The sequence below is a fragment of the Streptomyces sp. NPDC052114 genome (assembly GCF_040680155.1).
Lineage (GTDB): Bacteria > Actinomycetota > Actinomycetes > Streptomycetales > Streptomycetaceae > Streptomyces.
This window is the reverse complement of the sequence record NZ_JBFAWC010000009.1, coordinates 333870-378809: the sequence shown is the minus strand read 5'-3', so window position 1 is coordinate 378809 and position 44940 is coordinate 333870. Positions and strand designations below refer to the sequence as shown.

At 68.0% G+C, this 44940-nt stretch carries 42 protein-coding genes and 4 pseudogenes (1 of these 46 cut by a window edge); 14 read left to right on the top strand and 32 right to left on the bottom strand.

The genetic code is table 11. From position 1 onward, the window contains the following. Window positions 1-132 (top strand): annotated as a pseudogene (locus tag AB0L89_RS22295) (IS5/IS1182 family transposase); the annotation flags it as partial. 65 nt (window positions 133-197) lie between these two features. Here AB0L89_RS22295 and AB0L89_RS22290 read toward each other — a convergent pair. Next, window positions 198-1112 carry a transposase family protein gene (locus AB0L89_RS22290; RefSeq protein ID WP_365143372.1) on the bottom strand — a complete coding sequence of 305 codons (915 nt, stop codon included), beginning with the start codon at window positions 1110-1112 and terminating at the stop codon, window positions 198-200. Window positions 1113-1241: 129 nt separating this feature from the next. After that, the gene (locus AB0L89_RS22285) at window positions 1242-1418 is read right to left on the bottom strand and encodes a hypothetical protein (protein ID WP_365143370.1); all 177 of its coding nucleotides are present in this window, start codon (window positions 1416-1418) and stop codon (window positions 1242-1244) included. A gap of 234 nt (window positions 1419-1652) precedes the next feature. Between AB0L89_RS22285 and AB0L89_RS22280 the strand changes: the two genes are divergently transcribed. Next, the gene (locus tag AB0L89_RS22280; protein WP_365143368.1) at window positions 1653-2342 is read left to right on the top strand and encodes an HNH endonuclease family protein; all 690 of its coding nucleotides are present in this window, start codon (window positions 1653-1655) and stop codon (window positions 2340-2342) included. 371 nt (window positions 2343-2713) lie between these two features. Here AB0L89_RS22280 and AB0L89_RS22275 read toward each other — a convergent pair whose 3' ends face one another. Both AB0L89_RS22275 and AB0L89_RS22270 read right to left on the bottom strand, forming a co-directional pair. After that, window positions 2714-3286, bottom strand: coding sequence for a hypothetical protein (locus tag AB0L89_RS22275; protein ID WP_365143367.1), 573 nt, complete (start codon window positions 3284-3286; stop codon window positions 2714-2716). Between the two features lie 376 nt (window positions 3287-3662). Beyond that, window positions 3663-4232 carry a hypothetical protein gene (locus AB0L89_RS22270; protein ID WP_365143365.1) on the bottom strand — a complete coding sequence of 190 codons (570 nt, stop codon included), beginning with the start codon at window positions 4230-4232 and terminating at the stop codon, window positions 3663-3665. Window positions 4233-4664: 432 nt separating this feature from the next. Here AB0L89_RS22270 and AB0L89_RS22265 point away from each other — a divergent pair, with 432 nt between their 5' ends. After that, complete coding sequence (locus AB0L89_RS22265) at window positions 4665-4928, top strand: hypothetical protein (RefSeq protein WP_365143363.1); 264 nt, start codon at window positions 4665-4667, stop codon at window positions 4926-4928. Between the two features lie 229 nt (window positions 4929-5157). Then, entirely contained in the window at window positions 5158-6366 is a 1209-nt protein-coding gene (locus AB0L89_RS22260) for an IS701 family transposase (RefSeq protein ID WP_365143361.1), read from the top strand. 117 nt (window positions 6367-6483) lie between these two features. Here AB0L89_RS22260 and AB0L89_RS22255 read toward each other — a convergent pair whose 3' ends face one another. Further along, a complete protein-coding gene (locus tag AB0L89_RS22255; RefSeq protein WP_365143359.1) occupies window positions 6484-7644 on the bottom strand; it encodes a helix-turn-helix transcriptional regulator in 1161 nt (386 codons plus the stop codon). 1135 nt (window positions 7645-8779) lie between these two features. Here AB0L89_RS22255 and AB0L89_RS22250 point away from each other — a divergent pair. Continuing rightward, the gene (locus AB0L89_RS22250) at window positions 8780-9184 is read left to right on the top strand and encodes a hypothetical protein (protein ID WP_365143357.1); all 405 of its coding nucleotides are present in this window, start codon (window positions 8780-8782) and stop codon (window positions 9182-9184) included. Between the two features lie 25 nt (window positions 9185-9209). Here the strand turns inward: AB0L89_RS22250 and AB0L89_RS22245 are convergent, their stop codons facing one another. The 4 genes from AB0L89_RS22245 to AB0L89_RS22230 all read right to left on the bottom strand — a co-directional run bounded on the left by AB0L89_RS22245 (window position 9210) and on the right by AB0L89_RS22230 (window position 12346). After that, window positions 9210-10097 (bottom strand): hypothetical protein, encoded by an 888-nt coding sequence (locus AB0L89_RS22245; RefSeq protein ID WP_365143355.1) that lies wholly within the window; start codon window positions 10095-10097, stop codon window positions 9210-9212. A gap of 406 nt (window positions 10098-10503) precedes the next feature. Next, window positions 10504-10839, bottom strand: coding sequence for a helix-turn-helix transcriptional regulator (locus AB0L89_RS22240; RefSeq protein ID WP_365143353.1), 336 nt, complete (start codon window positions 10837-10839; stop codon window positions 10504-10506). Next, on the bottom strand, window positions 10836-11255 hold the full coding sequence (locus tag AB0L89_RS22235) for a tyrosine-type recombinase/integrase (protein WP_365143351.1): 420 nt from the start codon (window positions 11253-11255) through the stop codon (window positions 10836-10838). The genes AB0L89_RS22240 and AB0L89_RS22235 overlap by 4 nt, the downstream gene beginning before the upstream one ends. Window positions 11256-11503: 248 nt before the next feature. Then, the gene (locus tag AB0L89_RS22230; RefSeq protein WP_365143349.1) at window positions 11504-12346 is read right to left on the bottom strand and encodes an SDR family NAD(P)-dependent oxidoreductase; all 843 of its coding nucleotides are present in this window, start codon (window positions 12344-12346) and stop codon (window positions 11504-11506) included. A gap of 154 nt (window positions 12347-12500) precedes the next feature. On the opposite strand from AB0L89_RS22230, the gene AB0L89_RS22225 reads away from it, so the two are divergent. Next, the gene (locus AB0L89_RS22225; protein ID WP_365143347.1) at window positions 12501-13139 is read left to right on the top strand and encodes a TetR/AcrR family transcriptional regulator; all 639 of its coding nucleotides are present in this window, start codon (window positions 12501-12503) and stop codon (window positions 13137-13139) included. Between the two features lie 49 nt (window positions 13140-13188). Here AB0L89_RS22225 and AB0L89_RS22220 read toward each other — a convergent pair. The 5 genes and pseudogenes from AB0L89_RS22220 to AB0L89_RS22200 form a co-directional block, all read right to left on the bottom strand. Next, window positions 13189-13437 (bottom strand): annotated as a pseudogene (locus tag AB0L89_RS22220) (ATP-binding protein); the annotation flags it as partial. Window positions 13438-13552: 115 nt separating this feature from the next. Beyond that, complete coding sequence (gene ltrA, locus AB0L89_RS22215) at window positions 13553-15076, bottom strand: group II intron reverse transcriptase/maturase (protein WP_365143345.1); 1524 nt, start codon at window positions 15074-15076, stop codon at window positions 13553-13555. Between the two features lie 606 nt (window positions 15077-15682). After that, window positions 15683-16228, bottom strand: a pseudogene (locus tag AB0L89_RS22210) (ATP-binding protein); the annotation flags it as partial. Beyond that, window positions 16222-17874 carry an IS21 family transposase gene (gene istA / locus AB0L89_RS22205; RefSeq protein ID WP_365143343.1) on the bottom strand — a complete coding sequence of 551 codons (1653 nt, stop codon included), beginning with the start codon at window positions 17872-17874 and terminating at the stop codon, window positions 16222-16224. The gene istA and the pseudogene AB0L89_RS22210, both read right to left, overlap by 7 nt. A 336-nt stretch (window positions 17875-18210) precedes the next feature. Then, a complete protein-coding gene (locus AB0L89_RS22200; protein ID WP_365143341.1) occupies window positions 18211-18555 on the bottom strand; it encodes an aminoglycoside phosphotransferase in 345 nt (114 codons plus the stop codon). 871 nt (window positions 18556-19426) lie between these two features. Between AB0L89_RS22200 and AB0L89_RS22195 the strand changes: the two genes are divergently transcribed. Then, on the top strand, window positions 19427-19870 hold the full coding sequence (locus AB0L89_RS22195; RefSeq protein WP_365143339.1) for a hypothetical protein: 444 nt from the start codon (window positions 19427-19429) through the stop codon (window positions 19868-19870). Window positions 19871-19909: 39 nt separating this feature from the next. Here the strand turns inward: AB0L89_RS22195 and AB0L89_RS22190 are convergent, their stop codons facing one another. Then, on the bottom strand, window positions 19910-21211 hold the full coding sequence (locus tag AB0L89_RS22190; protein ID WP_365143337.1) for a hypothetical protein: 1302 nt from the start codon (window positions 21209-21211) through the stop codon (window positions 19910-19912). Between the two features lie 239 nt (window positions 21212-21450). Between AB0L89_RS22190 and AB0L89_RS22185 the strand changes: the two genes are divergently transcribed. Continuing rightward, on the top strand, window positions 21451-21588 hold the full coding sequence (locus AB0L89_RS22185; RefSeq protein ID WP_365143335.1) for a hypothetical protein: 138 nt from the start codon (window positions 21451-21453) through the stop codon (window positions 21586-21588). A gap of 218 nt (window positions 21589-21806) precedes the next feature. Here the strand turns inward: AB0L89_RS22185 and AB0L89_RS22180 are convergent, their stop codons facing one another. Beyond that, complete coding sequence (locus AB0L89_RS22180; RefSeq protein ID WP_365143333.1) at window positions 21807-22151, bottom strand: hypothetical protein; 345 nt, start codon at window positions 22149-22151, stop codon at window positions 21807-21809. A gap of 204 nt (window positions 22152-22355) precedes the next feature. On the opposite strand from AB0L89_RS22180, the gene AB0L89_RS22175 reads away from it, so the two are divergent. After that, window positions 22356-23273: a hypothetical protein gene (locus AB0L89_RS22175; RefSeq protein ID WP_365143332.1), complete on the top strand. Its 918-nt coding sequence runs from the start codon at window positions 22356-22358 to the stop codon at window positions 23271-23273. A gap of 770 nt (window positions 23274-24043) precedes the next feature. Here AB0L89_RS22175 and AB0L89_RS22170 read toward each other — a convergent pair. After that, complete coding sequence (locus AB0L89_RS22170; RefSeq protein ID WP_365143330.1) at window positions 24044-25051, bottom strand: hypothetical protein; 1008 nt, start codon at window positions 25049-25051, stop codon at window positions 24044-24046. 414 nt (window positions 25052-25465) lie between these two features. Further along, window positions 25466-26776 carry a pentapeptide repeat-containing protein gene (locus AB0L89_RS22165; RefSeq protein ID WP_365143328.1) on the bottom strand — a complete coding sequence of 437 codons (1311 nt, stop codon included), beginning with the start codon at window positions 26774-26776 and terminating at the stop codon, window positions 25466-25468. Window positions 26777-26837: 61 nt separating this feature from the next. Here AB0L89_RS22165 and AB0L89_RS22160 point away from each other — a divergent pair, with 61 nt between their 5' ends. After that, the gene (locus AB0L89_RS22160; protein ID WP_365143326.1) at window positions 26838-27020 is read left to right on the top strand and encodes a hypothetical protein; all 183 of its coding nucleotides are present in this window, start codon (window positions 26838-26840) and stop codon (window positions 27018-27020) included. 882 nt (window positions 27021-27902) lie between these two features. Then, window positions 27903-28652, top strand: coding sequence for a hypothetical protein (locus AB0L89_RS22155; protein WP_365143324.1), 750 nt, complete (start codon window positions 27903-27905; stop codon window positions 28650-28652). A 239-nt stretch (window positions 28653-28891) separates the two neighbouring features. On the opposite strand, the gene AB0L89_RS22150 is transcribed toward AB0L89_RS22155, so the two are convergent. Beyond that, window positions 28892-29074: a hypothetical protein gene (locus AB0L89_RS22150; protein ID WP_365143322.1), complete on the bottom strand. Its 183-nt coding sequence runs from the start codon at window positions 29072-29074 to the stop codon at window positions 28892-28894. A gap of 728 nt (window positions 29075-29802) precedes the next feature. On the opposite strand from AB0L89_RS22150, the pseudogene AB0L89_RS22145 reads away from it, so the two are divergent. From AB0L89_RS22145 to AB0L89_RS22135, 3 genes and pseudogenes are all read left to right on the top strand, one after another. Next, window positions 29803-29925, top strand: a pseudogene (locus AB0L89_RS22145) (sigma factor-like helix-turn-helix DNA-binding protein); the annotation flags it as partial. Between the two features lie 508 nt (window positions 29926-30433). Continuing rightward, window positions 30434-32368 (top strand): AAA family ATPase, encoded by a 1935-nt coding sequence (locus AB0L89_RS22140; RefSeq protein ID WP_365143320.1) that lies wholly within the window; start codon window positions 30434-30436, stop codon window positions 32366-32368. Further along, a complete protein-coding gene (locus tag AB0L89_RS22135) occupies window positions 32365-34182 on the top strand; it encodes a UvrD-helicase domain-containing protein (protein ID WP_365143318.1) in 1818 nt (605 codons plus the stop codon). The genes AB0L89_RS22140 and AB0L89_RS22135 overlap by 4 nt, the downstream gene beginning before the upstream one ends. Here AB0L89_RS22135 and AB0L89_RS22130 read toward each other — a convergent pair. The 13 genes from AB0L89_RS22130 to AB0L89_RS22070 form a co-directional block, all read right to left on the bottom strand. Further along, window positions 34098-34706, bottom strand: a complete 609-nt coding sequence (locus AB0L89_RS22130; RefSeq protein ID WP_365143316.1) for a hypothetical protein — start codon at window positions 34704-34706, stop codon at window positions 34098-34100. The genes AB0L89_RS22135 and AB0L89_RS22130 overlap by 85 nt on opposite strands. Then, the gene (locus tag AB0L89_RS22125) at window positions 34706-34963 is read right to left on the bottom strand and encodes a hypothetical protein (RefSeq protein WP_365143314.1); all 258 of its coding nucleotides are present in this window, start codon (window positions 34961-34963) and stop codon (window positions 34706-34708) included. Before AB0L89_RS22125 ends, AB0L89_RS22130 begins: the two co-directional genes overlap by 1 nt. A gap of 78 nt (window positions 34964-35041) precedes the next feature. Further along, window positions 35042-35590 carry a hypothetical protein gene (locus AB0L89_RS22120; protein WP_365143312.1) on the bottom strand — a complete coding sequence of 183 codons (549 nt, stop codon included), beginning with the start codon at window positions 35588-35590 and terminating at the stop codon, window positions 35042-35044. 133 nt (window positions 35591-35723) lie between these two features. Continuing rightward, complete coding sequence (locus tag AB0L89_RS22115; protein ID WP_365143310.1) at window positions 35724-37010, bottom strand: hypothetical protein; 1287 nt, start codon at window positions 37008-37010, stop codon at window positions 35724-35726. A 126-nt stretch (window positions 37011-37136) separates the two neighbouring features. Further along, window positions 37137-37415, bottom strand: coding sequence for a hypothetical protein (locus tag AB0L89_RS22110; RefSeq protein ID WP_365143308.1), 279 nt, complete (start codon window positions 37413-37415; stop codon window positions 37137-37139). 56 nt (window positions 37416-37471) lie between these two features. Beyond that, window positions 37472-37597, bottom strand: a complete 126-nt coding sequence (locus tag AB0L89_RS22105; protein WP_365143306.1) for a hypothetical protein — start codon at window positions 37595-37597, stop codon at window positions 37472-37474. Next, entirely contained in the window at window positions 37587-38813 is a 1227-nt protein-coding gene (locus AB0L89_RS22100; RefSeq protein ID WP_365143407.1) for an integrase, read from the bottom strand. Before AB0L89_RS22100 ends, AB0L89_RS22105 begins: the two co-directional genes overlap by 11 nt. 118 nt (window positions 38814-38931) lie before the next feature. Beyond that, window positions 38932-39906 (bottom strand): hypothetical protein, encoded by a 975-nt coding sequence (locus tag AB0L89_RS22095; RefSeq protein WP_365143304.1) that lies wholly within the window; start codon window positions 39904-39906, stop codon window positions 38932-38934. A 54-nt stretch (window positions 39907-39960) separates the two neighbouring features. Then, window positions 39961-41076 (bottom strand): DnaB-like helicase N-terminal domain-containing protein, encoded by a 1116-nt coding sequence (locus AB0L89_RS22090; RefSeq protein WP_365143302.1) that lies wholly within the window; start codon window positions 41074-41076, stop codon window positions 39961-39963. Next, window positions 41076-42314 carry a DNA cytosine methyltransferase gene (locus AB0L89_RS22085; RefSeq protein ID WP_365143300.1) on the bottom strand — a complete coding sequence of 413 codons (1239 nt, stop codon included), beginning with the start codon at window positions 42312-42314 and terminating at the stop codon, window positions 41076-41078. Before AB0L89_RS22085 ends, AB0L89_RS22090 begins: the two co-directional genes overlap by 1 nt. Further along, window positions 42311-43183 (bottom strand): hypothetical protein, encoded by an 873-nt coding sequence (locus AB0L89_RS22080; RefSeq protein ID WP_365143298.1) that lies wholly within the window; start codon window positions 43181-43183, stop codon window positions 42311-42313. Before AB0L89_RS22080 ends, AB0L89_RS22085 begins: the two co-directional genes overlap by 4 nt. Before the next feature lie 106 nt (window positions 43184-43289). Then, entirely contained in the window at window positions 43290-44207 is a 918-nt protein-coding gene (locus AB0L89_RS22075) for a hypothetical protein (RefSeq protein WP_365143296.1), read from the bottom strand. A 102-nt stretch (window positions 44208-44309) separates the two neighbouring features. Further along, window positions 44310-44940: the 3' portion of a hypothetical protein gene (locus AB0L89_RS22070; RefSeq protein ID WP_365143294.1), read on the bottom strand. 185 nt of this gene lie beyond the right edge of the window; 631 of the gene's 816 nt are visible here — the last part of the coding sequence; the start codon falls outside the window, past its right edge — the gene reads right to left on this strand; it ends in the stop codon at window positions 44310-44312.

The window sequence follows — 44940 nt, the reverse complement described above, 5'->3', positions numbered from 1 at the left end:
GTGGAGCGGACCGTGTCCTGGCTGTCCGGCTGCCGACGACTCCACCGCCGCTACGAACGCAAGCCCGAACACTTCCTCGCGTTCACCGCCATCGCCGCAACCCTCATATGCCACCGCAGACTCACCAACTGAAATGACGTCTTACGAGTTGGTGCGTGATAGCCGTTGAGGCGTGTTTGCTGTGCTCGCGGCTGTTTTCAGTTCATGGCGGTGCGGTCGGAGATGAGGGCAGCGATGGCTTGGTAGGTGTCAGGCAGACGGTCGCGGCGGTGGGTCCAACGCGTCAGCTGCTTCCAGCGTTTGTGGTCGGCGAGGGCGTGTTCGACGGTGATGCGGCATGAGGAGTGATCGTGCCTTTGGCGTGCTCGGGCTTCGACGAAGGGTGGTATCGCCCCCGGTCGTAGTTTGCGAGGTGGGGTGAGAGCCTGGCCCGGATGATCCCGTCCGAGGCCGAGGTATCCGTCGTCGAGGAAGACCTGGACGAGGTCGAAGTGGTCGAAACATCTACTGATCCCGGCCGCGCGGGCGGCGGTCATATCGTGCATCCGTCCTGGCCTGAGGGCATCAGTCCACAGGGTGCGGCCCTGGTGGTCGGCGATGACGGTGGCCTTCATCGTGTTCTGCTTCTTCTTGCCCGACACGAATGCCCGTCGTCCGCCCCGGCCCGCGGCAGGCCGGCGGACCTGGACTTCTGTGGCGTCCAAGCGCAACTGAACGCCCTCGGCCTGGGCGTAAGCGAACACGTCCTCCAGGGTGCGCAGGCGCAGGCCAGGACGGTTCGGGACGGCGAACCCGCGCTCGGCAAGCAGGCGGCGGACCTCCCCGACAGCCCGGGGCACGGTGGAGCGGTCCACGCCGTAGAGCAGAGCCAGAACCGAGTGCGGCAGGTCGTGGCGCAGGTGGATCAGCGTGGCCACCAGCCGGTCCACGAAGACCAGCCGGTGGCGGGCACCAGCACCCGGCGCACGCTTCCGCACGCCGCCTCTGGCCCGGAACCGACGCCCCTCGACACAGACCACCCACGGCCCGGCCATCTCCGCCACCAACGAGCCGAGATGAGCCCTCGAGACGCCCGTGAACAACGGATCCGTGAGTACCGAACGGTCAGCCACACCCCTCACCAACAGAGCATGCCCACCCGCTATCACGCACCAACTCGTTAGGCCCGCGCGATTCAACGCCTACCTGCCGCCGATTCGCGACGGCGCGGTGGCCGCGCCCCAAGCAGGGGGCGCCACAGTTCACCCGGCTCTGCCGACGTCGAGTACGACGAACAGGCCACCAAGAGCGGCATAGACAATCCAACAGCGCCCGCGGAGCACCGCGTCGACTACCATGCGGGCTCCACTGCCGGTCTGGACGCTCGCGACTGCATCGTCGATGAGCGCGAGCGCCTCCTCGTGCATGTCGTCCGGCATGGCGGTGAGTGTCTGGTCAGCAGCACCCGCGAGATCCACTCTGTACATAGCGCCCCTTTCGTGGTCCTACAGGTCAGCACGGTACGGCGATCGAGGGCTCCCCATCGGGGGCTGTGGATAACCCTCCCCTTGTGGTCAGCCGTGTTGTTTCTCCGGTACGACTGATCCACCCGCGCGAGTGACTCAGGGCCCCATTGCCCCCAACTGTCCTGTGGAGACGGCTATCACCGGTACATGATCAACACTTCCCTGCGTGTACTCGCCGCCGTCACGCTCCTCGCCCTGCCCGCTCTCGCCGCCGGGCCCGCCCACGCAGCGCCGCCCGCCCCCGCACCGCACCGCCTGGCCCTGACTGACGCCATCAAGGCCCTGCCGCTCGCCGCCGAGTCCAGGGAGGGCTACCAGCGCACTAGCTTCAAGCACTGGATCGATGAGGACCACGACCGGTGCAGCACCCGCGCCGAAGTGCTGATCGCCGAGTCCCGCACCGAGCCGGTCATCGAAGCCAGGTGCAAGGTCATCTCTGGGACGTGGTTCTCGTACTACGACGGGCAGACCGCCACCGACCCCAAGGGCCTCGACATCGACCACATGGTCCCGCTCGCCGAAGCCTGGGACAGCGGTGCCTCGCAGTGGAGCCCGGCGCGCCGGCAGGACTACGCCAATGACCTCGATGCCGAGCGGTCGCTCGTCGCGGTCACCGCGAAATCCAACCGGTCCAAGGCCGATCAAGACCCGGCCCAGTGGCTGCCGCCGCTCGCGGATGCCCGCTGCACCTATGCGGCCGACTGGACGGCGACCAAGCTCCGGTGGTCACTGACCGCCGACAAGACCGAGGTGACCAAGCTCCAGGAGCTTGCCGAGGGCTGCGGCCGCCAAGAAGTCGAGTACGTACCTGCGCCGGAGGACACCATCACGGTCTAGTGCCAGGTTGTCCGCGCGGTGCGTGCTGATTCTCTCCCCGGACCCGCGTGGCCTCCTGCGGCCATGCGGGTCCGGGGAGAGGACAAGGCGCTGGGCCTGGGCCGAGGAATGTAGCGGTTGCGGAAGGGACCAGGCTGTGCGGACGGTGTCGATGAGTGGCCGCGCGCTGTAGGGGGATATGCCGAGTTCTTGGCGTGTCTGGGCCAGGCGTTCAGGTTCGCCTCCCTCACCGCGCGATTCGGCGGCTGCTGTGGATGGGCCTGGCGCCGGCCGCAGTTCCCCGTCCGGTCTCGGCAGTTCAGGCCATTTGACCGTGCGGTTCCGATCCGTGACTCGGAAGACGAGTCTGTCTCAAGCCGGACCGGTGGACGTCAGTCGACGGGGTCCTCGGTCCATACGAGCGTCCCAGGGAAATCCGGGTCCCTGTCGGTCACCTCCCACTCCTCGTCGCCCGACAGCATTGCGATCCAGGGAGGTGGCGAGGCCAGCAGGTTCCCGACGAAGTCCAGGGCACTGGCAAAGGAGTGCCAGGGTGGATCATCTCTCCAGGCGAAGCACTGCTCGATGTCCCACCAGCCGAGGCGGCCGGTCCTGGTGTCGACCAGGAGCTGAGTCACACTCAACGCCGCGAACGGGACGAGGAAGGGCTTCTCTCCCTCGTCCAGGTTGGCGTCGTTGAGCGCCCCGAACTTCAACCAGATCGCACGATGTCGGAGGATCTCCTCGACACTCAGAAGCGTGTAGCCGGGCGGGAGAATGTCGGTCATGCCTGACCCGTCGTGCCGTAGCAGCGAGCGTTCGACATCCTTCGGTAGCGGGTCCCCGAGCGCTTCGTAGAGACGCTCCAGGTCTGCTGGAGTACAGGGACCTGGCAATGGGTCTTCTTCCGGGGCGTACCGGGCTATCCAGCGCTCGATCCTTTCCCAGGACTCCTCAACGGTCACAAGTCTCCTCCCGCCGGCCGAAAGGCCAAGGATCCCAACCCCTCATCGCCAAAGACACTCACCAGGGTTCAAGATGGGTTCTCAGTAGTTGCTTCTCTTCCTCGTCTTCCTTCGGTGGGTCGTCATCGTTGGTCGTGGGCGGTGAAAATAGCTAGCAGCGCCTGGAGTTCGAGGGCGCACGGAGTCGACGAGCCGGTGTACCACCTCGTCGAATGGCACCTGTGCCACAACTCTTGAAGCAGGCGTGAGCACGTTCGGCCTGTGCTTGTCCTGGGTGCCGGGCCGCACGCATGCCGAGCAGGTGCTGCCTGCCCGACACTAGACATTGCTGTTTGGGGTGGCCTACGTCAGCGCCCTGCTGGGGCAAACGACGGGCCTAACCCCTCACGTCGGCCCAGATCAGCGTTCCCGGGAGGTCGGTGTCCATATCGATGGCCCGCCACTCATCACCGTCACCCATGACCGCGGTCCACGGGGGCGGGGACGCCAGGGCGTTTCCCGTGACTTCGAGCACGGCCGAAAGGGATGCCCACCCCGTGCCTTCGAACCAGCGGTAGCCGGTCTCCTCGATGTCCCATGACCCGAGATGCCCCGTCTGGGTGTCGACGACGAGCTGTATCTCGCCCAGCGCGCCGATCGGCACGATCAAGCGGCTGTCGTCCGAGCCGTAGTGATCGTTCTTCAGCCTGTACTTGAGCGTTCCAAGATGATCGTCAGCGATTTGCCTGACGTGGTAGAGCGCGAACGTGGACGGGATGACATCGGTGAGCCCCGACCCGTTGTGCCGTAACAGCGATTGCTCAACATCCTCGGGCAGCCGCACGCCGAGCACGCTGTAGAGGCGGTCCAGCTCGGAGCGGGTGCACGGCCCCGGCAGAGGCTGTTCTTGCGCAGCGTGCTGGTTCAGCCAGCGTTCGATCTTCTCCCACGACTCATCGACCGACACTCGCGTCCTCCGCTCGCCGACAGGCCGACAGATGGTGCCGGTCCCGCCGTAGCGGGCGGGACCGGCACCACCTAGGAAATCATCAGATGCTTGCTACGGGCACGGGTCGGCAAGGTGTACGTGTCTGCTTCGGGTGTGTCTCGTACGTGACCTTGCTCCTGGTCCCGGTGAGGCTCTTGGCTGCCAGAGTGAAGGACGCGAAGTGGGGCCGGTAGATGGTGGGATCTCGGTAGTGGCGCCGCTAGAGGAGACGCTGTTGTCGAAGGTGTTCACGTTGTCGGACATGATCCAGGGGCTTCCTGATGCCAGGGACGGATGGACGTGAGCGTTGCAGGAGAAGCACCTGCCGTCTTCTTCCTTGCCCGCGGCCACACAGTCCGCGAAGGGCACGGGCCCTCTTGGGGGATCCGGAAGACCTCGTCGTTGCCATTGATGTGCCCGAAGGCTCCGAAGGGGTCGCAGCCGAACCGAGAGCGGACCCTTCCGCTGAACGCCTCCGTCCGCAACCGCCTCAAGCGCGGATCGCGAGGCGGACGGCTGCCCAAGTTCGACATGGAGGACTACAAGCAGCGGCACGCGGTCGAGTGCGGGATCAACCGCCTCAAGCGCCACCGGGCTGTAGCCGCGAGGCGCGACAAGCCCGCGGTCCGCTACGAGGCGACCGTGCTGGTCGCAGTCCTCAACGAGTGGCTGTGACCGGCACTTTCACAACAGGCCCTAGCTGACCACCGGGGTGAGCGGTTCGAGTGCCAATCGCAGTCAGTCCGGTCACGGAGCACAGTTCACCGCTGTCGGCGTCCCGTTGCGCCCTCCTCGCGGCGAGGAACCGCCGCGGAGAGGCGCGGTGGCCGGAGAGTGCGGTGCGTGCCTAGTAGGACTTTGTTAGGTGGCTGTTCGCGGTCCGGTTTTGGTTGTTCGCTGGGGTATGACTCCGGAGGAGCTTGCCGGGTGCCGTGACCGGCTGGAGGATTTTGCGGCGGAGGTGTTCGCGCCGCTGGTGCGGTCGGACCAGCGGGCCAAGGGCGGGCTGTATCTGCGGGGCCTGCTCCTGGACGGTCGGCGCAAGTCGATGCAGCCGATGGCCCGCCGGCTCGGCGTCGATCATCAACGGCTGCAGCAGTTCGTCACGTCATCGACCTGGCCCGTGGCCGCGGTTCAGCACCGGCTGGCCCACCGTGCGGTTGGGGCGGTGCGGCCGGAGGCATGGGTGGTGGACGACACCGGTATTCCCAAGGACGGTGACCTGTCGCCCGCGGTGGCCGCGCAGTACTGCCCGCCGCTGGGCAAGACCGCCAACTGTCAGGTGGCGGTGAGCGTGCACGCGGCCACCGACGTTGCGTCCTGCCCGCTGGCCTGGCGGCTGTTCCTGCCCGGGAGCTGGGACGGGCCTGATGCCGCCCGGCGGCGCCGGCACTGTCGCATCCCGACAGAGGTGCATCACCGGCCCAAGTGGCAGCTGGCGTTGGAGATGCTCGATGAGCTGGCCGGGTTCGGCCTGCGGCCCGCGGTGGTGGTCGCCGACGCCGGATACGGCAACAGCGCCTTCTTCCGCAGGGGGCTGGAAGAGCGGCAACTGGCCTATGTGCTGCAGGTCAAGGGTGAGTTGACGGCCTACCCAGCGGCCATCGAGCCGGTCACTCTGCCCTACGGCGGGCTGGGGCCACGACCGCTGCCCCGCTACCGGACCCGCCCGGTCAGCCTGCGCGAGCACGCGCGGGCCGCGGGCCGGGACCGGGCCGTCACCGTCGGCTGGCGACGGGGCTCGCGGGGCCGGATGCGGGCCCGGTTCGTGTTCCTGCGGGTCCGTCCGGCAGGTCGGCGCCCCCAACCCGCCGACGACGGCACCATCGGCCTGCGCTGGCTCATCGCCCAGTGGCCCAGGGATGCCGACGAGCCGGTCAGGTACTGGCTCTCCAACCTGCCCGCCGACCTGCCACCCCGTGTCCTGGTCCGGCTGGCCAAGACGCGCTGGCGCATCGAGCACGACTACCGCGAGCTGAAGACCGCCCTCGGTCTCGACCACTTCGAGGGCCGGTCCTGGGACGGCTGGCACCGCCACGTCACCCTGGTGACCGCGGCCCACCTCTCTTTGACCGAACAGCGCACCGACCCAAAAGCCCTGGCCGGGGCCTGACCCTCTATCAGGTCCTCGCACAACTCCAGCAGCTGCTGGCCACCTGGTCAGGGCACTGCCCGACCTGCCACCAACCCACACCCTGGCAGCCCTACGACACCACCTAACAAAGTCCTACTAGGCGAGGCGGGTCAGCAGGCGGGTTCGGGCGCGCAGGCGGGTGTCGGGGTCGTTGAAGGCGCTGCCGAAGGCGACCAGGAGGTGGTTGACCCGTTGGTCGGGGGTGGTGGTGCGGGGGGCGGCGGGGGCGGTCTGCTGGTGTCTCTCCCACAGGGGGCGGAAGTAGGCGGGTTCGCCGTCCAGGATGCGTACGAGGCGTTCGACGTCGATCCAGTCGGTGCTGTGGCTGCCCTCGAGCAGGGTGCTGATGGTGTGGGGGCTCAGGAGGCCGTTGCTGGCGGCGACGAGGTCGCGGAGTGTGGGGCGGCCGGCCAGTGAGTGCATGGTGCGCAGTGCGGTGTGGAGGTCGTTGTCGTCGGCGGGTGTGTTCTGCCGTACGTGTTCGCTGTTCCAGACCTCGCGCAGTACCTGGGCGTCGGCGCCGAGGGCGGAGCCGAGCTTTTCGGTGAGGCTCCAGGTGGGGAAGCGTTCGCCGCTCAGGACACGGCTGAGGTAGGAGGCGGAGCATTTGACGCGCAGGCCGAGCTGGCGCAGGGGGATGCCGCTGACGCGCTGGAGTTGGGAAAGGACGGGGGCGAGCCGGTTGGCGGAGCGCTGGCGGGGGAGTGCCGGGGTCTGGGGCACGGTGTCCTCCTCGTCGTCGGCCGCGGCGGGGGGTTCGGCCGCGGGCGGGACGGTGGGCGGGCAGTGGGTGATGTAGCGGGCGAGCTGCTGCTCGGCACGGCGTTCGTGGTAGACGCGGCGGGCCGTTTCGGGGCTCATGTGCAAGATGGTGCCGAGCAGTTTCCAGGGGGTGCCGGTGGCGCGGGCCCGGGTGATGAGGCCGGCGGTGACGGCTTCCATGCGTTCGCGTAACTGGTTGGCGATGTCGACCAGTTCCCAGGCCGCGACGTCGTCGCCGGCCAGCAGTCGGACCAGGTGGCGCATCTCCTCCTGGCCGTCCAGGACGAGTTCGCGCAGTTCCTCGTGCAGGTCGCTCAGGGGGTGGGGCGGGCCGTTGGCGGACGACTCCCCGCTCTTCTTGGCGCGCTCGCGCTTGCGGTAGTCGGCCTGGCGGCAGGCCTGGCCGCAGAAGCTGGCCCGGCGGCCGCGCTGTTTGATCTCGAAGGGGGTGCCGCAGTACTGGCACGTGGACCACGGCTGGCTGGTCCCGTTCACGGTGAGGGGTCCTTTGGTGAGCCCCGGGGCGGTGAGTCCCGCTCCCCGGGGAAAGCGAAAGGGGGTGGCGGGAATTTCGTCACTCCGGCGGTGGAGTCCAACCGTTTCGTCGGGAACCACGATGCCGGTGGGTGCCGGGGACGGCGTTCAGGCCGTCCCCGGCATTTCGGTCAGGCCGTGCGCGGCCCAGGGGTGACGTAATTCCATGCCAGGCGCCCGAGGAGAGCCAGAGCGGCAGTACCTGCGGACAGCACCCAGTCGGTCAGTCCCGTCGGAGTCGGCGACGAGATCATGACGATCGGAACCACCGGAATGGCGATGTACTCGATGTGAACTGTGCGTTCGTGACGTTGGGGAATTTCGTCACGCCTGTTAGAGTCGGCACTGCGGAACAGCCTCCCACGTGGGGGTTTTGGTCCGGCAGGGTCAGGGGAAGACCGCATTGGTGCTCCTTTTGATCTTGCATTTCAGTGGAACGGCGTGGGCCCCGGATACGGGTGGTCAGACCCCCGGGTCTCACGCTGTGCTGACCCTAGCTTTACGCAGTGTGGGCCGCCAAACGTTCGTGCGTTGAGCTTTTATCTACTCAAATGTGTCGCAATCGGTGCTCTCATATCGGACATTCGCCTTTAAAAATGGCGTGTTCGTTTATGCAGGGGTCATAGATTTCTGCGTAAAATCCCTAAACCCATCGCGGGTGCCATCCGGTCTGGTATGGCGGATATGGGCGCGGCATGCAGTGCCGCGCTGCTGAACACCGGGAATCCCCGCCCAGGCCCGTAATCTCCGGACACGGGTGGCCTCCTGCTGGGCACTGCGTGCCACGCAGCCCTTCCGTGAGGCAGTGACCGACGTCACGCACCGGCGTGCGTCCGTACCCCCGGGGCGTACAGAAGAGAGCCCCCCCGCCGCCACGGGCGCTGGTCCCGGGGTCTGGGCGCACGGACTGCCGGCCGGGGCGCCAGCAAGGGCCTCCAGCGGTCTCCGTCTCCGCCGTCACCGGATCCGAGCAAGGGCGTCAGGCGCTCCGCCGCATCAGAGCCTGTGCGATATCTCGCCGCTGTGCGCCCTGTTGATGCTGGAGTAGACATGGTCAACTAGCTCAGTGGGCCAGGTACTTACGACCTTCATCGCCGTGGCAGGAACGCTCCTCGGTTCTCTGCTGGGGTACCGGTTCCAGAAGCATGTGGCAGACCGGAGCGAACGCCGCAGTGCCGTCCTCGCCTTCACCGCCGCGACCAACGAATTCCTACGGAGCCAGCACGACTGGTGGCATCGCCAGCACGAGGAACAGGACGGCCCGGCGCACGTGGCCGCCAGAACGGAAGCCTTCCGGATCCGCGGACAGGTCTTCCAGGCTGTTCACCAGCTCCGCCTGCTCATGCCGGATAGCGACCTGCATGCACGGGCAGAGCAGACCATCGGGGTGATCGGCGCTCTTCACCGCGCAGCAGACCGTGAAGAACTGCGGATGAAGTCGGCCGAGGCACGGGCGACCCTCAACTCCTTCGTCGTGCACGCTTCAGCCCAGATCGGGTAGCCAGCCGTGCTGACGGCATTGTGTATCAGGGTGTCGTGAGTTCGTCGGGCCCGCGGCGGGCGGGGACGTAGTTTGCCCATGTCATGCCTGATGCCTTGGCATGTCGTTCGGCGCACTGAGCGGTGTAACCAACGGCCTGTGCTGCGATGGCAGGCGGCATCTCGGAGACGAGGGCTCGGAGTGCGGCGATGCGGCTGCCGACGAGGGGGATGCCACTGGTTCCGAGCGAGTTCATCAGGTAGGTCGAGTGGATATGCCGTCCAGGACAGCGACCGGGGAAGAGCCACGGACTGCTGTGGTTGGCCGCCATGTTGTAGGGGCCTCGGTTCTCGGCGTACTCGCGTAGCACCTGGCCGAAGGGCTCCGGGACTGGAACGGCGCCGTGATGGTCAAAGGTGATCTGTACTTCGGTGCCATCGAGGTCGATGTCGTCCATGGTCAAGGTGGCGATGCGGGTGAGGGGCTGGGCGAAGAGCATGAGCAGGATGACGGCCGTCCGGTCACGTAGGAAGCGGCATCGCTCGGGATCGAGGAGCTCGTGCAGGAGCTGGAGACGGTCGTGGTGAGTGAGGGTCTCGCGAGGCTGCTTCTTCGGATAGGGCAGCTGGAGGTGCCGTGGGAGGAGGCCGCCGGTGCGGGCCCAGACGATGAATGCCCGGCTGGACTGGCGCGAGGTGTTGCCGCTTGTGATCCAGAGGTCGAGGTGGGCCTGGGTGCAGTCCGCGAGGGCGGTGTGGTGTTCACGCAGCCAGGCAAGGAATCGGCTGGTGAACTTGGCCTGGAGGCGGTGTCCGGCGGTGTCCGGCGGTGACGCCGGGGGTGAGTCCTGTTTGTTCCGCGCGGTGGCGGAGTGTGCGCAGGCTGTGCCAGGTGGCGAACTGCTGGACGAGCTGCTGGTCTTCGACAGGCTCAACGTCGCTGAGGAACCGGCGGAGCCAGTTCTCAAAGAGGATCAGGTAGCGGTCTCGGTGGTCCAGGACCCCGTGCTGCATGAGCAGGTCACGCAGGTGCATGGCGGTCTGCGGGGACGGGTGGTCGTCCAGCGTTTCGTGGCTGAGTGGCAGGCGCCCGGTGGCGAGAGCTGTCAGTAGCGGAGCGACATGCTGGTTGCAGTAGAGCCAGACCAGGCCCGCGTCGGGATTGGGTTGTGCGGTGTATGCCCCGTGCAGGGGCGATGCGACCGGTGCCGTCGTCAAGGAGCTCGGTGAGCCGTTGGGTGAGGTGGCAGCGAGGGCAGATGACGCCGTCGGAACGGTGAGCCCACCAGCGATGGCGCTGCCCGTGGAAACGGCATCGGGGACAGGTGTGTTCGCTCATGGTCAGTCGGTGCGGCGGATGCGGGCCCGCTTGGGGCGGATGGTGGTGTTGAGGTCGATCACCGTGGGGCTGGCGCCAGCGGCTTTGCGGGCGGGGGTGGCTTCGGTGCGGAAGGCACAGAGGTTCTCGACCGTGCATTCCAGTGCGTCGGTGAGGGCGCCCAGGACAGTCAGGGAGATGCGGTCGGGGCGGGTGCTGGCCAGGCGGTAGATCTGTGAGGCGGACAGAGTGATGCCGCGGTCGGTCAGCAGTGGGATCAGGTCGGAGATGGTGTGCAGTCCGCGAGCGGCCATGATCTCCCGCAGCCGCCAGGAGTAAGTGATCGTCTGGCCGGTCACGAGCTCTCCTTGATGGGGGTGGTGATGCGGTCGAGGGCGGCGCGGATGGTCCGGGCCCGGTAGTCGGGCGAGACGTGGGTGTAGAGGGCGGTGGTCGAGGCATGCTCGTGACCGACCTGCTGCTGCACGAACAGGGCGTCGTAGCCAGCCTCGATCAAGTGGCTGACGTAGGACCTTCGCAGCGAGTGGAGGTCGAGCCCTTCGGCCAGGCCGAGCTCCTTGCGGCAGCGGGTGAAGGCGGTGGTGACCGTCGCGGCGGTGAGCTTGTCACCACGTTCGGAAGGCCAGAGGCAGGAGCTGCCAGGGCCCGCGATGGCGGGCTTGATCTCTTCGGTCCACTGCTGGAGGGCTTCGACGGCCCAGTCGAACAAGGGGACCGTCAGCACGGACCGGCGCTTGGGCGGAGAGCCCCGCATAGCCTTGCCGTAGCGGACCCGGATGATGCCGTAGGCGCCGAATTCACGGGCCTTGGGGTCGATGAGGTCGGTGACGTCGCCGTCGCACGACTGGTTGTGTCACTCTCCGGGGATGTCGATTCGACGTGAGTTCGGGAGTCGCTCGCCGCGTGACTGCGTGATCGATGTCAGCGAGTTTTGATGTCGCTCAGATGTGCATCGCGTAATCAGCTCCGCTGGCTCCCGCGACGGATCTGGTCGCGTGGCGGCTACATGGACGGGGTGCGCAGGAGTTCTTGAGTGAGATGGTGCAGGTGCATAGCGGTTTCCTGGTTGAACGACGCGCCTTTGAGGGGGAGTTGGCGCGTGTTGCGGTAGACGGCGAATCGGTCACCCTGCGGTTCGTCCAGGAGCTGAGCCATCGGGGTGACGGCCTTCGCGACGGAAGCAGCGAAGACGGCGAAGGATGCCTTGGCGAGGGTGCGTAGCGGTTGCGGTAGGTGGTTTGGCATACCAGTCGCCACAACGCCGGGGTTGTAGCCGATGTAGCGGATCCGGGTGTCAGCGTGCACGGCGGCGAAGGCGACGCCAAGAAGATCGTTGGCGCGGAAAGACTGCAAGGTGGCCTTGGTGCCGCCGTAGCGCCGTGCGAGTTGCAGGTCATCCCAGTGGATCCGGCCCAGGGGAATGCCCGGAGTTCCGACGTTCATGACGACTGGGCGCTGCGCGGCCTCCATCACCTCGCGCAGACCGTGGCTCAGGACGAATCGGCTCAGGTATGCGAGGGCGAAGCTGTGCTCAAACCCTTCATCGGTAACCGCGCGAGGGCCGAAAAGACGGTAACGCTGGGCGCATAGGACGAGCTTGTCCACCGAGGGGCAGGTGCTCTCGATTCTGGTGATGAGTTGCCTGGTCGCTGAGACCGACGTCAGGTCGGCCTGCAGGAAGGCGGCACGGTCAACGGCCGAGATGGTCGCCGCTTCCGCCAGAAGGGCCTCGCCCTTGGCGGGAGTGCTGCCGACGGCAAGCACGCGCGCTCCTTGCCGCAGGTAGTGCAGGGCGAGCCCTTTGCCGAGCCCGTCGGTGCCCCCGGTGATGACCACGGTCTGCATTCCTGGTTCCCCTCTCCCGCGGGTTGGGGCGGCCGATGGGCAGCCTGGCGCCACGGAATCACTATGCGGATATCTTGTATCCGCTTATGGGGACCGTATCATGGAACCGGATATGCTCTATCCGGTTCGTTCGGATCGGTGCGAGGAGTCGTTCATGGGCAGTCAGACGGAGGACGAGGAAGCAGCCGCGGCAGGCGGACGCCCACTGAGGCGGGACGCGGAGATCAATCGTCAACGCATCCTCCAGGCCGGGCGTGAGATTTTCGCCGCACGCGGCCTCCAGGCCACCCTCAATGATGTCGCGCATCATGCTGGGCTTGGAGTTGGCACCGTCTATCGGAAGTACCGCGACAAGCAGACACTCTCGGAGGCAGTCTTCGGCCAGGAGCTTGACGAGATTGCAGCGATGGCCCAGGAGGCCCGGGAAGAGGCAGATGCCTTCGACGCCTTGGCCAGCTTCCTTGAGAGAGCCCTGGCGAGGGCAGCAAAGAACCGTGGGCTGCGCGAACTGATGCGCCAGGGCGCCGTCGAGGCCGACGGCCTCGGTCGCGCGCGGCGGGAAATCACAGGCCACTGCAAGCACCTTGTGGAGAGGGCCAGTGTCGAAGGCACGTTGCGCGACGGCATCACAGAGGCCGACATCGCACCGATCGCCGCGATGATCGACGCTGTCTTGTCACTGCCCGGCGAACATCCGTCTGAGATGTGGCGACGCTATTTGGCGATTGTTCTCGACGGGCTCCGCGTCCACCCGGATCAGAGGCCCTTGCCCAGTCCTGGAGACGCGACCTGACCTTGACCAGCGCAGTCAGGACCGTCCTGGGATCCGGATGGCCGTCTGCTCAGCCGATGGCGGTCTGTTCAGCCAGGGCTTTGGTGTGGGCGAGGCGGTAGGAGTCAGTGCCGGTCTGGATGATCGCGCCGTTGAAGGTGAGCCGGTCGACGATGGCCGCGCAGAGCCGCGGATCGGTGAACGTCTTCGTCCACCCCGAGAACGACTCGTTGGAGGCGATCGCGACGCTGTTCTTCTCCTCGCGTTCAGTCAGAACCTGGAACAGCAACTCGGCGCCGTGCCGGTCGAGTTCCATGTGTTGGGTCGGGGACGAGACGCCGTGCACTGTTTCCAGTGCCGGTTTTCCCGTCCCCGCCCGCCGAACCGGACGTGCCCGTTGGCCGAGCATCCGGCTCTCCACGTGATCCGATGTGTCAGGCGAGGTATTCGCTGACCTGGCCGACGAAGGCCACATCGTCGTGGTTCGTCCGGCGGAAACGTGCTCCGTCGGGATCGACCTCGTCGATGTTGTAAGGCGTGCTGATCTGCGCTCCACGAAACGTGTATCGCTGGACCCGCATCTTCGCCGGGTTGTAGAGGACGATTCCGCCCTCCGTGATGCGATCCGCCCCGTAATAGCGGCGGCGCAACTGTTTCCAGGTCAGGTGGGGGTGCTTGTAGCGAATCCAGAGGATCAGCCTCCACCACGCGTACCAGCCGAGGTAGGAGAACGTTCTCTTCGATGCGCCGTAGCGGAAATAGGCCGCCCAGCCCCGAAGGACGGGGTTGACCGTCCGCAGCACCTCCTCCAACGAGAGCGATGTCGTACTTCGCCCCGTCAGTTTCTTGATCTTGTGCATCACCGACGCCAAGGCAGGCTTGGACGGAATAGTGAGCACGACGCGACGACCGTCGCCGAAGGGTCTTCGCTGGATGTGGAAGCCCAGGAAGACGAAGCCGTCATCGATATGGGTGATGTGGGTCTTCTCGACCGAGAGGGTCATCTTCAGCCTGCGGGCCAGCAGTTCACCGATCTCCGCCTTGAGCGTCTCGGCTTCGGACTTGATGCCGTACACCAGCACGACAAAGTCATCGGCGTATCGCACCAGGCGAAAGTTCGGCCGCCCCATGCGGCGTCGGTATTGCCGACGCCATGGTGGGGTCATCTCCTTGTCCCAGATCCGCGAGAAATGCCGGTCCAGGACCGAGAGATAGATGTTGGCCAGCAGAGGGGAGGCGACTCCTCCTTGCGGAGTGCCCGTGAGGGTCTCCGCGAATCCACCGTGCAGCTCGACAACTCCGGCCCGTAGAAACGCACTGACCAGCCGCAGGACCTTGCGGTCCTTGACGCGCTCGGCCACCAGGTCCATCAGGACGTGATGGTCGACGTTGTCGAAGCAAGCCTTGATGTCGCCCTCGATGACCCAGTCGTAGGTCGACGGCTTGCGAGTGAAGCGGTGGATTTCGGCGATGGCATCCTGGGCCCGACGTCCGGGCCGATACCCGTAGCTCGACGGGTAGAAATCAGCCTCGAAGATCGGCTCCAGGACCAGCTTGAGGGCCATCTGTGCGACGCGGTCCCGCAGGGTGGGGATGCCCAAGTAACGGACCTTGCCGTTCTTCTTGGGAATCGCCGCCTGCTTGACCGGAAGCGCAGTGAAGGACCCGTCCTTGAGTGAGGAGCGAAGCTCCTCCAGGAATGGAATCACTCCATGACGTTCCTCAATGTGGAAGCGGGTGACCGCATCCACACCTGCTGTCCTGGCGCCCCGGTTGCCTGCCACCCGTTCCCAGGCCACCACCAAAGTGGCCCGGTCACAGATCAAGTTGAATACATCATCGAACCGGCGATCCGGTTCGTTCCTTGCCCATCGGTGCAGCTTGATCTGATGATCGAGTACCCGTCGCGCGGCCGTCATACTGCCCGGCCATGTTGTCGACGGCGCGTCGTTATTCAACAACGTTCCTCCCCGACAGCAGTCCTGCTGCCATCACGCTGCCGCCCTTCCCCCTGTGACCGGCTTTCCCGGCCTCCGAGTACTACGGCGACTCCGCCACGATCTGGCGTCATCAGCGGGCATTGCGCCTGCCCGCCGCCCGGCCGGCTGCCGGACGGGAAGGGCGATGCCAGATCGCTTCCCACGTTCACTGAGGATCTCTGTGACGGCTTCGGTGCCCAGCTATACCCCGGCAGCATCGCCGCGGACCGCACATCGCAGTCTTGGTCCAGGCCTCCCGGCGCCCATAGGCTAAAGACGCCGAAAGAGGAGAGGCCATCGGATAGAGCACTCTCCAGCACTGCAAAGCGGCCCATCCACCAGGTTCGGCAGGCCGCTGACGACTCACGGGACGTCAACCACTGGTTCAGTTTCCTTGCACCCATTCCGTCTTCGCTTGCGGGCACGAACCGTCTGGTGGTGTCGGTCCGCCCCTACGTTGTCGAGGCTGCTTCCGGCCTCACCCCCAACCCGGGGTTCAGCCTGCCCCCAGCTTCAACCGGTCCCTGCGAGGACCGGCGGCGGGCCTCTCATCCCGCGAGATCCATCAGCGCCTCGTGGCGCACATCCGAGCTCGTCGATGCGTAAGAGATCGACGCGTCCGTAGCGGGCGATGGTCTTGGTCAGCTGCTTTTCGTCAGCGGCCTCGACCAGCTCGTTGACCAGCTTGGTGGCCAGCACGTAGCGGACGCGGAAGCCCTGCATGGCGGCCTCGGTGCCCAGCGCGATCAGCAGGTGGGATTTGCCGGTTCCGGAGTCGCCGATCAGGCAGAGCGGCTCGCCTTTCTTGACCCACTCGCAGGTCGCCAGGGTGTTGACGGTGGCGGCGTCGACGCTGGGGTTGGCGTCGAAGTCGAAGGCCCGCAGCGACTTCTCCCGTGGGAACGCGGCGGCCCGGATCCGGCGCTCGGAGCGGCGCCGGCCCCGGTCGTCGCACTCGGCCATCAACAACTCGGCCAGGAACGCCCGATACGACATCTGGTCGCGGGCCGCCGCGTCGGTCATGTCCTTGAACTGCTGGCGGATGGAGGGCAGCCGCAGCATGCGGCATGCCTGGTCGATGGAGGCGGTTGCGGCTTCTTCGGTCAGCCCGCGCTTGCGTGGACTCATGATCCTTCTTTCCTTCCGGCCGTGCGGCCGGGCCGTTTGAGGAGCTGGTCGTAGTGGGTCACCGACGGCAACGGCCGGTTGTCCGGCGGCAGATGGGACAGCCTCCAGTCCGCGAGAAACGTCACCGACGCGCTGTCCCCGTCCGCCTTGGCTCTGGTCGACGTCGCGCGCGTTGGGACGGGCTCGCTGTCGCTCTCGGCAACCTTGCGGGCCTCCAGAGCGACCGCGTCAGCGGTCAGAGCTCCGGCCCGGTAGGCGGCCGCGAGCCCGGCCACGACCTGCTCGTGGTCCATGTGCCGCGCCAGCAGCAGCACCTCAATCAGGGCCCGGGTGCCGGCGGCCTCGCCGTGCGCGGCCTTTGCCGCAGCCCACCATTTGTCGTGGACCGGCGTGAAACGGCCCGCGGAGCGGGCCTGCTCCAGCGCGGTCGAGCCGGGGAAGGCGCCCGGCTTACGCATCAACGCCTCCAGATAGTGATCCAGCAGCAGACACGAGCCGCCGACCTTGCCGAGGCGCTCGTGACGGGCGACCTCGGTGCGGCCGTCAATTACGATCAGCTCGTTGGCGTGCAGCAGCACCCGCAGCTGCCGTCCGGTGAACCGCACCGGCACCGAGTACACATTGCCACGCACCCCGATCTGGCTGAATCGGTTGACCCGCGGGGTCAGCCAGCGGCCCGTCTCGAACGCCTCGAGCGGCAGCGGCTTGAGCAGGCCCTGCTCTTGAGCGAAGTACTCGCCGATCGTGCGGGTGCGCGAGCGAATCCGGCGCCCGTCATCGGCCGCGTCCCACCCGTCGACCAGTTCGTTCAGCTCGGCGAGCGAGGTGACCTCGGGAACGGGGACGAAGTGGTTGCGGCGGAAGTAGCCGATTTGCCCCTCGACCCCGCCCTTCTCGTGGGCACCCTCGATGCCGGGCATGCAGTAGAACGGCTCGATGCCCCAGTGCGAGCGGAACGCCGTCCACCGCTCCGCCTCATGGCGGCCCCGGCCGCGGCCCATCCCCCGCTCGACCGCGGCCCGCAGGTTGTCGTAACGGATCCGGTGTCGTGGAACTCCGCCCAGCGTCCGGAACGCATGCACGTGCCCCTCGAAGAACGCCTCCTGGCCCGCGGTGGCGAACACCCGGTGCACCGACTTGCCGGAGAACGACAGCCGCAGCGAAAACAGATAGACCCGCGCGTCCTGGCCCGCCAGGCGGACATGGAACTCGCCGAAGTCGACCTCGGCCTCCGCACCGGGCAGATGCGTCTGCGGCACGAACACCGCCGCAGGCCCCAGCCCGGCTTCCCGCCGCACCTCCGCCCGGCGCCACTTCACATACCGACGCACCATCGGGTACGAGATGTCGAGCGCGGCGTGCTCGTCGACGAGCCGGTCGAAGATGCGCTGCACGGTGTGCTGCTGCTTGACCGGCGCGTCCAGGTCCGACCGCAGCATCTTGTCGATCAGATCCGTGTACGCATCCAGCCGTGACTCCCGCCGCCTCGGCGACTTGCGCGGCTCAGGCCACTGCCCGTCCAACGCACGCCGCACCGTGCGCCAGGTGACGTTGTACTTACGCTGCAGCGCCCGCTGTGAAAGCCCGTTCTGGCGATGGTCTCGGCGAATCGCAGCGTACAGATCGACCTTCGAATCCGACTTCCCCATCGGGCCTCCTGCGGCAAAGGCACACCCCACCGTCCCACCGCAAGCCCCTGGGTGACGTCAAAACAAGTAGACATCGCAAACTCGGTCAGGAGGTGACTCCCGCGGTCATGTCGAAACGACTCCCCACCTCGGATACAAAGCCACACGACTCCGAGACGCGGCTGGCCAACGTGTAGATGACTGACCGCCCTGTCCCGAGTGTCTGACTATCGGGCGGCCCTGGCCGTGTGGTGGCCGAGCAGTCGACCCCGTTCGCGCGCACGCGGCTGGGGAGAAGGGGCCGCTCCTCGACATCCCTCTCAGAAGCACGGTCTCCGGTCGGAACAAGCAACTTCGTCAGTCGAGCAGCGCTCGCAATCGGTCGGCCTGCCGCTCCGTGGTGCCAGCCGGATTTCTGACGTTCTCGTGGTCGAAGGCCAGGAGGAACAGCCAGACCAGGGCGATGAGCCGGCGGCAGTCCCGCAGCCGTGATTCCTCGGCCGCGGTCAGGTCGAAGTAGCCCAGGAACGTGGGGACATCGAGCGGGTGCTCCACCCAACTGCCTACATGTTCCGTGATCTCAGCAAGTTCGAAAGCCCGGTCACTGCGGCCCGAGTCCTCGAAGTCGACCACCTGGACCCTGGCGCCGTCCCAGAGATAGTTGGCGAGGTTGCCGTCTCCCGGTCCGAAGACCGGCGGCACTCTACGGCTTCATCAGTGCTCAGGCCCGACTGCGCCAACCATTGCAGCCCATCGTTCATGGCCAGCGCCACCGGGCCGCCGGCCCGAGGACGAACCGTCACGGCCCACTCCTGGAGCTGGGCGATGAGATCACCCTGCTGGCCGGGCCGGACGGGAACCTGCCGGAGTACGTCGTCGGGCACCGCGGCATGGAGTTCGTTCAGCGCGTCAGCCAGGGCTTTGATCTGCTCACCCTCCAGCGAGTACCCCCGCAGGGGAGCACCGGCAAGACGGGACATCACTACCGTCGGCTCCTGGGTCGCAAGATTCGCAGTGCCCGGGACGGGAGCCAGCCCGGGGGCATACGCAGCCAACAGCTTCAGAGCACGCCATTCACGTTGAGCACGCTCGCCATCCCCAAGCTGCAACCGCTTGATCACTTGGCTGGAAGCCAACTCAACCGCATGAGTTCCCCACCCGGCAGAGTCCATGAGCAGCGATCATGCCAGGCAGGGGCCGTGCCCGGGGCGCTAGACGGAACCGTCGGCGCAGGTCAGCGGCAGCATCGGGATTATCGTCGCGGAGCAGGCTCACCAGAGTGGCGTCCTTTTCCGCCAGAGAGATCGTGGTGACCCAGGCCTCGTACATGGTGCCGGTGGGTTTCGGGCCGGGACGCGGCAGCGGCGCGGACGCTGCGGTGATCAGGTCCGGGTCGATGTGCAGGAAGCTGGCGAGGTCGCCGAGCGAGTCAGGCAGAGCGGCAAGTCCGGCGGGGTTTCGCAGATGCCTGCGCGCACTGGACGTGCTTGAGCGGCGTCTGGAACCGTTCGTCCTAGGTTCCAGGGCCGGGTAGCGTCGTTGGGGCAGTGGCGCGAGTGAGTGGAGTAGCTGTATGGCGTTGGTGCATCGCGGGCAATTCCCGGTCCTGGTCGAGCGGTTCTTGCTCTGGCTGCAGGACGCCGACGAGGACGTGATCGACGACTGGCCTGACGAAGCGGAGGGGTTGGTGTCGGCGCAGCACGGGCGCGTGGACATCAGGTCGAAAGGCCATACGCACAAGGCTGCGGTCACGGTCGAGGTCTGGGATGCGCCGCCGGAGCCGGACCGTTCCGTTGCCTGGGAGGCGACGGGCGAGGCGGAGCTGGATTCCGCGTCGGGGCACCTGCAGTTCCACACGGCCGGCGGGCCGGACAAGAACGAGATCAGCCTGGGTGCTGCGGATCGTCGGTGGCGGCTGCGCGCCCATGTCGTGGGGCAGGAAGAGGTCGCGGCTCTCGCCGAGCAGGGCGTGCCCGATGGGGTGGAGCGTTTCCTGCTGCAGTTCTGGCCGGTGTGAGGGCTCCTGTGGGCGGGTGCCGCCCACAGGAGGTGGCGGTCAGGACACCTTGATCTGGAATCCGTCGTCGGGGCCGTCGATGATGCGGTTCTTGGCGTAGAAGCTGCTCATGATCCTGCCGCCGGCTTCGTTGTCGGCGTTGGGGATGGGCCGGGCGGAGAAGTTCTTCTTGGGCGCCTTGCCCTGCGGGTCGTACTTCTTCAGTGCCTGCGCGGCGCCTTCGTAGGTGGTGGAGAAGGGGAACTCATCGCACTGCTTGGTCCGGTTCTCCGCGTAGCCGGGCCCCCACTTGGCCTTGCACGCCTTGATCGCCTCATCCCGGTTGTCCTCGCGGCGTTTATCGTCGTGATACAGGCGGGTGAGGGGCTCCTTGGCGGTGCGGCCGGGGATGTCCTTCTTGGTATTGGCCGGCTCGGTCGTCGTCGGCTTGGTGTAGGCATCCTTGATGTGCTGTGCCGCGAGCCTCTCCTTGGCGCCGGCCTTGGTGCTGAACGGCATCGCCACCGCATAGCTGAACGTGGCCCCGCCATCGGCCCTGGCCCCGGCCAGGTACTTCGCCTTGTCCCAGCGCGGCGCCAGGAAGAACGGCGCGCCCTTCAGGGGCCCGGTCATCTTCCAGCCGCCGGTCACCTTCAAGGAGAGCTCGGGCTGGAAGATGGTGAAGAGCCCGTCATCGGGGCCCGAGCCCGTACCGGACTTGCCGGTCAGGTTGTGGGAGAAGCCGGGATCGGGCTGCGCGGCAAGCGTCGCCCAGCTCTGTCCGGTGGGCAGGTCGCCGCCCTGGCTGATCCGTGCACTGGCCGGCCACGTCTGGGGCAGGATCACCTTCGGCGTGAGGATCAACCCGGGTGCCCCGGTGGTGCCGGTGGTCTCGAACCGGTAGTGGTGGCGTACGTTCACGGTCCGGCTGCCCTTGGCGATGGTGCCCACGGCCATGAAGTTGATCCGGCTCTGACCGGAGGGCCGGTTCTGGACGAACCAGGCCTGGTTGAACGAGGCGCCCGAGCAGACCGCGAACCGAGACTTGATGTAGAACTTCTTGCTTGAGCCCAGGCCCTTGGCGCATTCCTTGGCAGTCATGGTCCGCGACGGGTCCGGGTAGGGGGACACCGCCGCCCGCTGGGCCAGGCTGCTGGACGTGGCCGGCGGCGCGGTTGCGGACGGAGCACTCGACTTCGGTGCCCACCGCCCGGCGGGACCGAGTGTTTCCGGAGCTGCCTGAGGCTGCGTCAGGTCCGCCGCGCTCTCTGCGGCGGTGCGTGTCGTCGAGCTGCTGTCGGTGAAGCCCTCGAGCGTCGGCCACGGGGCGCCGAGGGGGCCGATGGTGGAGACGACCTCCAACTTCCCGTCAGGCTCGTCGAGCGCCTGCGAGGAGGCCGGAAGTGCCACAGACATCACAACGGCAGCGATGGACGCCGCGGTCCAGCGTCTGCGGAACCGTGGTGTGCGAGTTGATCTCAGCATCTGTTCTCACAAGGTTGTGGCCGGCCTGTCACCGGCCGTGTTCGAAGACGGGCACCACATGATCATTTGGGTAAATGCAGCGTCAATGAACTTTCAGGACAGACACGTTGCAACCGATGGCCGATGGTGTCGGTGAGCTGGGGGAGTACCTGAAGCAGGCTCTGGCGTGGGAGCACCGAACGACCGCGTGCGGAGAGACGTTCGGTGCGATGGATCGTCAGCACGGATCGGATGTGTCGGGCGAGGAGACCTGAGCTTCGCTCAAAGACCGGCTGCTTCCGCGCCAAGGGGTAGTCCGTGGGTTGCAGAAGGCGCGGTGCCATCAATTGCGGCAGGTGGGTCGCCTATGCCCAGAGGCGTGCGAGGCGGGAGCGGAACGCGCCCGCCCGGGCAACGGACGTCGTCCTCGATGCGGCCCTGGTCGATGCGGATGCCGGTTCCCTGGTGCACGCAGGGAATCGGGTGCGATCGGTCAGGTGAGGGTGGTGGAACCGCTTGTCGCGTCACGGCCTGAACTGGTCGGGATTGGCGACGTGCCAGTCTGCTTGCCACTGCTCTGGAGGGTCATTCGGTAGCTGCTTGTCCTCCAGCCACTGATACAGATCGGCGTAAGTTCACCGAGGACATTGCCGCGCAGGGCTTCTGTTTCGCAGTAGGGGTGAATGAGGGGCACGAGGAGCACAGCGAGGCGAGACAGTTCCGCGCCGACGAATTCCGCGCCCCCCAACATGGGGCCGCGGAGCCGCAGCCAGCCCAGGTGAGTCTCGCCGTTCCTGCCCTCCACGACCAAGGTGAACTGCTGCTGCGTGATGGGCACGTCCTTCATCGGACGCCTGACAGCACGTCAGAGTCTCGATGCACCCTGAACTGATGGGGTCTTGAAAGCGCCCTACGACACGGGAGGGGTTTTACGCTGGCTGTCTGACACACAGGCCGGTCACCTTGGGGGTTGGGGTAGGTGCGCCACGTACCGCCGCGGCAGGGCTCGCGAGGGCCGAAGCGGGAGCACGGCAGACGTCCCTTGGAGCAGCGGCGGTGGTGGATCTTCGGCACGGTCGTGGTCCTGCCCACTCTCTACTTCGCCGGGCAGTACCTCTTCGCCCCGGGCAGCGAGGTCCGTGCCCAGCATGCGGTGGAGGAAGACCAGGAGCGGGAACTGGCCGGGAAGCCCGCGCTGCTCGCCTCCTCGAAGCAGATATGGGACTCAGGCCCGGACGGCTGGTCGTGGGTGTTCGACCATCCCGTCAGCGAAGCTGACCTCCGCGGGGTAGGAGACATACTCGCCGGCCGGACCGGCCTACCGATCGGGGAGTCCGAGGCCGCGGCCAGGGCCATGCGCAAGGTGGGCGGCTGGCGCATCGGTTCCTTCTGCGTCAACGGGGGGAAGAACAAGAAGCTCGACTGCCGCGAAGTGAGCCGCCACAAGGTCACCCTCACCGGCAACCGCACGGAGAAGGTCCTCATCACGGGCATCCGCGCGCGCGTTCTCTCCGAACGCAGGGCGCCGCACGGAGCCTTCGCCCATTCCCCGCCGCAGGGCGGCGGTGCTGTGGAGCAGGCGTACATCGACCTGGACTCGGCAGACAAGGAAGCGGTCGCGGTCAGCGACAGCAGTTCCAACAAGTGGCGCCCTTACACCGATGTCGAGACCAGGTGGGTGGAGAAGGGCGAGCCCCTGGTGTTCGAGTTCGTCTCCGGTACCCGCCGGGACGTGGACTACCGCTGGCGGCTGGAACTGACGGTCTCCTACGACGGGCGCACCGAGACCGTCACCGTCCCCGCCAAGGACCACGCTCCCTTCCGGACGGTCGGCTGGGGCCTGGAGCGTGCGTACAGCAAGCGTCTGGTTTTCGACCCCTACGTCCGTACCCTCGGTGTCTCCCGCAGTCGCCCCGGTGTCTACAGCGAACTCGCTCCGGATGAGGACCTTCCCGGCTGAAGGCTGCGGCAGGGGACGAGAACGCACGCCCCGAGAAGCGTTGCCTAACGCCCGTAGGAGCGGCGGCACAGGGTGGCCCAGGCCGGGTTGATGTCGATTCGGTCGGCCGCGTGGCACAGGTCGCGCATGTCGTAGGTGCGCCCGCCTGCTACGGGCTGGCGGGCAGGGGCCGGTCGCTGCTGTGGGGCGCCCGGGCCGCGGTGTCGTGGCAGCGCGCCGCGGGAGGAGCCGGTCGCTGAACGACGGACTGCGGCCGGGCTGGCTCTGGCTTTCGGGCAGCAGGTGGTGTGCTGCGCGCCGGTGCCTGAGGAGCGGCAGCTCGCAGGGGTGCGGGATGCCGGGCTTCACGGCGGATCTCAACGAGGGCCTCGCGCGCGGGTGGTTCCACGGGGCGCGGTGGCGCGCTGGGCGTGACGGAGCGGGGTACGGGGGAGGGGCGTTGGGCTGTGGACGGCGGCGGGACGGCCATGCAACCGCAGAGGGTCAGTAGGGCGAGGTCCAAGGGCAGGGCGCGGAGACAGCGGGGCATGGGTCCACGGTGCCGTATCCGGCGGCGGGCTGGGCACACGAGCACGCCACCGGTCCGGGTGATCAGTTCATGGGCCCGTGTCTGCGCGCGTACCGGGCCGTTGCCCGGGGCAGCACATGATGTCGGCAGTTCGTACGACGGGCCCGGACACCGGGGCGTGCCTGTGGAGCCGATCCCGGCGGGCGGCACCGGATGCGCACGGTGTGGGATTGCCCCGAGGCCGCCCTGTCCAACTGGTCGCTCAGTGGTTGGAGTAGGGGAGCTGGAGGAGGCTGGCGGCGGCGTGGTGGTAGCCCGCGGCCGGGTCAGTCGGCGCGTACGGTGGCTGAGGGCCGGCGCTGGTGAACCCGTGCAGCTCTGGTCCGGTGACCCATCCGGCGATGGGCAGGCCGGTGGCCGCCATGTCGGCTGCGACGGCGTGAGCGAAGGCCGGGTCGGGGGCGATGGGGTCGCTTTTGGAGGCGCAGACCATGCCGACCACCGGGGAGCGCAGCGCGAGGCCGGTGATGTGGCGCAGTTGGCGGTCGCGCAGGATGGCCGCGCTCTGCTGCGGGGTCAGCGCGCGCTGGGTGCTCTGTGTCCCGTCGGCGGTGAGTACGAGCTGCGATTCGGTGCGCGGCAGGTCGGTGTAGGCGACCAGGACGAAGGCCTCGGCCGCAGGCAAGCACATGGGGAACTCACCCTCGTCGCACAAGATGATGATGTCGAAGTAAGGGCGCATCTCCTCGACGGCCTGGCGCAGTGGTTCGTAGCTCTCCCTGTATGTCTGGGCCGTGAAGAGCGGCCCGCCCACATCCGAGGTCCACGGACACCGGTACTCCACCAGCCGTCCGGGGCCGGTGGGATGTGCCCAGAGCACGGTGGCGCGCGGCCCGTGCTCGACGGGCGGCTCCTCAAGGCTCATCTTGCCGTTCTTCCTGACGAAGTTCAGCGTCGGCCAGGTCTCTTCTGGTTGGCGCAATAGCAGAACTTCCAGCCCCTGGTCGGCCCAAGCGGCGGCCAGCGGCTGTGCCACCGTGAGGGGACAGCGCTGGTAGCGGGCCAGGAACTGCACGACTTGGGGCAGGCGCCGCTGCCGGGAGTCCGTTCGGCCGGTCCCGGATGCCTGCTGGTAGGTGACGCCGGTGCGTGTACTGCGCGTGCGGGTACGGGACTTGCGGGAGTTGGAGCCGCTCTTCACCATCTGATCGTCGTCCAGCCTCGGGGCCCCACGCCATGCCCCGACGGAGTTGACCACAGAGGTGGGCATGGTGAGCATCGGGAGCACGGAGCCCCTGCCACCCGCGGTGGAGGTGCCTTCCTCGGCGCCATGGTCACCCGTGCGGTGGCGTGGGACCCGCGGTGACGGTGCCGAGCGGCGTACGTGTCTGGCCGAGGTGGACTGTAGGGCGCCGAACCAGCACGCAAAGGCAATGACCCCATAGTGGGCGTGTCCCGATGGCCGCAGAAGGAGGCCCCAGCCGTCATTGTGGTCAACTCGTCACTTCCCGCGGGCGTGGCACGCACTAGGCGCTACTGCGCGTGCTCTTCCTCAGGCGCGGCTTCTTCGGCGCAGCCTTCTTGGCCGATGTCTTCGCGTTCTTCCTCTCTGCGGCGGGGGCGAGTTGACGGATGGCGGCATCCTCGCAGGCATCGGTGTGCTGTAGGCCGCGGCAGGCGGCGGTCAGGGCGCCGGTGACCGCCACGGCGGGGGCACGTGGAGCCCGGGTGGCAGGGGCTGCCCGGGCGGGGGCATCAGGTCGACCGGCGCCGGGCCCCGCGCCGAGGCGAGGTCGACGAGGCCGCCGCGGAACTCCGCGGCGGAGAAGTCGACCGTGCCGCCGGAGAACGCTGTGGCGGTGAAGTCGACCGTGCCGCCGGAGAACTCCACGTCGTCGAAGTAGACCTCGGCGCCGGAGAACCGCGCGCTGTTGAAGTCGACCCAGCGGCCAGCGAACGTCGCGCCGGAGAAGTCGACCGTGCCGCCGGAGAACTCCGTGCCGGAGAAGGCGACCCGGCTGCCGGAGAACGCCGCGTCGACGAAGTTGACCGTGGCGCCGGAGAACCGCGCGAAGGAGAAGTTGACCGTGGCGCCGGAGAACTGCGCGCGGACGAAATTGACCCCACCGTCGGAGAACCGCGCGCCAACGAAGTCGACCCGGCCGCCGGAAAACCGCGCGCCGGAGAAGTAAACCCGGCCGCCGGAAAACTCCGCCTCGGAGAAGGCGACCCGGCCGCCGGAGAACACCGCTCCGGAGAAGTCGACCGTGCCGCCAGCGAACGTCGCGCCGGAGAAGTCGACCGTGCCGCCGGCGGTGAACACCGCGCCGGAGAAGTTCCCGCCGTCGAAGACGACTCCGGTGAAGTCGAAGTGGTGACCGCGCCAGGAGACGTGTGTCTCCTCGGGGCCGGCCGCGGTGCGGTCCCGGATGAGGCGGATGACGGTGTGCCGCACCTCGCGCAGCGCCAGGTAGGCGTGCCGGGCGGCGGTGTCGTCCGGCGGGAGGTCGGCCTCGGCGGTGTAGGGCAGCCGCAGGTACGCGCACAGCACGTCGATGCACGTCTGGCGGAGCAGGGTGGTGGGGGCGTCGTCGGCGAGCCCGGCCAGCGCGTGCACCCCGCCCAGGCGGACCGCGGCGGACTCCTCGCCGAGCTGGGACACGGCGGTGGTGAACCGTTCGGTGTGCAGCCGGGTCGCCTCGCGCAGCGCGCCGTCCTCGTCCACCCGCTGGCGCCGGTAGGCCACCACCAGGGCGACCAGTGCGCCCGCCCCGGCCACCACCCCGAAGGAGAGTTTCACCAGGTCGAAGAGCGTCTTGGCGTCGAGGCGCCGCTGCGTTTTCAGGCCGTGGGCGCCCAGCAGGTCCCACCCGGCCACGAACACTCCGGCCGCGATGGCGACCGCAGCGGCGAAGGTCGAGGCGAGCACGAGGCCCACTGGCCACAGGCGCAGGCGGCGCCGGTCGGTCCGGCGCCGGAACAGAGAGGAGGTCACATGTACCCAAGACCCTGCCCGGCAGTGCAGCGGTTGCGCCGGTTCCCGTCAGGCTGGCGTCATGGCTTTGGATCATCCTGTGGTCGTGTATCCGCCCGATGAGGATGGCGGGCGTCGTGTGCGGGTCGACGGGCAGATTTCCGGCAGGGCATACAGCCTCCGGGACGTGGCCGCGTTTTTGCAGGAGGCCGGCCTCCAGGACTACGACGAGATGGACGTAGTCCGCTCCACGCTGATCGAGTGACGCGGCGGCGGCCCTGAGGACTGGACGCACTGAGATGACCAACAAGCCCCTCCCTCCTTCGGCGCATCGCCGATGGAGAAGAAGAGAGGGCACCGGACCTCGCGTCGTCCTTGTGGAAGGAGGCCCGCCCTCTGTGCGCTGACGAGACTTCATCGGCCAGCAGGAACGGGCCTGTAACGCTGCTGCGTCACCTGGATGTCAGTGCCGTCGGGCAGGCTTGCCTCTCGACCGGCTTGTCGCCTCCGTTTCGTCCTCCTCCTGGCGGTCGAAGGACGAGACGGAGGACGCGTACGTCAGAACCGCATCGTGAGCCAGGCGAGGACTGCTCCGGCGAAGTACTGGCCGAAGGTCTTACCGAACCCGCTGAGCACGCCCAGAGCTACAGCTCCGATGACGCTGCTCAGGATGCGGTGATGGGTGACGAAGCCGCGTACGGCCCCCCACAGCGCTGTGCCACGGGCGGCGCCGGAGACCCAGCACCGGACAAGGAAAGCACGGAGGGCCTCCCACCACGACTTCCAACGGGGGATGCGGGTCGACGACAGGTCGAACCGCCCCGTAACCTCGGGGTTGGAACTGATGGTTCTTCTCCAATCATGAAGTGCGTGACGTGCTTCGAGACCAGGTGCAAGACCCGTCGGACTGCTGTGTGGCCCCCCGTTGGCGCGGGGGGCCACAGTCGTTTCACCTCCAGATAGCTCGACCGGACCGGACTGCTGCGCGCCGGGAACCCGTTGGCGCGGTGCTCCACCCAAGACCGTTCCTGTCCTTGGCGGGGCCGCTCCGCGGCGCGTTAGGAGTTTATGGGTGGCCACTGACAATCGGTTTGTGTACAAAAACGTCGCGAGACATCAAGCGCCGTGAAGACGGGGGACCTTGAACATGCCTGCTCGGCCGCGTATCCCGAACCCGCAAGACGGCGATCTCCAGGCGTTCGCGTTCGATCTGCGCGAACTCGGTGTAGGGAAGGTCGGAGTCAGCTGGATCGCCACCCACTGGGAGACCAGCCCTTCACGCGCAGCTCTCTACGCGGCACTGTCCGGCAAGCGACTGCCGGAGCCCGACACGGTCAGCACGCTGCTGCGCTGGTGGGCCGGGAGCCCCGATGCGGAACGAGCCCAGGACTCTCTGCGCGGGGATCCGATCTGGGGCTGGATCGAACGCCTCCCTGCAGAGCATGAAGCCCGTGATCAAGCGCAGGAGTGGAAAGCCCGATATCTGGCTCTCGCCCGCCGTGAAGGGCGCCGGCGTTGGCAGCCAAGGCCCGACGCCCTTCCCGTGCAGATCGATGTCCCCCGCGAACAGCATCTCTTCATCGCCCAGCTCGAAGCCCTCCTCGCGAAGACGGGATTGGAAGACAGCCTCTGGTTGATCTTCGGAACAGACACCCTGCGGATCGACCGCTACCTCCAGGGGCAGGTGATCCCGAACGACACCTGGTGCTCCCGCATCGTCTGGACATTGGTGATGTTCATCGACGGGCTGGACGTGGAAACCGAGAGCGACCGGCTGCGGAGGGCTGCCGCCCTTGCCCGAGCCGCACGGGTCCGGGACCGGCGAATCGCCCGCAAAACCTCGCCTGCGCGCCTGACTCCGCGTTCTGCCGCGGCCCCGAAGAGAGGCGCCCGTTGACCTGCGTCCGCAACAGCACGGAAGGGAGTCGGTGACTTCTGTTCCGTCGAAGGTGCCGTCCGGCGTCGAGGATGACGAGGCTCTCGATCTCGTAGGCAACCTCTGTCGTGGGTTGCCGCGGCGAGCGCAGCCCACGAGGTAGCGGCTTGTGAGTGTCGGCCGCCTGGGGGAGTTTTACGGCCGTAAAACTCCCCCAGGCACGCCTGATCGCATGAAGAGCCAGGGCGCGGTCCGTCGGTCTACTGGCTGCCTGCGGCCAGGACGGCGGCGAGGATGGTGGCGATCGTGTCCATGGCCGTGGGGCCGGTTGTGATGGCGGGGCGGAGGGCCGGGTAGCGGTGCACGGAGTAGACGGCTCCGCCAACGATCGATGAGGCGATCACCAACAGCAGCAGGAAGACGAGCAGAGCGAGCGTGGACATCGGGTTTCCCCCTCGGGATCAGGCACACGGAACGGTTCCGTGCGCGGGATAGGGCGGGTTGAGGAGCACTTCTTCGGACGGCGTCAGGTTCATGGAGGCGGGGGCTAGCGGCGCAACCGGCCCCATGACAGGGCTGAAGCCCTCGATGGCAAGGGAGTTGCCGGGAAGGCGTGGCGCGCTCTGAATCTCCACCGGCCGGAAGCGGCATTCAATGAGCTCGGTTATTGAATGGGCAGACGTGGTGCTGTATGCCGCACTCCTGCACTCGCGCGCCGCCCCCAGCCGTCCTGCCGGCCGGGTCCCGTCAGACCGCCACAAGGCCCCTCTCACCGAGGAACCGGAGAGGCCCTCCCCCACCCCGGCGCTCCCCCTTACGACCTCGTACAACTGGAACAGAGCGTGTCGAACGCTCGGATCGCCGTACCGGGCACACCGTGGACCACCCCACCCCAAGCCGCGCAAGGCACCACCACCCGAGGGCAGACGTGCGTGAGCTGGCCGAGGGCTCTACGCACGCCCCCCCCCGCGCGAGGCACGCGTAGAGCACCTCGTCACACCTGCGCTCGTAGAGCAGCTCACCACCCCTGAACGTTCAGGTGTGCTCGGCGAGGGCGCCGCAGGTGCTCCGGCACGCCCGCCATGTGCCCGCCACGGTCACCCGCTCCGTGGCGGGCACATGGCGCGCTGCACTGCGCCCGCGCTGACCGGGCAGAAAGGGCTGGCGGACCCTCGCCCTGCGCTTCCTGCAGGGACTGTCGGTCGGCGAGACCGCCCGCATCATGGGCAAGAGCGAGGGCGCGTTCAAGACACTGCAGCACCGTGCAGTACGCGCACTGGCCAAGGCCCTGCCCACTTTCGAACCGCCCGCCCCGCGGGAACGTGCGGACCAACAGCCCGCGCGGGACGATCCGTTGGTCTCCCGCGCCCTGCCCGAGGTGGCCGTCGAATGCACCAAGCTCGAGCGGCCCACCGCCACTGCACGTCGACGCATACGGTCCGCCCTGCAACGCCAGCCGGCACTGTCCGCGCGATGACGGGTCGGCGCACTGCCGGCAGGACCGGTGCCGCATTCACCGCGCCCTCTTTCCGCACACCGGCCGATCCCGCCGTGACAGCCCCCGCGCTATCGCAGCGGAACTCCGCACAACTGCAGCTTCGCCCCTGGCGACAGCGGCAGGGCCACATCCTGATGTGCCGCCGACATATTCCAAACAGCCGCCAAAGTGATTCTTCCACCAGTATCCTCCGACTCCAGCAGAAGAAATGGGGGAGAAGTTGTACCTGGGGAGAATCAGGGCCAAGGGGTTCAAGTCGCTGCTGGACATGGATGTTCCGCTGCGACAGGGCGTCTCCGTGGTCGTGGGGGAGAACAACGCCGGCAAATCGAACTTCGTCGACGCGTTGCGCCTGCTGACAGATCCGCTGGATGGGCGGCGCACCCGCTGGTGGGATCCGGATGATGTGCATCCCTGGGCGGAGGGCGCCAGCGCTCAACTGTCCGCAGTGTACGCGGGACTTGAGGACGTCGAAGCAGCAACTCATCTGCAGGCGCTCGTTCCGCAGAGAGACGAGCCGGGCCTGGGGGAGGGGCTGCGCGCCCGCTACAGCGTCGCTTTCACACGCCCTGCGCAGGGAGAACGAGCCCAGCGCCCCGTCTGGTCGGCCGGCCGGATGCTGGACGATCCCGAGCCTGAAGCGCGCCGTACGGTCCGGCACGTGTACCTGCCGCCGATGCGCAATGCCCAGCAGGAGCTTGCGTCCAGCTCCGGAAACAGGCTGCGGCTGATCCTCGCCGCGGAGCTGGGCGGCGAGGAGGCGGTCAAGGCCTTCGAGGAGGAACAGGCCCAGCACTTCCGGAACCTGGAGGAGCACGACAAGATCCAGAAGGTACGCGGGCGGATCAACGACCCGCTGGCCCAGCTGACGGCCGGAGCACATCCCCAGCACATGGGACTGTCGTTCGCCGATCCGACTCTGGTGTCCATCGCCCGGGCCCTGCGGACCCGCATGAGCGATGAAGGCCTCCACATCGAGGACATCGCACGCTCCGGACTCGGCTACGCCAACCTCTTGTACATAGCCACCGTCCTGGCCGAACTCGAGGCCGCCCGCGGCGCAGACCTCACCCTCTTCCTGGTCGAGGAGCCCGAGGCCCACCTGCATCCGCAGCTGCAGAACCTGCTGCTGGACCACCTCAAGGCCAGAGCCCTGCAGTCGCAGAAGAACACCCCCGAGATCGAAGGCGCGCCGCTCGGCCGCATCCAGGTGATCATCACGACCCACTCGCCGGTCCTCGCCGCCGCGACCACGGTCGAGGACCTGGTGGTCCTCAAACGGCGCCGCACCGCCACCCCGGCGGCGTTCGCGGGTACAGAGCCGGCCACCGACGAGGCGACCGGCCAGGACGAGCCGGCGGACTCCGTCTCGCTGACTGTGGCCAAGCCGACGTTCGCCTTCACCACCGCAGCCGTGCCCATCGCCTCCATCCCCTTCACCGAGCACGAGCCCGCCAAGCTCGACCGCTACCTGGACATCACCAAGAGCGCCATGCTGTTCGGCACCCGTGTGATCCTCGTCGAGGGCCTGGCCGAAGCGCTGCTGCTGCCCGCCTTCGCCCGCCTGGTCCTGGACGCCATCCCCGACGACACGGACCGCGCCCGCGCCCATGCCGTCTTCCGAGGCAGCTGCATCGTGGCCGTCGACGGCGTGGACTTCACCCCCTACCTGCGTGCGCTGCTCGCTGACGTCCACGGAGCACGCGTCGCCGACAAGGTGGTCGTCATCACCGACCAGGACCCGCGAGCGACGCAGGACGACGACGAGACCACCCCTGCGGCCGCCCCGGATGACAACCCCGCCCAAGCCGCCCCGGCACCAGAAGAAGACGGCCAGGACGACCCCGAAGAGGTCGGCTTCAACCGGGCTGTCTTTCTCCGCAGGCACCTGCAGGACTGGAAGGTACCCGAGAGCACCTTCCACATCGCCGAGAGCAGACCCACCCTCGAACCGGAACTGATGCAGCCGGCCAACCGCCAGCTGCTCGCTGACGTCTTCTTCGACCTGCGCCCCCGCTCGGCACGTCGCTGGCAGCCCATCGACGAAGCACCGACCCCCGAAAAGAGAGCAGCTGCCTTCGGCGCCCTGTTCAGCACGGGCAACAACAAGCTCCCCAAGGGAGACTTCGCCTACCGACTCGCGGACCGGCTGACCAGAGCACCCGGCGGCTTCGTGGTACCTGAACACATCGCCGCCGCCATCCGGTGGATCGCAGCAGCACCCGGCGAGGACGCATGAACCCCATCGACGCCCGCCGGGCCCAGGCCGAAGAGCGCCAACAGCAAGCCGCGCACGCGCAAGCCCCCCTGTTCCTGCGCGCCTGCCCCGGCGCAGGCAAAACCCGCGTCCTGGTCGACCGCCACTGCCGCACACCGCCTGGCCCCGTACGGTCCGGCAGAGCACTGCTGTCCTTCACCAACGTCGCCGCCGACGAACTGCGCGACCGCTGCGCGGGCAACCGCCCCGACCTCATCTCCTTCCCCCACTTCATCGGCACCTTCGACAGCTTCCTCTGGCGCTACCTGGTCCGGCCGTTCCTGCCCGCCACCCCCGCTTGGCAGCACATCCGGTCCTGGGACCAGGTCCGCGCCGCCATCGTCGGCCCCCGCAAGATCCCGCTGTCCGAGTTCCGCTTCACCTACAACCCCGACACCCGCCACACACAGGTCGAATGGCCGACACCGGACAAAGCAAGGACCCTGGCCAACTCCACCTATACAGAAGCGGACTACGTCCGCTTCGCCAGACAGCGGCGCGACGTGCTGTGGCAGACCCGCGGCTACATGACCGGGCACGAGACCCGCGTCGCAGCCCTCGACCACGTCCGCAACCCGACCATCACCAAACTGCTGCGCGACCGCTTCACCGAGATCGTCGTCGACGAAGCCCAGGACTGTTCCACACTCGACCTTGCGATCCTGAAGCACCTCCACCAGGCCGGCCTGCCGTTGGTGATCGTCGCCGACACCGATCAGGGCATCTACGAATGGAACGACGCCCGGCCACAGGAACTGCTCACCTTCACAGTGCACTTGGCGAACCACCTGGAGCTCAACGGCAACTGGCGCAGCAGCCCGCCCGTCTGCCAGCTGGCCGCCACCCTTCGCCCCGCCACGCGCAGCCTCGCCGACGATCCGGTAGGCAAGCACCACGACACGCAAACCCCCGTGCTGCTCCTGCCCTACGGCCGACATCGCAAGAAGGCCTCAGGCCTCACCGACATCGCCGACGCCAGCGACGTCCTTGTTCGGCACGCCGAACGCAAGGGAATCACAGCCGACAACTGCATGGCCCTGGCCTACAACAACAACGCCATTCCCAAGGCGCACTCCCGCCCGGCACTGCACCCTCCCAAGGGAGCCGGCAGCGGTATCAAGCTCGCCTGGGCGGCTGCCGTGTTCGCCGCAACCGAGACACCTCCCGCCGCCCGCCAGCATGCCCTGACCATCGCCAGCACGCTGCTCAGCGACTACTGGCACCCCGACGCCGAAGGAAGCCTCACCGAGATCCTGGCAGCACACGCCATTGAGCCCGCGCTCCTGAGCCGTCGCGCCGCACGGTTCCTGGCCGCACTGCCGCCCGTCGACCAGACCCCGGCCCGCGTCTGGCGCAGCGAAGCCCTCGCCGTACTCAAAGCCCAAAGCCCGCCCTCCGGAACTGCTCCCGCCCGCCCGAAGGCCCTGAAGCTGGCCAACAAAGAGCTGGACGAACCCATCGCGGCACTGGCTCACGTACCGCACGGCGACCACGAGGACGCGCCCGCCGCGGCCATGCGCGGATCCAGCATTCACCGGGCCAAGGGCAAGGAAGCCGATGCCGTCCTCGTCCACCTGCCCACATCGCAAGCCGTGTCCGAGCTCTTGCAGGCCTGGGCCGACCCACAACTGCACACGGGGAACTCCGAGCTGCTGCGGACCTACTACGTTGCCCTCACACGCGCACGCCGCCTCCTGGCACTCACCTATCCCTACTCCAAGCACCAGGACGTCCTCGCACACCTGGACGCGATGGAGATCGAGTACCGGAGCGAGACCGGACCACTCACCGTCTGACACCGACCCGCACCCCCGGGCGTACAGCCCGCACGCCGGGGGTACGGCGGCTCTGCCTCAGGGGGCTGAACCGCCAGTCGCGGATCGGGCGGGATGACCTCACCGACCAGCCCGCGGGCTGCTGCCTCCTGGTTGGCCCAGGTGATGAAGTCCTCCACCCGGACGCCCAGGCTGTGCACGGTGAGCGAGCCGGTGCCGGCGCGGGTGCCGAGCAGATCGTGGGCGTGGTGATCGAATAGCAACTGCCGCTGAGGCACCATGCGTTCCAGAACCCGGATGGCGTTCACTACGGGGGCGATGGCCACCCAGGGGACGTCGCGGATCTCGCCTTCGGAGTGGTGGTTGCCGTCCTTGTCGCGAGCCGTCTTGTACACCGTGCTCGTGATTAAGTGCCGCCCGGTGCGCCCCGCACTGTCCGGCTTGGGGTCGGGGCAGCAGCCGCTGCGCAGTCCGGCCACCTCGCCGGGGCGCATTCTGGTCAGATAGGCGATGACGATGAAGCACGCCGTGCCCAACTGGCGCATCAGGGAACCTGCTTCGGTGTAGTCGACGGCTTCTCTCTACACGGCGCGCTGCCGAGTTGGCCGGTGACCGGGACACGCAGCGGGCACGGGCCGGGACGCTCCAGGGCGGCCTGCCGCCACCCGTGATCGCGGGTGGCGTTGTAGACCTGATTCAGGGAGGCGCCGGTGAGGGCCGCGATATAGGCACCCGCGATCGTGGTTCGGCCCGGCCACCCGGTGGTCGGAATCGGCAGTTGGCCGGCGTCGATGCGGTCCATGAAGGCCCGAAGAGCAGCGCGTGAGGCGGGCGTGGCGATGTTCGCGGCGGCCGTCGCACGCAGCCTGTTGTGTTCGGCTCAGGCGGTCAGGATGTCGTCGCTGAACTCCTCGACCGTGCGGATCGCCCACACGAGCAGCGGGCTCATGGTCTGCTCACTGATCGCCTCGGTGGCGTTCTCGCCGCCGGGCGTCGACGACGGCAGGAAATCGTCCACCCCCTCCGTCTCCCACGGCGGGCAGGCGATGCCGCTGGGACGGCCGCAGATCTGATCGAAGACCCACAGCCGGGTCAGCGACGACAGCATGCTGTGCACGGTGATGCGGGCCGCCCCGCTGTCGCGCACGTGCCGGCCGTAATCGCCCAGTACCTGGGTGGTGCAGGCGCTCGGCGTGGTGATGCCCCGGCCGGTGAGCCACGCGGCCAGCCGGCACCAGGTGTTGATCGTCTGGTAGAGCGCCTTGGGCGCCTGGCGGGAGCGCCAGGTGGGATGGCGCTCCCGCAGGAACACCGCGGGCAGCTCGCCGTTGATCATCGTCCAGGCGGCCAGCCGCAGCTCCTCGCGGAACATATCGGGGAACGTCGGCCAGTGGATGGTGGTCTGTGTGACCCCAGGGTTGGCGTTCATGGGGATCAGCGGCCAGGCTGGCGCCGCGTAGTGCGCGATGGGGCCGCAGTAGCCGTCGACGATCCGGTGGGCGGGATGACGGGGGTGTCGGGGCCGGGAAGAACAAGGGCCGGAGCAGGAGTTGGTGTGGCCGTCACGGATCGAGGTCTCCGTTGAGCAGCAGGGCGATGAGGTGGCGGTCGGTGTCGCTCACGTCGGTCAGGGCGCGGGTCCACTCCGCGGTGCCGAGCTGGCCCTTGAGGTGTTCCAGGCGGGCGTGCCCCTCCTCCCAGTGGTGCTGCCACTCGCCGGGCTCGAGGGCGGTGCGCAGTTTGTCGAGCGCGTGGTGCAGGTGGGCCAGGCGGCTGTAATGGGCGGGGTGGATTCGGGCGTTGGGGCAGGCCAGGCACATCAGGAAGGAGGCCGAGCAGCCTCCGTCGGGGCCGGGATAGGGGCTGTTGCCGACGTCATGGCAGTTGGCGGTGGCGGTCGGCTGGTCGGCCGGATCGCCTTGCGCGCGCAGTTCGGCGGCGAACACGGTCGCGTGGGCCGTGGCCACCACGGTTTCGGCGGCCTCGGCGATGACCGGGATCGCTTGCTGGCGGACCTGGGGGTCGGCTAGCGCGTAGACGCGGTCGTGGGTGGCCTGGCTGTTTTGTCCGGGCGCGCGCCGGTGCAGCGTGTTCACCGTCCGCCGCCCCCGGCGAAAGGGCGAGGAAGTAAAGCCCTGTTGGCTCGCCCAGCGATGGGCCGACAGGCCGGAGATCCCGAACCCGAACACTGCGATCCCCGACCTTTCGCCCGCCTCGTGCTGCGGGCGGTCGTCCAGTGGGGCCTTGCCGGAGCGCCAGATCAGCAAGCGGTCCGTGCCAGGGCGCAGCGCGTGCACGGCCGTGCGGGCGAACACGGTGGCCTCCAGCGCTTGCGTGATGAGCCGCCCGGGAGAGGCGGCCCCGTCGTCGGTGAGGTTGCGGGTCTCGAAGTACCGGCCGACGCCCCGCTTGTGCTTCTCCAGCTCGACCCGGTAGATCCGAAGGCCGTCACGGCCGGCGTCCGGGGCTGCTCGCGGCACCTTTAACCGATTGATCACCGACAGGTTCCAGCCGTGCTCGGCCAGCAGCACCCCCAGCGCGACCGTCTCCATCCGGGTCAGAAACAGCCTCTGCCATGTGTGCTCGGGCTTCTGCCCGCCCAACACCCGCGCATAGCGGGCGAGCACCCGGCCGCGCTGGCCAGCCCGGGTATCGCGAGGCACCTCACCGGTGTGGGCCAGACAGCCCAGCGCCTCACCCAGCAGCCATGCCTCGCTGCCACGAGCGAGCACCCCCGAGTGCCACTGGGCGAGGTGGCGGGTGTTATCCGTGATCCGCAGATGCGCCGCACGGAACATCCGCCGTGCTGCGATGACGATCGCGGCGAGCTCCGCACCCTGGAAGGACACCTCCTTAGCCGAGGGGCACAGGACACGGCGAGCGAGCGCTTCCCGCGCCGCCGCGGACAGCCGCGCATCGTCCAGCAACAGCCCCCGCACAGTGGTGATCTGGCGGTAGCCGAGCCGGGTGTTCGGCTAGCTGAACCGCCACTGCGTCCACACCCCCGCGGTCAGTTCGTCGAGGTTGCCAACCGGGGTGTCCAGCCCGGCCAAGTACGCGGTGAACGCCTGCAAGGGACGCCAGAAGTACCTACTGCTGTGGTGCGAGGTCCACCGGCTCGGCACACACCGCGCGGCGAACAGGCGGGCCAGCGAGCGGCGCAGGGCCTCTGAGCCCGGCAGCGTACGGAAGTCGTAGGCCGCGACCGCTCCCGTTCGGTCACGGTGCTCGACGACGAGACCGTTGCCCACCACAACCGGCGCCCTGCACAACGGCGTTGTCGGTAGCGGCGCCGTGCGCCCGCGCCGGCTCATCGATCCGCCCGCTCGGTAACCTGCAGCTTGGCGTCGATGTCCTGGATGCCCTCGGCTTCCCGGGCCAGACACGCGAACACCTCATCCATCTCCCGCGCAAGTTGTTCCCCTTCACCGAACACGGGCGCGGTGGTCAGCAGCGATCGCAGCTGCAGGTCGGCGACCGGAGCCAGATACCGCTTCCGGGTCGTCTCCAAGAACGCATGACCCAAAAGGTCCTGCACCATCCGCCACGGATGCCCCGTACAGCAGCCGGAAGTCCCGCCGTTCCTCGGGACTCAGCCCGAACCGCTGGTCCATCAGATGGTGCAAGATCACCAGCATGTAGAGGGCGAAGCTGTGCCGGCAGGAATGCGGCGTCGCATACAGTGCCCGGCCGTGGTGCGGGTCCAGCCGGCGCTCCAGTTCCGGATCGAGCACCGCCCGGCACCGCTGGTTCGCCGCCGTGAAGACGTTGTTCCACGAATGCGGCTGGAACGGCAGGCCCATCTCGTTCAGCCACAGCCACAGCCACAACGGCTCCACTCCGGCCGGGCCCTCGGTGTACCACGTCATTCGTTCGTCCGAGGTGGCCTCGGGCAGTGCGATACGGCCCGTCACACCCTGGCGGTCGCGCCAGTACACCGTGGGCTTCGGGCCCCGGCTCACCCGTGTGATCAGCCGCATGTCCCGCACACCGTCGTACATGCCCCGTGCCTGGGCCGTGCGGATGGCGTCGGCGCGCGAGGACTCGACGTAGCTTTCGATATCGCCCACCACCTGGGCCTCGACGTAGTAGGTACGGGCCTTCTTGGATCGCGTGACCGCCGCCGCGAGGCGCCCTGTGTAGTAACGGCCGCCCTCCAGGCGCAGTGACGGCACCTCGAACGTCAACAGCGACGCCCCCTCCAGCCGCCGCACACCCGACGAGGTCAACAAGCGCACAAACGCAACGTTGCGACCCTCCAGCCGGCCCACCCAGCCGGGCGAAGGCAGCCCGTCAGCGCCGTAGCCGCGCAGCCCGACGTCCACCCACAGACGGAACGTCCGCGGTGTCAGCCAGTGGACGTTGCTGCCCCTGGCGTCCTTCGCCTTCCCGTCCGGCACCTCGACGACCTGCCCGTGTCGGCCCACCATCCGATGCACCGGCACCGGATTACGCGGCAAGAACTCATTGCCCGGCTTCATCGCCCACGTGTACAGGTTCATCAGCGCAGCCAGTTCGCGGTTCCACTTGTTCCCGCCCACCCGTACCGGGTTCTCGGGTGACATCTGGCGCCAGTACTGGAAGTCGTCGACATCGGACTCGACCGCCTGCGTCCAGACCTTTCCGCGCTGCCGCAGGAAGTTGAGGAACAGGCAGATGTCCGTGATGTAGTTCCGCTTCGTCTCCTTCGTATAGCCGCGGAACGGGCTGCTGCCCGTGTACAGGCTGAGGAGTTCGTCGATGCGGTAGTCCGGCGCCAGCAGAATCGGGTCACCCGTGCGGATCCCGGTTGACGCTTCGCGCTCCGCCAGGTCCGTCCATCCCGCCAGAACAGGTACCCGTCGTGGGGTGATCGGCGCGGGCTTGGGGACCCAGAAAGCACGCCACTTGCTCATCGCGCCACCCTGTCAGATCGGCTACAACACGCCGACTCAATAGGGATGGTCCGGTACTTCTCCCACTCGCCCTGTTCCTCCAGGAACTTGTCCAGCAACGCCTCGTGGTCGCCGGGGTCGGCTGCGTACACCGGCACCAACTCCGTCTTCGCCGCGGGCGGTTTCGCTGGCGTCTGAGGGGTGCTGGCCGCGCCTGACGCCGACATGCCGCTGATGGCTTGGGCGGCTTGCTGTTCCGTTGCGGTGGGCGGTGGGCGGTGGGCGGTGGGCGGTGGGCGGTGGGCGGTGGCGGGCCCGGCCGGACGGCATCGCCGTACAGGCGCTCGAAATCGGCGATGGCTCCGTTGGGGGTGTCGTACGAGCTGCTCACGACCCGCAGGTGGTCTTCGCCGTGGAGGTGAACGCTGTCGGCGTGCTGGTAGGTGCCCACAGCGACGGTGGTGTGGCCGTCGTGAGCGTGGAGGTGGATGGTGAGGAGGCCGGAGTTGATGTCGTCGTGGATCTTCTGGGCGTTGGCGGAGACGAGTCGGATTTCGTCGCGGTCGAGCCAGGTCATGGGGTGGTTGGCCCAGGTCCATTCGGTGTCGATCTCCTCCTGCAGCTGGGCGGTGACGTCCACGGGGATGCCGGCGTCGCGCAGAAGGTTGGCGGTGATGTTGGCGTAGTAGGGCTCCTCGTGGTCGATCCGGACGAGAAGCATCGTGCCGTCGCCGATCGGCCGGAAGCCCTCCGAGGAGAGGGTGGCGCGGGCGGTGTGCTGTGTGCTGCCGGTGAGGGTGGCGACGACGGCGCTGGGGTGCTGGGGGTGCAGGGTGAGGCGGACGTGGGCGTCGGGTGTGGGGTCGGGCATAGGGGGCTCGTTTCGCGGGTCCGGGCCGATGCGGAGGTCGGCCCGGACCGGGGTCTAGCGGCTGGCTCGGAGGGGTGGGGCGGTTCGAGGTGGCGGCCCGGCGCGAGGGGCAGCCGGGGTTCGGGCCGGGCGGGCGGTGCGCGGTGTGGCCGGGCCGGTGGCCTGTTGCCAGCGGGAGCGCACGGCGGTGAGGTCGGCCAGTGCCCGCCGGCCTCCGGTGATCAACTGGTGGGGGCTGTTGGCCGGGTCGTCGGTGAAGGCGGCGATGCGGACGGCGATGGTGTGCGCGCGGGCGAGCAGGGCGCGCTGCAGGACCTTCTCGCCCCAGTGCTCGGGGGAGCCGACCGGGGTGGAGAGCAGGGCTAGCAGCTCCGCGGGCGCGATGGTGTGGGTGAGGAGGCCGCGGTGCTGGGCTTCCCAGAGCACGGTGATCGGGTCGATGGCATCGCCGCGATGCGTGAGCGCGGTGAGGCATTGCCACAGCGTGGCGTGCAGGGGGAGCGCGAAGTCCTCGGGCACGAGCCAGAGCATCTGGCTGGTCTCGGTGGGGTGCGCGGTCGCGGTGGCGATCAGGAAGCGCTCCTCGTCGAGGGCTTCCTCGCTGGTGTCCCTGGCGGATGCCGCTGGCAGCGAGGTGCGCGGCAGGGAGCCGGGGTGCGGGGCGAAGCGGCCGGAGAGGCCGTCCAGGAACCGGGCGAGGGTGTCGGCCTGCTGGAGGGTGGCCTTCGCGCGGTGGGGCAGGGTGGTGTCCACCGCGGTCTGGGCCAGGCGGTCGGCGTGGAGGCGCAGGCTGCGGCGGGCATGGTCGGCGCTGATCATCCGGGCGTACGTGGCCGCGTGCTTGGGCCAGGGGCAGACCTGGATGAGGGTGTGCAGGTAGGAGGCGGTTAGCCCGGGGGCGTGGGGGCGGGCGGTGTCCAGGACGGTGTTCAGCCAGGCTGGGCTGGTGCGGTGCTGCTCGGCCTCGGGAGCCGGTGCCGCGCGCATGGCGCGGTACAGCTCGCCGTGGGCGTGGTTGGAGAAGTGGTCCGGCTCCAGGGGGCCGATCTCGTCGAGCCGGTGAGGGTCTAGCAGGAGGGCGCCGAGCAGGGATTGTTCGGCGTAGTGCACGGGCGGTGGCGGTGGAAGGTCGTCCAGGTCGTCGTCTTCGGTGGGGGTGGGGTGGGGCATTAGGCGGCCAGGGTGAAGTCGTCGGGGGTGAGGGTCTTGCCGAGGTGGGGGGCCAGCAGGTGGGCGGCGAGCCGGGGCGGGACGGCGTTGCCGACCTGGCTGAAGATCTGGCCCTTGTTGCCCTGCCAGGGGTAGTCGGAGGGGAAGGTCTGCAGGATCCCGGCCTCGGCGGCGGTGATCCGGATCGGATCCGGGGCCGGGGCGGTGCCGGGTGGCGTGGAGGCGGTCGGCTCGGCCTGCCACACGCACTCGTTGGCCCGGTGGCCGAAGAACAGCGTCCCGGCCGGCTGGTCGAGGGTGCAGGTGGTGGCGTTGGCCTGGCTGTTGTTGCGTAGAGTCCACTGCCACGCCGCCTGCGCCGTGCCCGCGGCGGGGTGCTTCGCGCGGGCAGTCGTCCCCGCCGGGCAATGAGGCGAAGGCTTGGCGGAGTTGGCGGGCGGGTGCGGCTTCCAGGTGCCGCGATCGCGGGCGTCACTGAGGGTTTTGCGGGAGCCGCTCGGGAACGGCTCGGGTCCGCCGCCGGGTCCGCCTCCGGCGCACACGGTCGGCACGGGACGGTCGGTGGCGCCCCAGCCGAGTGCCTCGGCCATGGACACCCACCGGGCGCGGCCCGGTCCGAACAGCGAGTCGGGCTCGGCGAGTTTGGCGTGTGTGGGCGGTGGTGGATCGGCGGTCCGGGTGCACGAGGCGAGCAGGATCGCCCGCCTCCGGGTCTGGGGGACGCCGTAGTCGGCCGCGTTCAAGATCCCGGTCCAGACCGAGTACCCCCAGGTGCGGAGGATCGCGGCGTACTGGCGCCACAGGGGCAGCACGTCGGGGACCTCTTCCATCGCGACCCACTCCGGCTGGCCGTGCTGGTGCAGCGCGTGCAGGTAGCGCATGGGTTCGGCGGCGAGCAGGGAACGTTCGTCACGGCAGGCGGCGAGCAGCTTGGCGCGGGTGTCCAGGCCCTGGGCGAGGTCGGCGACGGCTTGGTGGACCAGGGGCTGGTCGACCAGGCCGAGGCGCTTGCCGGCCATCGACCATGCCTGGCACGGCGGGCTCGCGATCAGCCCGGTGATCCTGCCGAGGAACGGCCACAGGGGGTACGCGGCGACGTCGGTGCGGATCGTCAACTGCCCCGCCGCCGCGCGGGTCTTGCATGCCCACTCGTCCCATTCCAGGCCCACGTCCCGTACGCCCAGCACGGTCAGAGCCTGGCTCCAACCCCCCGGACCGGCGAACAAATCAAGTATCAAGAGGCTAGCCCGAAGTCGTCCTGGACCGGCTCGACTTCACCGCGGCAGGCCCATGGCGAGCAGCCGTCGATAACGCCGTCTTCCAGTTCCTGTGCGTCTGCTTCGCTGTCGCCGAGTTCCTGCTGCAGGGCGGCCCATTCGGCGGCGGTGACGTGGTCGATCGGCGCCTGGTCCAGAGGTACGCGCGAGCGGTGGAGAAACGCCTCGCCGAGCAGCCGGTTGCCGGTGGCGTTGGCGCGTGCATTTCCCTTCCGGATGGCCGCGTCGAAGGCCACCACGTCCTCCCACTCCTGCGGCGAGGAGTCCCGGATGGATCTCCACTGCGCGTTTCCGTGGAAAGGGCATCCAAGGCAGCTAGATTTTGGTGTGTCGGCCAGTCCGAGGGACGTCAAGTACCTGACACAGTCGGCTCGTGACCAGTTAATATCGATGAGTGGGTGCCGATTGCGCATGTATTTTACGTCAGAGTCCTTGGCCCGGTGGAATTCATCGGTTGAAATGCCGACCCACTGCTCCACGAAGACGTCTCTCGGGATGCGTGCCGGATAGGGGTATCCGAGGAGTTCGCGCACCTGCTTCTTCAATGGCTTAATTTTGTACTCGCCAGTACATTGACGCCTGGTCATCCCAGGCTTGCCATCCTTATTCAGGATATACAAAGGCATTGAAGCGAATCTGTGATGAGGGTCAAGCGCGTCCTTGCGAATGTTTCCGGAGGAGACACGAAGGATGGGTATACCTGCCGGTTCGGCTATGTCCCGCTCCAGTCGGTCGAGATGCCGATAAACGGCCTGCGGCTCCCACCCGGTATCAGCAAATATCGCGTAATCGACCTTGGGGAGAACGCCCTTGGCGGACAGGGCGAGCATGGCGCTGGATTGAACTCCAGCGCCTAGAGAAATGCACTTGAAGGCGGGGGATTTGGAATCGGAAATGGTGCGTCCTTGAGGAATGATGCCGGGAAAGGGAGGAAGGTCAGCGCCGTGGGGATGCCGGAGACGGCGCGGCGGGCGGCGTGAGGGCGGGCGTTGCCGCCAGGGCGGTGCGGGGAGGCGCGGGGATCCGGCTGGTGCCGTCGGCGAGTTCGTGTACCGCGGTGGCGGCGCTGCCCAGTTGGGCGTGGACGTCGCGGGGCAGCTGCCGCCAGTGGGACCAGTGCCGGGCCCAGTCGAGGACGTCGCCCGCACTGTGCAGCTGGTCGGCTGTGGTGCGTGGGGACCGGCTCAGCTCCTCCCGCGGGCCCGACCGCGCCGTGGCTGCGGCTTCCAGGCCGTGAAGCCGGGCGTGCAGCAGTGAGCCGAAGGCTGTCGCGGTTGCCTCCCGCGCGGTGTAGCGCCCGCCGGTGCGCGGGTGCGGACGGAAGCCGAGCAGGACGTCGTCCGGCGCGATGTCCGGCGAGATGAGGTCGGCCAGGGCACGGGTGATGGCCTGCGGAGCAGGGTCAGGGCCGGGCGCGACCGTGGTGGGGGACGCCTGCTCCGGTACCGCGGGGGCCAGCGCGAACGCCGGGCTCACGCGGTCGATCTGGTCGGCGAGTTGGCGTATCGACCGGTCGGCTTCTTGCAGCCAGGCGCGGGTGGCCGCCGGCAGAGACAGCTCCTGCAGCGAGTGCTGGAGAAGCTGGAGTGTACGAGGCAACTGGACGCCGAGGCGGGCGAGCACGGACTCCTGCTGATGCTCGCCGGCGTAGGTGAGGGCCCACAGTCGCAGCTCCTCCAGGTCGGCCGGCTGCGAATCTGGATCCGCAGTCGGGCCGTAGAGGCGGGGGTGCAGCGTCGTGAGGTAGTGGTGGATGGACCCGCCGCCGCTGCGGTGGTTGAAGCGGGAGGCGACCCGCGGGCGGGTCCGGTAGCCGATGAGGACGTCACGGATCGCGATATCGGGAGCGATCATGTCGGCCAGTGCGCGGGCCAGTTGGTGCGGAGTGGGGTGAGCGGGGTGCGTATGGATCTCCAGGCAGAGCGAGGCGACGGGACCGCGCGGCCGGGCCACATGTCAACGCGTACGCGCGGGGGCGGTGGTGGCCTGCGGCTGCGCCGGGCGGGTGGTCGCCAGGGCGGGCGAGCGCGGATGGCCGAAGCTCGCCGCCAGCGTGCGGCAGCCGTCGGCCGTCAGATGGACGCGTTCGTCGTGCAGGATCCGTGGCGTTTCCTCGCGGCCGACGAGCCCGCGCGCTTCCAGGGAGCGGATGGTGCTGATGCTGATCCGCAGGTCGTCCCGGCTGACCCTGGGCTTGTCGTCGTGGCGGTCGATCGTCACATGGCCCTGGGCGACGGCACGCAGGGCGGTGTGCTGGGCGGGCGAGAGGTCGAGCGACCGGTTGGCGGGCAGGAGATGCTGGCGGCGCATCTCGGTGGCCAGGAGTTCCGCGGTGGCCAGTGTGTCGTCGGCGCCGAGGGCGGTCAGGTCCCGAACGAGGACGAGACGGTCGCGTACCTCCGCGCGGGCCTCTTCGGCCGTCAGGGGTGCGCCGTCTTCGCTGGGGGCTCCCACGCGGGCGTCGTCGAGGATGTCCTCGGCGTCCAGGAGGTGGTCGGCCGCGTCCAGGGCGAGATGGGCGAGCTGCCGGATGCGTGCGTATGCCGAGCGGATGCTGGGGCTGTGGTACATCCGCTGGTGGTTCAGC

Coding starts and splice junctions, on each gene's coding strand:
- AB0L89_RS22080 (WP_365143298.1), bottom strand. CDS start 43,183: ATGCTCGCCCTGTCCGCCAAGGGCGTTCTCCCCAAGGTCGATTACGCG.
- AB0L89_RS22235 (WP_365143351.1), bottom strand. CDS start 11,255: ATGCGGGGCTCTCCGCCCAAGCGCCGGTCCGTGCTGACGGTCCCCTTG.
- AB0L89_RS22095 (WP_365143304.1), bottom strand. CDS start 39,906: ATGCCCGACCCCACACCCGACGCCCACGTCCGCCTCACCCTGCACCCC.
- AB0L89_RS22155 (WP_365143324.1), top strand. CDS start 27,903: ATGCCTGCTCGGCCGCGTATCCCGAACCCGCAAGACGGCGATCTCCAG.
- AB0L89_RS22285 (WP_365143370.1), bottom strand. CDS start 1,418: ATGCCGGACGACATGCACGAGGAGGCGCTCGCGCTCATCGACGATGCA.
- istA (WP_365143343.1), bottom strand. CDS start 17,874: ATGGGGAAGTCGGATTCGAAGGTCGATCTGTACGCTGCGATTCGCCGA.
- AB0L89_RS22125 (WP_365143314.1), bottom strand. CDS start 34,963: ATGGACCGCATCGACGCCGGCCAACTGCCGATTCCGACCACCGGGTGG.
- AB0L89_RS22225 (WP_365143347.1), top strand. CDS start 12,501: ATGGGCAGTCAGACGGAGGACGAGGAAGCAGCCGCGGCAGGCGGACGC.
- AB0L89_RS22230 (WP_365143349.1), bottom strand. CDS start 12,346: ATGCAGACCGTGGTCATCACCGGGGGCACCGACGGGCTCGGCAAAGGG.
- AB0L89_RS22135 (WP_365143318.1), top strand. CDS start 32,365: ATGAACCCCATCGACGCCCGCCGGGCCCAGGCCGAAGAGCGCCAACAG.
- AB0L89_RS22185 (WP_365143335.1), top strand. CDS start 21,451: ATGGCCGATGGTGTCGGTGAGCTGGGGGAGTACCTGAAGCAGGCTCTG.
- AB0L89_RS22130 (WP_365143316.1), bottom strand. CDS start 34,706: ATGCGCCAGTTGGGCACGGCGTGCTTCATCGTCATCGCCTATCTGACC.
- AB0L89_RS22195 (WP_365143339.1), top strand. CDS start 19,427: ATGGCGTTGGTGCATCGCGGGCAATTCCCGGTCCTGGTCGAGCGGTTC.
- AB0L89_RS22090 (WP_365143302.1), bottom strand. CDS start 41,076: ATGCCCCACCCCACCCCCACCGAAGACGACGACCTGGACGACCTTCCA.
- AB0L89_RS22280 (WP_365143368.1), top strand. CDS start 1,653: ATGATCAACACTTCCCTGCGTGTACTCGCCGCCGTCACGCTCCTCGCC.
- AB0L89_RS22160 (WP_365143326.1), top strand. CDS start 26,838: ATGGCTTTGGATCATCCTGTGGTCGTGTATCCGCCCGATGAGGATGGC.
- AB0L89_RS22075 (WP_365143296.1), bottom strand. CDS start 44,207: ATGATCGCTCCCGATATCGCGATCCGTGACGTCCTCATCGGCTACCGG.
- AB0L89_RS22120 (WP_365143312.1), bottom strand. CDS start 35,590: ATGAACGCCAACCCTGGGGTCACACAGACCACCATCCACTGGCCGACG.
- AB0L89_RS22265 (WP_365143363.1), top strand. CDS start 4,665: ATGTGCCCGAAGGCTCCGAAGGGGTCGCAGCCGAACCGAGAGCGGACC.
- AB0L89_RS22170 (WP_365143330.1), bottom strand. CDS start 25,051: ATGCCCACCTCTGTGGTCAACTCCGTCGGGGCATGGCGTGGGGCCCCG.
- AB0L89_RS22260 (WP_365143361.1), top strand. CDS start 5,158: ATGACTCCGGAGGAGCTTGCCGGGTGCCGTGACCGGCTGGAGGATTTT.
- AB0L89_RS22150 (WP_365143322.1), bottom strand. CDS start 29,074: ATGTCCACGCTCGCTCTGCTCGTCTTCCTGCTGCTGTTGGTGATCGCC.